The organism is Blastococcus sp. SYSU D00868 (assembly GCF_054050575.1).
In genome coordinates this window covers 56,759-97,549 of record NZ_JBJGZO010000019.1, presented here as the reverse complement: position 1 = coordinate 97,549, position 40,791 = coordinate 56,759, and the positions used below count along the sequence as shown (strand labels likewise).

The following is a 40,791-nucleotide window of genomic DNA, read 5'->3' as shown; positions in this document are numbered from 1 at the left end:
CCCCCCCGCCGCCCCCCCGCCCCCCCCCCCCCCCCCCCCCCCCCCCCCGCCCCCGCCCCCCCCCCCCCCCGCCCCCCCCCCCCCCCCCCCCCCCCCCCCCCCCCCCCCCCCACGGTGAGGGAGGACGCCGTCCGCGACTCCCGCGACCGCGGCCCGGCCCGCTGGCAGGGTGGCCCCCCGTGGACCCCGACGACGCCGTGCGGCGGGCCGAGCCGGCCGACCTCGCGGCCCTGCCCGCGGTCGAGGCCGCCGCGGACACCCTGTTCCTCCCGCTCGGCATCACCGGCCTGCCGGCGCCGGCGACCCCCGAGGAGCGGGCCGCCGCCTGGCGGGTGCTGGTCGCCGGCCGGCCGCCGCGCGGGTTCGCCGTCCTGGAGCGCGTGGACGGCGACGTCCACCTCGAGCAGCTGTCGGTGCACCCCGGCGCCATGCGGCGCGGGCTCGGGGCGGCGCTGCTCGCGGGGACCGTCGAGGAGGCCCGGGCGGCCGGCGCCGGCCGGGTCACGCTCACCACGTACGCCGACGTGCCGTGGAACGCCCCCTGGTACGCCCGGCACGGCTTCGCCGAGACCCGCGACGTCGGGCCCGGGCTGGCCGCCGTCGTCCGGGCGGAGCTGGCCGCCGGGCTGGACCGGCACGGCCGCCGGGTGGTGATGGCGCGGCCCGTCCGGTGATCGCCGTCCTCGCGGGGAGGCCGCCGGCCGCGCGGCGGGACGCGCGGACGGCGGCACCGGGGTGGGGCCGGCGATCACCTCCGGCACTCCCGGACGGCGGAGGCGGCTCGGCTAGCGTCGCCGCGTGACCGTCACCCTGGGGGAGGTCGTCGCCGCGCTCGAGGCCCGCTACGACCCCGCGCTCGCCGAGGACTGGGACGCCGTCGGGCTGGTCTGCGGCGACCGCGACGACCCGGTCGAGCGCGTCGTCCTCGCCGTCGACCCGGTCGCCGCCGTCGTCGACGAGGTGGTGGCCGCCGGCGCCGGGCTGCTCGTCACCCACCACCCGCTGTTCCTCCGCGGCGTGCACGGGGTGCCGGCCGACGACCCCAAGGGCCGGCTCGTGCACCGCCTCGTCCGGGCCGGCGCCGGGCTGTTCGTGGCGCACACCAACGCCGACCGCGCGCCCGACTGCGGCGTCAACGACGCGCTGGCGGCGGTGCTCGGGCTGGTCGACGCCGTCCCCCTGCAGCCGGCCGGCACCGACCCGCGGGCCGGGCTCGGCCGCGTCGGCCGGCTGGCGACGCCGCTGCCGCTGCGCGCGTTCGCCGACCGGGTCGCGGCCGCCCTGCCGGCCACGGAGGGCGGCGTGCGGGTGGCCGGCGACCCCGGCCGGGAGGTGGCGACCGTCGCGGTGTGCGGCGGCAGCGGCGGCTCCCTGCTGCCCGCGGCGGCCGCCGCCGGCGCCGACGTCCTCGTCACCAGCGACCTGCGGCACCACCCGGTGTCCGAGGCCGGCGAGGAGCCCGGCCCGGCGCTGGTCGACGTCGCGCACTGGGCCACCGAGTGGCCCTGGCTGCCGGTCGCCGCCCGCGTGCTGGCCGCCGACCTCGGCGGCCGCGCCGAGGTGACCGTGTCCTCCCGGCGCACCGATCCGTGGACCGCGCACGTCACCCAGCACGTGTCCCGGGACGGCGCCGCGCCGCAGGTAGGTTGAGCGGGTGAAGGCCGACCACTTCGACCAGCAGAAGCTGCTGGCCCTCGCCGCCGAGGACGTCGCGCTCACCCAGCTCGCGCACCGGCGGCGCACCCTGCCCGAGGCGGCCGCGGTCGAGGCCGCCACGGAGGCCGAGCGGGACGCCGCGGGCGCCGTCGTCCGCGCCGAGACCGAGGTCGGCGACCTGCAGCGCGAGGTGGCCCGGCTCGAGGCCGACGTGGAGACCGTCCGGGCGCGTCAGGCCAAGGACCAGCGGCAGCTGGACTCCGGCGCCGTCTCGGCCAAGCAGATGACCGACCTGCAGCACGAGCTGCAGTCGCTGCAGCGGCGGCAGTCCGACCTGGAGGACCAGGAGCTCGAGCTCATGGAGCAGGTCGAGACCGCCGAGAAGGCGCTCGCGGAGGCCCGGGAGGCGCACGCCGCCGCCCGCGCGGCGCTCGAGCGCGCCGAGCAGCAGCGCGACGACGCCCTCGCCGACATCGCCGAGGGGACGACGGAGCACGAGGCCGCCCGCGCGCACGCCGCGGCCACGATCCCCGCGGCGCTCCTGACGCTCTACGACCGGATCCGCACCCAGACGGGCACCACCGGCGCGGCGCTGCTGCAGGCCCGCCAGTGCCAGGGCTGCCGGATCGAGCTGAACGGCCGCGACCTGGCCGCCGTCCGCAACGCCGACCCGCACGAGGTCGTGCGCTGCGAGAACTGCGGCCGGATCCTGGTGCGCACCGCCGAGTCCGGGCTGTGACGGCGCGGTTCGTCGTCGAGGCGGACGGCGGGTCGCGGGGCAACCCGGGCCCGGCCGGCTACGGGGCCCTGGTCCGCGACGCCGCCACCGGCCGGGTGCTCGCCGAGCGCGCGGCCAGTGTCGGGCGGGCCACCAACAACGTGGCCGAGTACGGCGGCCTGGTCGCCGGCCTGCAGGCGGCGCTCGACCTCGACCCCGACGCCGAGGTCGAGGTGCGGATGGACTCCAAGCTGGTCGTCGAGCAGATGTCGGGGCGCTGGAAGGTCAAGCACCCCGACATGCAGAAGCTGGCGCTGCAGGCCCAGCAGATCGCCCGGCAGCTCCGCGGCGTCCGCTACACCTGGGTGCCGCGGGCGCAGAACTCCGCCGCCGACGCGCTGGCCAACAGCGCGATGGACGGCAAGCCGGTGCACCGCGACGCCGCGGCCGAGCCGAGCACGACCGCCGACGACGTCCAGCCCGTCGCCGCCGAGCGCGCGCCGGCGGTCACCACCGTCACGCACCTGCTGCGGCACGGGCAGACCGAGCACACCCCCGAGCGCCGGTTCAGCGGCCGCAACGACCTGCCGCTGTCGGCGGTCGGCCGGGCCGAGGCCGAGGCCGCCGCCGAGCGGGCCGCGGCGCTGGGCGTCGACGTGGTCGTCGCCTCGCCGCTGCGCCGCACCCGGGAGACCGCCGAGGTGGTCGCCGCCCGACTGGGGCTGCCCGTGCTGTTCGACGACGACCTGGTCGAGATGGACTTCGGCGACCTGGAGGGGCTGACCGCCGAGGAGGCCCGCCGCACGCACCCGCTGGCCGCCCGGCGGGTGTTCACCGAGGTCGACGTCGCGGCCCCCGGCGGGGAGTCGATCGCCGACGTCAGCCGGCGGGTGGCCCGGGCCCGGGCCCGGGTCCTGCGGGAGCACCGCGGGCGCAGCGTGCTCGTGGTCAGCCACGTGACGCCGATCAAGCTGCTGCTGGCCGCGGGTCTCGACGTCGACGACGCCGTCGTCCACCGGATCTTCCTGTCGGCGGCGTCGCTGTCCACCGTCGCCTGGTCCACCGACGGCCGGCACTCGGTGCGCCTGGTCAACGACGTCTCACACCTGCCCTGATCCTCAACCGATGAGTTGAGGACGGCGCCGCCGTCCTACCCCCGACCGCTCCGCCCGGGAGCGGCGGGACCGGGAGGTGCGCAGATGGGCAGGGTGGTGCTGTTCGCGGCGGTGTCGCTCGACGGCTTCGTGGGCCGGGACGACGACATGCCCGGGCCGCTGTTCGACTGGTACGGCAACGGCGACGTCGAGCTGACCTTCAGCGACCCGGACCGGCCCTTCCGGGTGACGGCGGAGTCGGCCGACCACATGCGCGAGTTCGCCGCGCGGGTGGGCGTCATGGTCTGCGGCCGGCGCCTGTTCGACCTCACGAACGGCTGGGAGGGCGTGCCGCCCAACGGCGAGCACGTCGTCGTCGTGACCCACCGGCCGGTCGGGGACTGGCCGCACGCGGGGACGGCGCCGTTCAGCTTCGCGCCCGACGTGCGCACCGGCATCGAGCGGGCCCGGGAGCTGGCCGGCGACCGGGACGTCACGGTGGCGGCCGGCGACGTCGGGGGTCAGGCGCTGCGCGCGGGGCTGGTCGACCGGGTGGCGCTGGCGCTGGTGCCGGTCGTGCTGGGCTCCGGCCGGCCGTTCTTCGGCAGCGGCGGCGCCCCGGAGGTGCTGCTGGAGGACCCCGTGTCGGTGGTGCGGGGCAGGCGGGTGCTGCACCTGGTCTACGACGTGCGGCGCTGAGGGGCGGGGAGGAGGGCGGGAAGGACGGCGGGGCGGCGGGTGTTGCAGAGGGCGACCCCGCCGGAGAGGCTGACGCGTCGCGCGGGGATCATGTGGCCGCCCGCCTCACCCCTGGAGCCCGAGTGACCTCGACGATCGCGCCCGCCACCCCCGCCGTGCCCGGCGACGAGCGGACCCTGTCGCCCGCCGAGTACGAGAGCTGGGCGGCCGAGGTCCGCCGGCTCGCCGACGAGCGGGACGCGGTGATCCTCGCGCACAACTACCAGGTGCCCGAGATCCAGGACGTCGCCCACCACACCGGCGACTCGCTGTACCTCTCCCGCGTCGCGGCGCAGACCGACGCCCGCGAGATCGTCTTCTGCGGCGTCCACTTCATGGCCGAGACGGCGAAGATCCTCTCGCCCGAGAAGACCGTGCTGCTGCCCGACCTCGCGGCCGGCTGCTCGCTGGCCGACAGCATCACCGCCGAGCAGCTGCGCGGCTGGAAGGCCGAGCACCCCGGCGCCGTCGTCGTCAGCTACGTCAACACCACGGCGGCGGTGAAGGCCGAGACCGACGTCTGCTGCACGTCGTCCAACGCCGCCGACGTCGTCCGGTCGATCCCCGCCGACCGGGAGATCCTCTTCCTGCCCGACCAGTTCCTCGGCGCGCACGTCAAGCGCGTGACGGGGCGCGAGAACATCCGCGTCTGGGCGGGGGAGTGCCACGTGCACGCCGGCATCAGCCCCTCCGACGTCCGCGCCCAGGTCGCCGCGCACCCGGACGCCGAGATCCTGGTGCACCCCGAGTGCGGCTGCACCACGTCGGTGCTCGACCTGGTCAGCCACGGGGACCTGCCGGCCGACCGCACCCGGGTGCTGTCCACCGGCGGCATGGCCGACGCCGCGAAGAACACCACCGCGGGCCAGGTGCTGGTCGCCACCGAGGTCGGGATCCTGCACCAGCTGCGGGCGCTCAACAGCGGCACCGACTTCATCCCGATGAACGCCCGCGCGGCCTGCCGGTACATGAAGATGATCACCCCGGCCAAGCTGCTGCACACGCTGCGCACCGGCGAGGGCGTCGTCGACGTGGACCCGGGGACCGCCGCCCGCGCCCGCCGCGCGGTCGAGGCCATGATCGCCATCGGCGAGCCCGGCCGCGGCGGCGAGTGACCGTCACACCTGCAGCGCCGCCCACAGCGCAGTGGTCGCGGCCAGCAGCGTGAGCGGGACGGTGGCCAGCCTGGCGGCGGTGAAGCCCAGCGCGCCGGGCGCGGCCGTGCCCAGCGCGCGCCGCCACAGCAGGTTGGCCAGCGACCCCGCGTAGGTCAGGTTGGGGCCGACGTTCACCCCGATGAGCACCGCCAGCGCGGTCGCCGGGCCGCCGGCCGCGGCCACCGGCAGCAGCGCCAGCGTGGCCGGCAGGTTGTTCACCGCGTTCGCCAGCAGCGCCGCGACGCCGGCGACGACGAGCAGAGCCGGCAGGTCGTCCCCGGCCGGCAGGACGGCGTCCAGCCCCGCCTCCAGCCCCGAGCGGCGCACGCCCAGGACGACGACCGCGAGCCCCGCCACGAAGACGGCGAACGGCAGGTCCGCGGCGCGCACGAGGTCGGCCGGCCGCCCGGTGCCGCCCGCCAGCCGGCGGACGGCGAGCGCCGCGGCCCCCGCGGCCGCCGGGACGGCGGGGGAGAGCCCGAGCGGCGACGCGGCGGCGAAGCCGGCCACGGTCAGCGCGACCACGGCGAGCGCGAACCGGGGCAGCGGCGGGACGTCGGTGGCCGGCTCGGCCGGCGGCCGGGCCAGGTCGGCGCGGAACAGCCACCGCAGCACCAGGTACTCGACGGCGATCGCGGCCAGCCACGGGCCGACCATCAGGCCGGCGAAGTGCAGGAACGACAGGCCGGTGGCGGCGAAGGCCAGCAGGTTCGTCAGGTTGGAGACCGGCAGCAGCAGCGAGGCGCTGTTGGCCAGGTGCCCCGTGAGCAGCGCGTGCGGCCGGGCGGGCACGCCGAGCCGGGCGGCGGTGCGGACGACGACGGGCGCCAGCAGGACGACGGTCGCGTCGAGGCTGAGCACCGCCGTCACGGCCGCGGCCAGCACCGCGACCCGGCCGAGCAGCCGCCCGGCCGAGCCGCCCGCGCGGCCGGCGGTGACCGCGGCCGCCCAGGCGAACAGGCCCTCGGCGTCGGCGAGGGCGGCCAGCACGAGGACCAGCACCAGGAAGCCGATGGTCGGCGCGACGCCGGCCACCGCGTCCGCGGCGTCCCCCCAGCCGACGAACCCGGCCGCGCACAGCAGCAGCGCGCCGCCGGCGGCGACCGCTGCGGCCGGGACCCGCGGCCGGGGCGCGACGGCGGCCAGCAGCGTCGCGGCCAGCACGCCGGCGGAGACGGCGAGGGCGAGCGGGTCCACGCCGGGCACGCGGAGGTCAGGTGCGCACGAACAGGTAGACCGACACCGCGATCCCGAAGGCGACGATGAACACCCGCAGCGGCGTGGCCGGGATGCGCCGGGCCACCCGTGCGCCGAGGAACCCGCCGAGCAGCGCGGCCGGGGCGGCGACGGCGACGGCGGCCCAGTCGACCGGGCCCCAGATCCCGAAGATCACGACGGTGACCGTGGCGGTGATCGTCGACAGCGCCGACTTCAGGGCGTTGGCGAGCTTGAGGTCGTGCAGGCCGATCCCGAGGACGCCGACCAGGATCACGCCGAGCGCGCCGCCGAAGTAGCCGCCGTACGCGGTGGCGAGGAACAGCGCGACGTACAGCCAGCGCGGGTCCGGCCGCGGGCCGACGTCGCCCGCCCGCTTCAGCCGCCGGGTGATCAGCGGCTGCAGCGCGAGCAGCAGGCTGGCCATGAGCACCAGCACCGGGACGACGAGGTCGAAGGCCTCGCTCGGCGTGGTCAGCAGCACCACGCAGCCCGCCGTCCCGCCGAGCAGCGCGACGAGGCCGAACCGGACCAGCCGGCTCCGCTGGCCCACGTACTCCCCGCGGAAGCCGAGCACCCCGCCGATGTAGCCCGGCCACTGCGCGATCGAGTTCGTCACGTTTGCCGCCACCGGGCCCAGGCCGAGGGCCACGAGGACGGGGAAGAGGATCAGCGACCCGCCGCCGGCGATCGAGTTGATGCCGCCCGCCGCGAGGGCGACGGCGGCGATGACCAAAAGGTCGGCAGCGGACACGACAGGTCACCCTACGGTTGCGGCATGCGACTCCCCGGCAGGGCGAAGGTGCTGTTGACCGCACTCGGCGGCTCGGGCGTGGTCCACCTGGTGCGGCCGCGCACCTACGAGTGGCTGGTGCCGCCGGAGCTGGGCGACGCCCGCACCTGGGTGCTGGCCAGCGGGGTCGCCGAGATCGGGACGGCCGCGCTCATGGCGGCGCCGGCCACCCGGCGGGCCGGCGGCTGGGCGGCCGCGGCGCTGCTGGCGGCGTTCGTCCCGGCGCACCTGCACACCTTCCGCGTGGTGCCGAGGAAGCCGCTCCCGCTGGCGGTGGCGGCGCTGCGGCTGCCGCTGCAGGCGCCGCTGATCGGCATCGCGCTGGGGGTGGCACGCGGCCGCTGAGCAGGCAGGATGGCGGGCCATGAGCCCAGCTGGAGCCGAGCCGCTGCCCGACGACTGGCAGCGGGCTCTCGTCATCGTGGCCCACCCCGACGACATCGAGTACGGCTGCGCCGCCGCCGTCGCGGTGTGGACGGCGGCCGGCAAGGACGTCCGCTACGTGCTGGCGACCAGCGGCGAGGCCGGGATCGCCGGGTGCCCGCCCGAGGCGGCGGGGCCGGCGCGCGAGGAGGAGCAGCGCCGGGCGGCCGCGGCCGTCGGCGTCTCGGTCGTGGAGTTCCTCGGCCACCCCGACGGCCGGCTGGTCGAGGGCCCGGACCTGCGCCGCTCGCTCGCCGCGGCGATCCGGCGGCACCGCCCGGAGCTGGTGGTCACCATGCACTGGGGCGAGACGTGGACCCCGCCGGGCACGTCGCCGGCCTACTGGAACAGCGCCGACCACCGGGCGCTGGGCCGCTGCGCGGTCGACGCCGTCGGCGACGCGGCCAACGAGTGGATCTTCCCGGAGCTCGCCGACCCCGAGCCGTGGCGCGGGGTGCGCTGGATCGCCGTCAGCACCCCCACGGGGGTCACGCACACCGTCGACGTCACCGACGGCGTGGAGCCCGCGGTCGCCTCGCTCACCGAGCACCGCCGCTACCTGGCCGCCCTGTCCGACGAGCCGGTCGAGGTGCAGGCACGTCGGCAGGTCGACATGGCGACCCCCGCCGGCGCGGACGGGCGGCGGACCGCCGGGTTCGCCCTCTACGCGGGCTGAGCGCCGTGGCCGGCTCCCTGCGGGTGCTCACGCTCAACGTGCTCGGACCGGCCAACCCGGACTGGGAGCGGCGCCGCGCGGTCATCGCTGCGACGCTGCGCCGGCTGGACGCCGACGTCGTCGCCCTGCAGGAGGTGCCGATCGGCTCCGCGCCGGACGTCGTGGCGGACCTGGTCGGCCCCGGCTACACGCTGCGCGGGCTGGGCCGCCCGGCCGAGGACGGCGTGGGCGCGGCGCTGGCCACCCGCGGCCCGTCCCGGGTGGTCGACGAGCTGGACCAGCGGTGCACGCCCCGCTCCCGCGACTTCCCCTGGTGCGCGACGCTGCTGGTCGAGGTCGACACCGCGGTCGGCCGCGTGCTGGTCGCCCACCACAAGCCGAGCTGGCAGTTCGGGTTCGAGTACGAGCGGGAGCGGCAGGCGCTCGCGGCCGCGCGGGCGATCGAGGCGGCGGTCGGCGACGCGCACGCCGTCGTCCTCGGCGACCTCGACGCCACCCCCGACGCGGCGAGCCTGCAGTTCTGGCGCGGCCGGCGCTCCCTGGACGGCGTCAGCGTCTGCTACCAGGACGTCTGGGAGACGCTGCACCCCGGCGACCCCGGGTACACGTTCTCCCGGGGCAACCCGCTGGTGCGCCGCGGCGAGGTGGCCACGGCGGTCTCCCGGCGGATCGACCACGTGCTGGTCCGTGCCGGCGTGCACGGCCCCACGCTGGAGGTGGCCGCGTGCGCGCGGGTGCTCGACGGCCCCGTGGACGGCGTGTGGGCCAGCGACCACGTCGGCGTCGTCGCCGACCTGCGCCTGCCCGACCACCCGCCGGGCAGCTGGGGCGCCGGGGGTTGAGCCGCGCCGTCGACCGTGAGGCCGGGGCGTGGTGCGGCTCCCCGGCCGGCGGGGCGGCTCCGGTACCGGAGCACGACCACTAGACTGGCGGGCACGACGGACGAGTCGGCTGGGCGGTCGCGTCGGCGGGGGAGACCCCGTCGCCGAGGAACGTCCGGGCTCCACAGGGCAGGGTGGTCGCTAACGGCGACCCGGGGTGACCCGCGGGACAGTGCCACAGAGAACAGACCGCCAGCAGCGCCTCTCCGGAGACGCGGCTGGTAAGGGTGAAACGGCGGTGTAAGAGACCACCGCACACCGGGTGACCGGTGTGGCTCGGTAAACCCCACCCGGAGCAAGGTCGAGAGGGACGGCGGCTGGGCGACCGGCGGCCGTCCTGCGCAGGCGTTCGAGGGCTGCCCGCCCGAGCCTGCGGGTGGACCGCTCGAGCCTGCCGGCAACGGCAGGCCCAGATGGATGACCGCCCATCGGGAGGCCGCGAGGCGCCCGAGGACAGAACCCGGCGTACAGGCCGACTCGTCCGTCGTCCCGCAGGGGCCGGCCGCCGTGGGAGACTGCTCCCGGGAGCCCGTGGTCCAGCAGGAGACCGAGACCCTCCCCTCCGGCCGTCGCGCCGGGTCCGAAGGGCGGTCCTGCATGAGCGAGCGGGTCGCCGGGTGCTCCTGCCCGGCGTGCGTGCAGACGGTGGCCACGGCGTGGACCGCCCGCGGGCCGGGGGGCGCCGGCCGCGGCGGGGGGCCCGGCCGGCACGAGCACCTGACCCAGTGGTACCGCGACCTGCGCAGCCAGACGGCCCAGGTCACCGAGTGGGCGTCGTCGGCGTGCGAGCGGTCGGCGGCGACGGTGGCCCAGAGCCAGGACCGTCGCGCGGAGCGCGCCGCCCGCCCCTGAACGAACCGGGCCTGGCGCCACTGCTGCAACCGTGGTTGCATGACGCCGTGCTCGACCCAGCGCCGCGCGGACCGGGGGAGTGGGTGCTGCTCTCCTACCGCCTGCCGCGCGAGCCCTCGGGGCCGCGGACGACGCTGTGGCGCCGTCTGCGGCGGCTCGGCGTGGCGCAGCTCGCCGACGGTCTGGTCGCGCTGCCCGCCGACGCCCGCACCCGGGAGTCCCTCGAGTGGCTCGCCGACGACGTCCTCGCCGCGGACGGCACCGCGGGCCTGTGGGTCGCCCGGCCCACGACGCTCGCGCAGGAGCGGGAGCTCGCCGCCGGGATGGCGGCCGCCCGCGCCGAGGAGTACCGGGCGCTGGCCGCCCGGTGCCGGGAGGCGGCCGGCACGGACCCGGCCGAGCGGGCCCGCACGCTGCGCCGGCTGCGCGGCGAGTGGCGGGCGATCGACCGGCGCGACTTCTTCCCGCCGCCGGATCGGGACACCGCGGCCGCGGCGCTGCGGGAGCTGGCCGCGGCCGTCGCCGCCACGGAGGTGGCGCCGTGAGGTGGGCGACCCGGGCCGGTGTGCACATCGACCGGGCGGCATGCGCGTGGCTGATCCGCCGCTTCCTGGACCCCGACGCCGAGTTCGTCTTCGTCGCCGACCCGGCCGAGGTGCCTGCGGACGCCACCCCCTTCGACATGCGCGGCGCCGCCCTCGGCCACGTGGGCGGCGACTGCAGCTTCGAGACGATCCTGCGGGTGCACGAGCTGACCGACCCGGTGCTCTGGCGGCTCGCGGAGATCGTGCACGAGGCCGACCTGGACGACGAGCGCTTCGACGCGCCCGAGGCGCCGGGCCTGGACGTGGTGCTGCGCGGCCTGTCGATGACCGGCAGCGACGAGCGCACCCTGGCCGTCTCCGGCGCCGTCTTCGACGGGCTCTACGAGTTCCACCGCCGCCGCCTGCTGCTCGGCCGCGAACCGGCCTGAGCCCCGCCCCCGCCGCCCCCCGGACCGACGAGGACGCCCATGACCCGCGACACCCCCCAGCCCCAGGACACCGCACCGGCGCCGGTGGCGCCCCGGCAGGACGCCGTCCCGTTCCGCGCGGCGGTCCGGACCTGGTTCCTCATCTCGCTGCAGACCTTCGGCGGCCCGGCCGGCCAGATCGCGGTCATGCAGCGCGCGCTGGTCGACGAGAAGCGCTGGATCGGCCAGCGCCGCTTCCTGCACGCCCTCAACTACTGCACCCTGCTGCCCGGGCCCGAGGCCCAGCAGCTGGCCACCTACGTCGGCTGGCTGCTGCACGGCACCCGCGGCGGCCTGGTCGCCGGCGGGCTGTTCGTCCTCCCCGGTGTCGTCGCCCTGCTCGCCCTCTCCGCGGTCTACGTCGCCTACGGCGACACCACGGCGATCACCGCGGTGTTCACCGGGCTCGCCGCCGCCGTCCTGGCCATCGTCGTGCAGGCCGTCATCCGGGTGGCGAAGAAGGCGCTGGACGGCCGCGCGCTCGTCGTCCTCGCGGTGGCCTCGTTCCTCGCGCTTGCGCTGTTCGCCGTCCCGTTCCCCGTGGTGGTCGCGCTGGCCGGCGTCGCCGGCTGGGCGCTGGGCCGCTGGCGGCCCTCGGCGCTGCCGGAGAAGCCGGCCTCCGAGGGCCCCGACGCCGGCCCGGCGCCGGTGGTCCCGGACGACGTGCTGCACCACGAGGCACCCTCCGCGCGCCGCACGTTGCGGGTGCTGCTCGTCGGCCTGGTGGTGTGGGGGCTGCCGGTCGTGGCGGTCGCGCTGCTGACGGGCGCCGGCAGCGTCTTCACCGAGCAGGGCCTGTTCTTCTCCGGCGCGGCGGTGGTCACCTTCGGCGGCGCGTACGCGGTGCTCGCCTACGTGGCGCAGCAGGCGGTCGAGGTCTACGGCTGGCTGGGCCCGCGCGAGATGGTGCGCGGCCTGGCGCTGGCCGAGACCACCCCCGGCCCGCTGATCATGGTCGTGCAGTTCGTCGCGTTCCTCGGCGCCTACCGCGCCCCCGGCGACCTGGACCCGTGGGTGGCCGCGGTGCTGGCCTCGCTGCTGGTCACCTGGGTGACGTTCGTGCCCAGCTTCCTGTTCGTGCTGCTCGGCGCCCCGTACATGGAGCGGCTGCGCGGCAACCGGTCGCTGTCGGCGGCGCTGCGCGGGATCACCGCCGCGGTCGTCGGCGTGATCGCGAACCTGGGCCTCTACTTCGCCGTCCACACGCTGTTCTCCGAGACGGTCGACGTGGACCGCGGCCCGCTGGCGTTCGAGCTGCCCGACCCCACCACGCTGCGGCTCGTGCCGCTGGCCATCGCGCTGGTGGCCGCGGTGCTGCTGTTCCGCGTCCGGTGGTCGGTGCTGCGCACCCTCGGGGTGTGCGCCGTCCTCGGCCTCGTCGCCGGCCTGGCCGGGCTGCCGCTCACCTGACCCGGCCGGGATCGGCGGGGACCCCCGGCGCCGTCCGGCGTGGTCAGATGGGCGGCGGGAGGCGACCCATGCTGTTCTCGACGACCTTCGACGAGCCGCCGGAGTTCGACGTCGGTGACCGGGTGGTCACCACCGACCCCGTCGGCCCGCTGTGGCGGCGCGTGCCGCGGGGGAGCGCGGGTGTCGTCGTCGCGCGCACGGCCGAGCGGCTGATCGCGGTGCGGTTCGACACCGGCCGCGTGGAGCACGTCCACCCGGCGTCGCTGGCCTACGAGCAGCCGGACGCCGGCGCGGACTGAGTGCCGTCGGCCACGGCGCCGCCCGGAACGCGGGCCGCCGTCGTCGCGTTGTCGCTGGGAGGCCTCCGCCCGTCCCTGCGTCGAAGAGAGACATGAGCACCGATCACAGTCCCCCGGCCGCGCACCCCCAGCCCGCCGAGGCGGTGCGCGGCCGGTGACCGAGGTCCTCTCCCTCCTGCTCGGCGTGGTCGTCGTCCTGGCGATCACGGTGGCCACCGGCTACTTCGTGGCCCAGGAGTTCGCCTACATGGCGGTCGACCGCTCCGGCCTCGCCGCCCGCGCGGAGGCCGGCGACGCCGCGGCGAAGCGGGCGCTGGCGGTCACCCGCCGCACCTCGTTCATGCTCTCCGGTGCGCAGCTGGGCATCACCGTGACCGGGCTGCTGGTCGGCTACGTCGCTGAGCCGCTCATCGGGGAGTCCCTCGGCGCGATGCTCGGCGGCGTCGGCGTGCCCGCCGGGGTGGGCATCGGCGTCGGGGCGGTGCTCGCGCTGCTGCTCTCCACCGTCGTGCAGATGCTCTTCGGCGAGCTCTTCCCGAAGAACCTGGCCATCTCCCGGCCCGAGCCGGTCGCCCGCCGGCTGGCCGGCTCGACCGTGCTCTACCTGCGCGCGTTCGGCTGGCTGATCTGGGTGTTCGACCAGGCCTCGAACCTGCTGCTGCGGGTGCTGCGGATCGAGCCGGTGCACGACGTCGAGCACGCCGCCACCGCCCGCGACCTGGAGCACATCGTCGAGGAGTCCCGGGAGAGCGGCGAGCTGCCCGCGGAGCTGTCGATGCTGGTCGACCGGATCCTGGACTTCCCCGACCGGGACGTCGAGCACGCGATGATCCCGCGGCCGCGGGTCGGCACGGTCACCCCGGCCGACACCCTGGGCCGCCTCCGCGAGCTGATGGCCTCCGGCCACTCCCGCTACCCCGTGCTCGACCCCGCGACCGGCGACGTCGTCGGCGTGGTGCACCTGGCCGACCTGCTCACCACCGCGGAGCCCGACACCGCCCCGGTGACCGCCATCGCCCGCGAGTGCCTGGTGTTCTCCACCTACACCTCGCTGCCCGACGCGCTGCGCCGGCTGGCCGAGTCGGGCAACCAGATGGCGTGCGTGATCGACGAGTACGGCGGCTTCGCCGGCGTGATCACCCTCGAGGACCTGGCCGAGGAGATCGTCGGCGAGATCACCGACGAGCACGACGCCGAGCACCCCGGGTACGTGCCGGTCGAGGGCGACGGCGTCTGGGAGATGCCCGGAGACGTCCACGTCGACGAGGTCGAGCGGTCGCTGGCGGTGGACCTGCCGCGCGGGCCCTACGAGACGATCGCCGGCCTGGTCATCGCCGCCGCCGGCACCCTGCCCGAGCCCGGCACCCGCCTGACCATCGCGCTGCCCCCGGACCCCGCCGACCTGGTCCACGCCGACGACCCCGCCGCGCGGCACCTGCGGGTCGAGGTGCTCGACGTCGACCGGCACGTGCCCTCCCGGGTCCGGCTGGAGCTGCCGGACGCGGCCACCACCCGCGACCACGCCGCCGGCCGGACGCCCGCGGCCACCGAGGAGACCCCCCGATGACCGACAGCCCGTGGGTGGTCCTGCTCGCGACCGCCGTCATCGTCGTGCTGAGCGCGTTCTTCGTGGCGGTCGAGTTCGCCGCGCTGGCCGCCAAGCGGCACCGCCTGGAGGAGGCCGCGCCCACCAGCCGGGCGGCCCGGGCGGCGCTGCGGAACTCCGCCGAGCTGACCCTGCTGCTGGCCGGCTCGCAGCTGGGCATCACCGCGGCCACCCTCGCCCTCGGTGCGATCAGCAAGCCGGCGGTGCACCACTGGCTCACCCCGCTGTTCGAGAGCTGGGGGCTGCCGCTGGTCGCCGCCGACGTCGTCGGGTTCGCCCTCGCCCTGCTGATCGTGACCTTCGTCCACCTCGTGGTCGGCGAGATGGCGCCCAAGTCGTGGGCGATCGCCCATCCCGAGCGGTCGGCCACCCTGCTCGCGGTGCCGATGCGCGCGTTCATGGCCGTCTCCCGGCCGCTGCTGCGCGCGCTCAACGCCGCGGCCAACCGCCTGGTGCGCGCGGCCGGCGTCGAGCCGGCCGACGAGGTCGCCGTCGGGCACAGCCCCGACGCGCTGCGCCACCTGGTCGAGCACTCGGCGAACGTGGGCGCGCTGGACGCGAGCTTCTCCGCGCAGATCTCCGGCGCCCTGGAGCTGGAGCGGCTCACCGTCGGCGAGCTGGCCGACCCGCGCGCCCCGCTGGCCGCGGTGCCCGCCACCGCCACGGTCGGCGCGGTCCGGGAGGCTACCCGGCGCACGGGTCACCTGCGGATCCTGCTCGGCGACCGGACCCGGCTGAGCGGCGTGGTGCACGTCCGCGACACCCTCACCGCCCCGGACGACGCCCCGGCCGCGGAGTTCGCCCGGCCGGTGTTCGCCCTCGAGGCGGGCACCACCGTGCACGCGGCGCTCAAGGCGATGCGCGAGACCCGCAACCACCTCGCCGTCCTCACCGACGGCGACGCGGTGCTCGGGGTGGTCACCCTCGCCGACGTGCTGCGCCGGCTCTTCCCCCGGCCGGCCGCCGCGACGGCCTGACGGCGACCGGCGTCAGCCCGCGACCAGGCGGCCGGCGTGCACCCGCTCGCCCTCGGCGACGGTCCCGGGACGGTCGGAGACCAGCCGCCACGAGCTCCGGACCCCGTCCGGCCCCTGGACGCCGCCCGCGGCCAGCGCCCCGCGGACCAGCGCGCGGACCCGCGCCTCGTCCTCCGGGCGGGCGGCGAACAGCACCCGCACGCGCAGACGGTCGGCGTCCCACCACGCCGCGGTGTGGTGCGGGGCCAGCGGGCAGGGCCCCTCGTGCGACCAGCCGCCGCACAGCGCGAGGGTGACGGCGCCGCCCGGGGCGCGCTCGTCGCCGTCCGGCGCCATCGCCAGGACGGCGTCGTGGGCGAAGGCGGCGCGGTCCCCGGTCACGCGGTCCAGGGTGTCGGCGGCCCCCCGCGCGCGTCCAGCGCTCACGACCGGGCCGGCGCCGCCGCCCGAGTGGGTGAATTGCGCCCCGGACGCCGCGGGTCTCGTTGACAGCAGATTACGCTCCGTGAACGGTGCAGGCGCCGTCTCGCTCGTCCGACGGCGGGGGAACGCCCTGCGGGGGGACGGGTCGTGACGGTGCGTGCGCACCGCCCCGCTTTGTCTCCCGACGTCCGGAGCTCCCCGATGACCGCAGTCCCCGCGCAGCCCGACCGCCCCTGGCGGCGGGCCGGATCGGCCGCCACCGCGGCGGTGCTCGCCCTCGGGCTCCTCGTGCTGGGGCTGGCGGCGCCGACCGCGGCACGCGCCGACACCGCCCCGGCGCCGGGCACCCCGGCGACGGTGAGCGCCGACGCGCTGCCGACCGTGCAGGTCAACGGCGTCGTCTGGTCGATGGTCACGGTCAACGGCATCGTCTACGCCACCGGCAGCTTCACCCAGGCCCGGCCGGCCGGCGCCGCGCCGGGCACCCAGCAGACGCCGCGGGCCAACCTGCTGGCGTTCAACCTGGCGACCGGCGCGCTGGTGACCGGCTTCAACCACACGCTCAACGGCCAGGGCCGCACGATCACCGCCTCCCCGGACGGTTCCCGCATCTACGTCGGCGGCGACTTCACCACGGTGGACGGGGTGGCCCGCGGGCACATCGCGGCCTTCAGCACCGCCACCGGTGCGCTCGTGACCGGCTTCGCGCCGACGACCAACGGCGCCGTCTACTCCCTCGCCGCCACCGCGAGCACCGTCTACGCCGGCGGCAACTTCACCTCCGCCGGCGGGCAGAGCCGCACCCGGCTGGCCGCCTTCTCCGCGAGCACCGGCGCGATGACCTCCTGGGCGCCGACCGCCAACCACATCGTCCGCGGCATCGTGCTCAACGGCGCCGGCACCCGGGTCCTGCTCGGCGGCCAGTTCTCCCAGATCAGCGGCGTGCCGGCGATCGCGCTGGCCTCGGTGGACACGGCCGGCGGGGACGTGCGCACCTGGGACTACGGGATCACCAACGAGGGCGACAACGGCGGCGTCTACAGCCTGCGCTTCGACGGCCGCAACGCCTACGCCAACACCTACGGCTTCCAGGTCGGCAACATCGAGGGCACCGTCGCGTTCGACCCGGACACGCTGGCGCTGGTGTGGATGAACGACTGCCACGGCGACCCGTACGACACCTACACGGCCGGCAACGTCGTCTACGCCGTCGGCCACGCGCACGACTGCGAGACCTCCGGCAACTTCCCGGACCTGAACCCGCGGGTCTGGAAGCGCGGCATCGCGATGACCATCGAGCCCACCGGCATCCTCAAGGCCACCACCGAGGTGCCCCGGTACGGCAGCTGGGAGGGCCGGCCGCACCCGACCGTCCTCAACTGGTGGCCGACCCTGAACGCCGGCACCTACACCGGGCAGGCGCAGGGCCCGTGGGCGCTGACCGGCTCGGGCGGCTACGTCGTCATGGGCGGCGAGTTCACCACCGTCAACGGCGTCGGCCAGCAGAGCCTGGTGCGCTTCGCCGACTCCTCGACCGCGCCGGACCGGCGCGGCCCCGAGCTGTCCGCCTCGGCGATGCGGCCCAACGCCGTCGCCGTCGCCGCCGGCTCGGTCAAGGTCACCTGGCCCCAGTCGTGGGACATGGACAACGAGACGCTGACCTACGACGTCTACCGCGGCAGCGGCACGACGCCGGTGCACACCGTCGCCGCCGCGGCGCAGTGGTGGAACGGCACGCTGATGTCGTGGACCGACACCGGCCGGCCCGCCGGCAGCTCGGCGTCCTACCGCGTCGTCGTCCGTGACCCGTTCGGCAACTCGGTGACCAGCGTCCAGAGCAACACCGTCACGGTCCCGGCCACCACCAGCCCGTACGTGGGCCAGGTGTTCGCCGACGCGCCGTCGGCCTACTGGCGGCTCGGCGAGACCAGCGGGACGACGGCCTACGACGCCGTCGGCACGACGAACCTGACCGAGTCGGCCGGCATCAGCCGCGGCACCGCGGGCGCGGTCGCCGGCGACACCGCCGTCACGGCCGACGGCACCGCGGCCGGCCGGGCCAACACCACGGCCCTGGTGACCGAGCCGAACACCGGCTTCTCGGTCGAGGCCTGGGTGCGGACGACGTCCACCGCGGGCGGCGTCGTCGTCCAGTACGGCGAGCAGCTGACCGCGGCCGACGTCGCCAACACCGACCGCGCCCTCTACGTGGACGCGGGCGGCCGGGCCTCCTTCGGGATCACCGTCCGCGGCGCCGACCGGGTCACCCGGTACACCGCCGTGCGCAGCCCGCAGGTCGTCAACGACGGCCGGTGGCACCACCTGGTCGCCACGGTCGGCGCGCAGGGCACGGTCCTGTACGTCGACGGCGCGGCGGTCGCGCAGGACGCGGCGCGCACCGCGGCCAACCCGCGCACCGGCCCGGCGTACTGGCTGGTCGGCAGCGGCACGCTGACCGGCGCACCCGACGTGCCGGCCAGCGCGAACCTGGCCGGGTCGGTCGACGAGGTCGCGATCTACCGGACCGCGCTGCCCGCCGACCGGGTCGCCGCCCACCACGCCGCCGCCACCGGCGCGCCGGTGAACACCCCGCCGACCGCGTCGTTCACGGCCACGGCCACGGCCACGCAGCTGGCGGTGTCGGTGGACGGGTCGGCCTCGGCCGACGCCGACGGCACGGTGACCGCGCACTCCTGGAACTGGGGTGACGGCAGCGCCGCGGGCACCGGCGCGACGGCGAGCCACACCTACGCCGCGGCGGGCACCTACACCGTCACGCTGACCGTCACCGACGACGACGGGGCGACGGCGACCACCACCCGGTCGGTCACCGTCACCGCGCCGCCGGCCAACGCCGCGCCGACCGCGTCGTTCACGGCCACGGCCGCGCAGCTGGCGGTGTCGGTGGACGGGTCGGCCTCGGCCGACACCGACGGGACGGTGACCGCGCACTCCTGGAACTGGGGCGACGGCAGCGCCGCGGGCACCGGCGCGACGGCGAGCCACACCTACGCCGCGGCGGGCACCTACACCGTCACGCTGACCGTCACCGACGACGACGGGGCCACGGCGACCACCACCCGGTCGGTCACCGTCACCGTCACCGCGCCGCCGGCCGGAGGCGAGCCGTTCGCCGGCGACAGCTTCGCCCGGTCGGTGACCGGCGGGCTGGGCACCGCCGACGTCGGCGGGCCGTGGACCGCGTCCGCCGGCGCCAGCCGCCAGTCGGTGACCCCGGGCACCGCCGTCCTCGCCGCCGGCGCGGGGCAGACCACCGCGTCGTCCCTGGCCGCGGTCTCCCAGCCGAACGCCGACGTCACCACCACCGTGACGCTCGACCGGGCGCCCACCGGCGGCGGGCTCACGCTGTCGGTGCTGGGGCGGCGGGTCAGCGCCGGCTCGGACTACGAGCTGCGGGTCCGCTTCCTGGCCGACGGCAGCGTGCGGCTGGGCGCCGTGCGCCAGGTCAACGGCACGGAGACGCTGATCGGGGCCGAGGTGGCGATGGCGGGGCGGTACACGCCGGGCACGCCGCTGCAGCTGCGGGTCCAGGTCTCCGGCTCGGGCACCACGACGATCCAGGCGAAGGCGTGGACCGGCACCGCCGAGCCGGCCGCGTGGGCGCTGAGCCGCACCGACACGACCGCCGCCCTGCAGAGCCCGGGCGGCGTGGGGCTGGAGGTGTACCTGTCCGGCTCCGCCACGGCGGCCGTGCAGGCGCGCTTCACCGCCTTCGCCGCCCGGCCGGTGGTATGACGGCCGGCGTGACCGGCCGGCGGAGCGCCCGCGACCTGCTGCTGCGCCTCGTCCTGCCGGCGGTGCTGCTCGTCGCCGCCGTGGGCGTGCTGGTGGGCGTGCTCGCCGGCGGCTCGGACGGGGACGACGACGCGGACGGCCCCCCGGCCGCGGCGTCGTCCGCCCCCGCGACGACGTCCGGCCCCGAGGACCAGCCGCCGGCGGAGGAGGAGCTGACGCCGACCGCGCCGCCGCCGACCGCGACGCAGCTGCCGGCCCCGCCGGTGGTGACCCGGGAGGGCGTCGAGGACTCCGCGCGCACCATCGACGCGGCGCCGGCGGACTTCGCGGCCCCGGCGCAGTGGTCCGACGGTGCCTCCGTGCGGGTGGTCGAGGCCCGCCAGCAGGTCACCGCGGGCAGCGGGCCGGGCGAGCTGGCCGGCCAGCCGCAGACGGTGTTCCGGCTGGAGTTGGTGAACGGGGCGGCGACGCCGCTGGTGCTCGACGCCGTCGTCGTCCAGGCCAGCTACGGGGACCCGGCGCTGCAGGCCAGCCCGCTGTACGACGGGGAGACCGTCGACTTCGGCGGCACGCTGGCCCCGGGGGAGAGCGCCGGCGCGGTCTACTCCTTCGCCATCCCGGCTGACCGGCTCGGCGCGGTGACCCTGTCGGTCGACGTCGACGGGTACCGCTTCCCGGCGGTGTTCTCCGGAGCCGTCCCGGCCTGACCTGCCCGAGGTGCGCGCCGGCCATCGGGGGAGGACCATCGACGGAACGCCTCCCGCGGGAGGCGGCGTGCCAGGCCTGGCCGGGTGGAGGGGGACTCCCCGGTCCAGGCACCGGGCCAGGTTCCGAGCTCCGCTCCCTGGTCCGGCCGCGCCCGGAGCACGCCGGGGTCGCGGGGGCCGGGGGACTCGGCGGGCTCACAGCCGCGCGGAATCGACCTCGATCTCCACCGTGACGACGTCGCCGTGGTCCCGCTGCCCGCGGATCCGCGCCGGCACGGGCAGCAGCCAGCCGGACCGGCGGTCGCGCCAGACGCTGGTCGCCCAACTGCGGCCGTCGACGGTCGCGGTCACGGGCACCCGCCCGAAGGGGCCCGCGCCGTCCGGGGCGTGCTCGTCGGGCACCGGCGCGAACACCCAGCCGCCCGGGCCGGGGAAGCGGACGAGCGCGGCGGAGAAGGGCACGGCGCCAGCCTGCCCGAGGGGGACGACAGGACCGTCGCGTGCCGCCCCGCGGCCGTCACGAGACGACGAGCACCCCGGAGGAACCGGGAGCGTGCCGGCTGGTGAAGGGGTAGCTGCCCGGCCGGTCGGGCGCGCGGAAGGAGGTCAGGCTGCCCGCCGGGATGCGGGCGTCGAAGGAGCCGTCGTCGGCCGTGAGCGTCACGTCGGCGTCGGTCGGGTTGTGCACCGTCACCACGGCTCCGGGCGCGACGGACCCGGTGACCGTGACGCCGGTCGGGTCGACGAGGACGGGCACCGACAGGTCGCCGTGGTCGTGACCCGGCGGCGGGGTGGACCCGCCCTGCGCCTCGGCACCCGCGGCCGCGGGCGGGGTCGCCGCGCCCGCGGCGCCCTCCGCCGCCGCGCCTCCCGGCCCGGCCGCGGCCGGGGGAGGAGAGGCCGACAGCGCCACGGCCAGGGCCACCGTCGCCAGCATGACGGCGGTCTCGACGGCGGCGAACCGGCGGAAGTCGCCCGGCCGGCCCGCGGCGAGCCGCGGGAGCGTGCGCCGGCGGTGGTGCCGGCCGAAGGCCAGCAGCGCGACCAGCGCGGCCGTCTTGCCGGCCAGCAGCAGTCCGTAGCCGGAGGCCAGGCCGGGGAGCAGGCCCGCGCCCTCGTCCAGGACCAGCCCGGCCGCCAGCAGACCCGAGGCGCCCACGGCGGCCGCGGCGACCAGCGCCACGGCGCTGAACCGCGCGGCCACCCGCGGCAGGTCCGGACCACGGCCGTGGACCAGGACGGCGAGCAGCCCGCCCACCCACACGCAGGCCGCGAGGACGTGCACGGCGAGGGTGGCGGTGGTCAGTAGGTGGTCCTCGGCGGCCGCGGAGTGGCCGGTCAGCACGGTGGGCAGCACGACGCCGGCGCCGGCGACGAGGAGCAGCAGCACCGCCGCCCCCGAGCCGGCGCTCCGCCGGGCGCCCACGGCGACGGCGACGGCCGCGGTGCCCGCGCCGAAGGCGGCGTCCCCGGCGGGGAGCTGGAGCAGGAAGACGTGCACCGAGTCCCCGGTCAGCCGCCACGGCGGCACGCCGACCAGGCGGCTCAGCTCGAGCGCGGCCTCGGCGACGACGGCGACCGCCCAGGCCGAGGCCCAGCGGGAGGCGGCCCGCGCGGCGCGCGGGGCCCCGGGCGGCCCGCCCCCCTGCCCGCCCGGCTGGTGGTCGTGGCGTTCCCGGCCGGGCCGGAACGCGCCGTCGCCGTGCGCCCCCGCCACCCGCGCGAACCCCGCCCCCGCCCCCCCCCCCACCCCGCCCCCCCCCCCCCCCCCCCCCCCCCGCCGCCCCCCCCCCCCCCCCCCCCCCCCGGGCCCGGGGAGCACCGGCCCGGGCAGCAGGACGGCGGCGAACAGCAGCGTGCCGACGGTGCCGAGGGCGGCGACGCGGACGGCGAGCGTGGCGACCGGCAGCCCCCAGTCGACCAGCGCACCGGGTCCCGACAGGCCCGGCGCGGCCCCGGCCGGCGCCGCGCCGCCGGCGACGAGCGCCAGCACGAGGACGGCGCCCAGCCCCAGCGCGCCCGCGCCGAGCAGCCCGAGCGGCGGCCGGCGCGCCGGCGTCGTCCCCTCGGCGGCCGGGGCGGGGCGGGGGAGCAGCGCCGTCACGCGCGCCTGCGCAGCGAGCGGGCCGCCACCAGGAGCGCGACCAGGAGGACGGCCCCGGCGCCGACGGCGATCCAGGCGCCGGAGGACGAGGACCCGGCCGGGCGGGCCGCGGACGCCTCCTGCACGGGCCCGGTCGTGCCGCCGGTGACGGTGAAGGCGGTGCTGCCGGAGACGGGGTGGCCGTCGGCCGAGGTGACCCGCCACGCGACCGAGTAGGTGCCGGCGGGCAGGCCGGGCGCCAGCGGCTGGGTGAGGGTCGCGTCGACGACCTGCGGCTCACCCCGGCCGACCGCGGCGCCGTCCGGCCCGGTGACGACCACCTCCGCGCCCAGCTCCTGGACGACCCCGCTGAACTGCAGCGTGACCGCCGCGGGGGCGGTCGGCACGGCTCCACCGTCGGCGGGGGTCGCGGCGACCAGGGCGTCGTGCGCCGAGGCGGGCGCCGTGCCGGTGAGGAGCAGCAGGCCGGTCGCGGCGAGGCCGGTCAGCAGTGCCGCGACCCCCCGGCGGCCCCGGTGCGGGCGGGCGTGTCTCTGGAGGTCCACGTGCGGCATTCGGCCGCTCCTGTCCTGACGGTTCGCCGGGCCCGCGGCGCGGGACGTCGGCCTGAGAGGCGGCCCTGCCCACCGGCCGGGCGGTCCAATCGCGCGACATGGGCTCGTACACCATCGGGTCGTACCCGATCCGGGATGAACCGATCGAGCCGCCGGCGGCGAACCCCGCCACGTGGACGGCGACCGCCCCCGGTCGAGAGCCGGGGCGCCGTCCGTGCAGGCCGCCCCTCGCCTCCCGGCGGGTGGTGTCGCACCCCGCGTTCGAAGGAGAACCCCGTGCGCAAGACCCTCGCCCTGCCCACCGTCGCCCTCGCCGCAGCCGCGTTCCCGCTGCTGACGGCCACCGCCGCCTCTGCCCACGAGGGCGCACACACCTACCAGGCCGACCTCGGCGCCCTGAACGCGTCGGGGGTGACCGGCACCGGCATGGTGACGCTCGACGGCACCACCGCCACGGTGATGATCGACGCCTCGGGCCTGCTGGCCGGTGCGCCGCACGCCCAGCACGTCCACATCGGCGCCCAGGGCCAGTGCCCGACCGACGCCGACGACGCGAACGGCGACGGCTTCGTCAGCGTCTCCGAGGGCGTGCCCTACTACGGCGCCATCGGCAGCTCGCTGACCACGTCCGGCGACACCGGCCCTGACAGCGGCCTGGCGATCGACCGGTTCCCGACGGACGGGACCATCGCCTACGAGCGCACGTTCGAGGTGACGCCGGACGTCGCGGCGTCGTTCGAGGCGGGCACCGCCGTGCTCGTCCTGCACGGCGTCGACAAGGACGGCAGCGGCACCTACGACGGCTCGGTCATGAGCGACCTCGACCCGACCCTGCCGATGGAGGCCACCGCCCCGGCGGCCTGCGGCACGCTGACCGCCGCCCAGATGGGCACCGCGCCCAGCGGCGGCGCCGAGACCGGCGGGGGCAGCACGGCGGGCGTCGAGCAGCAGGCCGCCCTGGGCGTGGGCGCGGTCGCCCTCGCCGGCGCGGCCGTGGCCGGCGCCGTCGCGTACCGCCGCCGGGCCCACCAGGCCTGACCGGACGCCGTGCCGCGCGGCGCCTCCTCCCGCGCGGCACGGCCCCGGCCGGCGCCTCCCTACTCCTCCGGAGGGAACCCCCGTGACCGAGCGACGCCCCCGCCGACCGCGCGCCTGGCTGCTGGCCGCCCTGGCGCTGACCGTCGTCGGGGCGGTCGCCCTGACGATCGCGCTGGCCGGTCAGCAGTCCCCGCCGCAGCCGGCGCGCGCCGCGGCCGGGACCACCACGTCCGCCCCGCCCGCGCCGGCGGAGGACGGCGTCCCGACGCCGTCGTCGGCGGGGGTCCCGACGCCGTCGCCCGACCCGGTCGTCGCGCCCGTGTCGGTGTCGGTGCCCGCGATCGACGTGACCAGCGACCTCATGCGGCTGGGTCTCAACGGCGACGGCACCGTGGAGGTGCCGCCGCTGGAGGCCGACGACCGCGCCGGCTGGTACGAGCCCGGTCCCGCTCCCGGGGCCGTCGGGCCCGCGGTGCTCCTCGGGCACGTCGACTCCGCCGAGTACGGGCCCGGCGTCTTCTACGACCTGGGCGCCCTGGTGCCGGGCGACGAGGTGGAGGTGACCCGCGAGGACGGGACCGTCGCCGTCTTCGCCGTCGACCGGGTCGAGCGCCACCCGAAGGACGACTTCCCGACCATCGAGGTCTACGGCAACACCCCGGACCCGCAGCTGCGGCTGATCACCTGCGGCGGGGACTTCGACCGGGCGGCCGGCAGCTACGAGGACAACGTCGTCGTCTTCGCGTCCCTGCGGGAGACGCGGCCCGCCTGACCGTCCCGCGTCGGCGCGGGCTCAGCCGACCCGGCGGTAGCGGATGTGCGTGGCCAGCGGCGAGTGGAGCACCTCGACGGGCTCGAAGCCGAAGGACCCGACCCCGTCGAAGATCCGCTCGCCCGAGCCGAGCAGGACCGGTGCGACGTCGAGGGTCAACTCGTCGATCACGCCGGCGGCCAGTGCCTGGCGGACGGTCGAGGCCCCGCCCGCGATGTCCACGCCCTGGTCCCCGGCGGCCTCGCGGGCCGCGGCGTAGGCCGCGTCGAAGCCCCTGGTGACGAAGTGGAAGGTCGTGCCGCCCTCCATCGGGATCGGGTCGTGCGCGTGGTGGGTCAGCACGAACACCGGCGCGTGGTACGGCGGTTCGGGGCCCCACCAGCCGGTCCACTCCTCGTCCCAGGGCCCGCGGACCGGGCCGAACATGTTCCGGCCCATCACGTACGCGCCCCGCGGCCGCATGAGCCACCCGTTCGCGATCCGGTCGGCGTCGTTGGCCCGCGGGTCGCCGATGTGCCAGGCGTGCACCTCCCGGCCCCGCCTGCCCAGGGGGTCGTCGCGGCTCTGGTCGGGCCCGGCGACGAAGCCGTCCAGCGAGATGGACATGTGGCAAGTGGTGTCCGGCACCGCGAACCTCTCGAGCGACCGCGACGGGCGGGGGCGTGCGGACGCTAGCAGCTCCGCGGGCGGGAAACGCCCTCGTGAGAGCGGTGCGCCGGCGTCGACGCCGATCCCCTCACCGGGGTCCGGAAGAATCCGGCATCCCCCCGGGGCCGCGACCTCCGTGTGGGACCGGAGCTGTCCGCGCGCCGCTCACAGCACGTCGCGGAGACCGAGCTCTAGGAGGAACCGCCGGACCTCCGCCAGCTCTGCACGGGCCTGCTCCGGCGGCCCACCCACTGGCCCGGCCAGCCACCAGTCCGCTCCGGGGAGGCCCCGCGGACACAGGGCCCGGCTGCCCGGTGGCAGCACCGCGTGAGGGTCCTGAGGGCGCGCCGTGATCTCACCGTGCAGGGGTTCCCAGAGCCGGACGCCGTCCGCCGTCGCACCGAGCACGACGGCGTCGAACCACCGCCAGACCACGGACGGCCGCTGGGCGACGCCGCACAGAGCGACCAGGTGGCCGGGCCGCACCCGGTCGGCCCGCGGACGCGGGAAGGGAGCTACGTACGACGCGACGGACCGGGCGCCGGCCCTGAAGACGGTGCGGCTCTCCTCGTCGGCCTCGAGGACGACAGCGCGGACCAGCTCAGGCCCCTCGCCGCTGGACACGGCGGCAGACCAGGCGCCGCACAGTCAGCCCGTGGGCGGGCGGGTCGATGTGCTCGTGGAGCCGCATGTGGCGCGAACCCTGGGCGGTGGTCGCCCTGAGCGGCCGACTATGGGACAGGCCCCGCCACGGCTGAGCCCCTGTGGCGCATCGACATTCCCCGCCACACCTAGGCGCGCTCGGCCCCCCAGCGTGCGAGCGCGACGATCGCCTCGCGCAAGGCGAGCCCGCGATCGGTCAGCGTGTAGGCCCGGGTGTTGTGCCGGAGCGGCAGACGGGTCAGTACGCCGGCCGCTTCGAGCTCGCGCAGGCGGGTCGCGAGCATGTTCGTGGGCACTCCGAGGTCGCGCTGCAGATCGCCGTAGCGTTGCGGCCCGTCGAGCAGCCGCTCCACGACCAGGAGGGCCCACCGGGCTCCGACGACGTCGAGCGCTGCGGCGAGGTCGCTCATGCGGTCGGATCGGCGTCCGGCTTCATCCAGAACGGCGAGTAGTGATATCCGTCGAGGTCGTCGAACTGGCGCTGGTACATGAAGGGGTAGTCGTCGGTGTCACCGATCCGCCCGCCGGCAGCGCGGGCGCGCTCGGTGAGCTCGTCGACGGCCTCGCGGCTGCCCAGGTCGAACGAGACGGTGACCTTCGAGGGCGTGTGGGGTCCGCCGACCAGCTCCCCGACGCCGCCGACGCTCGCGTACATCTCGCGGCTGCCGAGCATGACGTACTGCTCGGGCGCGATCGCGAAGCACGACACGTTGTGGTCGGACATCTCGGCGTTGAGGGTCCAGCCGAGGGCGGTGTAGAAGGCGGTGGCGCGCTGGACGTTCTCGACCGGGCAGGTGATGAAGAGGCTCATGCGGTCACGCTTGCAAAATGCAAGTGAGGCGTCAAGTCCTGGCCGCATGTGCGCGTTGGGTCGTGTTCGTAGAGAGCTCTCGTCACGACTTGGTGAGTCGCGAACGGTGCGGCGTCAGGCGTCCTGTGGCGATGTCGTCCCTCACGGGACCGCTGATGCCGGTGGCGACCGGGCGGTCGCGGCCGTGGACGGATCACCGGCTCGCTGCAGCAACACAGCGTGGGCATCGCACCGGGGAGCCGTGGCGGGGCGTGCTGGAGCGCTTCGAGAAGTAGATCTCGAACTGGAACGGCTGACCGGAAGCGCCTCACTGCCCCGGATCGATGTCCCTGAAGCCGCCTTGAGGGACATCTACGTCCAGCTGACGGTGTCTCCCGGCGTCCCTTGACGAGGCGCCGCGGAGGTCCGGCGGCGGGTGTGGGCGTCCTCGCCGGGCGGGCGTCGTCCCCAGGACGGGCGCGGCAGCGTCCCCCGAGGACCGCACCGTGCGAGGGTGTCCGCCGTGCTCGCCGTCCCGCCCCGCACCCGCCGATGACCGCCCTCGCGGGCGTCGTCGCCGGCCTGGGCGGGCTGCTGGCCGGTGTGCTCGTCAACCGAGCCGCGGGCCGCTTCCCGTGGCCGGCGCGGCCCTCGTGGGCGGCGGTGCTGGGGCCGGGCCGGCCCGCCGTGCGCCCGCCGTGGGTGGAGGTGGCGACGGCGGTGCTGTGCGCGCTCGCCGCCCTGCGCCCCGCGCCGGCCTGGGAGCTGCCGGCCTTCCTCGTCCTCGCCGTCGCATCGGTGCTGCTGGCCGTCATCGACCTGCAGCACCGGCTGCTGCCCGACCGCGTGGTGCTGCCGGCGGTCGCCGGGGTCGCCGCCCTGCTCGCGCTCGCCGCCGCGGCGGAGGGCACCTGGCCACCGCTGGTCCGGGCGCTGCTCGGCGCCGTCGTCCTGTTCGCCGCCTTCCTCGGGATGGCCCTGCTGGCGCCTGGTCAGCTGGGGATGGGCGACGTCAAGCTCGCCGCCCTGCTCGGGCTGCCGCTGGGCTGGTTGGGCTGGCCGGCGCTGCTTCTGGGGGTGCTGGCCGCCTTCACCGCCCAGGCGGTCGGGGCGCTGGTGCTGCTCGCCGCCCGCCGGATCACGCTGCGCAGCGCGCTGCCGTTCGGTCCGGCGATGCTCCTGGGTGCGCTGCTGGCGGTCGCGGCCACGGGCTGAGCGGGCGTTCCTGTTCCGGTTCTGCACGGTCGGGTGGTGACGCCTCGTGAGCGCGGCCCGGTGGGTGCAGGCGGTCGGGTGACCGCACACACCCGACCGGTGGACAGGTGCTCAAGGCCCGCAACCGTCGGCCCGAAGCGCTCCCCACAGCCGCGACGGCGGGCCACCCCCGGCCCGTCCCGGTCGGCCCCACCCCCAGGGAGCACCCCCGTGTTCAACCCCCTCGCTGCGATCGTCAGCCTCTACGCCCTCGCCTCCGACCGCCTGCGCAAGGAGGAGGACGGCGCCACCGCCGTCGAGTACGGCCTCATGGTCGGCCTCATCGCCGCCGTCATCGTCGGCCTCGTGGCCACCCTCGGCGGCCAGCTGGGCGACATGTTCCAGACCGTCATCGACGCCCTGCCCGGCGACTGATCCGAGCAGCACCGCCACCGGCGCGGCGGCCCCACCCCCGGGGCCGCCGCGCCGTCGCACACCCCCACACCACGGAAGGAGGCAGGACGATGAGGCGACCCCGGGACGGCGAGCGCGGCGCCAGCGCGGTGGAGTTCGCGCTGATCCTGCCGCTGCTGGTGCTCCTCGTCGTCGGCATCGTCGAGTTCGGCCACGGCTTCCAGGTGCAGGGGACGCTCTCGGCCGCCGCCCGCGAGGGCGTGCGCGTCATGGCGCTGCAGAACGACCCCGCGGCCGCCCGCGCCGCCGCGCGCTCCGCGGCCTCCTCGCTGGAGCCGGCGCTCACCAACGCCCAGATCACCATCACGCCCGCCACCTGTCCGACCGGCACCGGGACGACGACCGTGCGCCTGACCATCGCCTACGACATGCCCTTCCTCACCGGGCTCCTCGGCGCGTCCGTGGACCTCACCGGCACGGGGGTCATGCGATGCGGCGGCTGACCACCCGGCTGGCCCGGGCCCGCGCCACCGGCGACGAGCGCGGCGCGGCCGCGGTGCTCATCTGCCTGCTCATGATCCCGCTGCTCGGCTTCGGGGCCATCGCCGTCGACGTCGGCGCCGTGTACGCCGAGCGCGCCCGCCTCCAGGTCGCCGCCGACGCCGCCGCGCTCGCCGTCGCCCAGGACTGCGCCCGCGGCGCCTGCGGGGACATGCAGGCCACCGCCGACGCCCTCGTCGCCGCCAACGCCGGCGACGTGGACGTCGCCCCGCCGGTGCTGTCCAGCAACCCGACCAGCGTCACCGTCACCGGCAGCCACCCGACCGAGCACTGGTTCGCGCCGGTCCTCGGCTACGACGCCACCCAGGTGAGCGCGTCCGCCACGGTCACGTGGGGCGCCCCCTCCGCCGGGACGGCGCGGCTGCCCCTGACCTTCTCCTGGTGCGAGTTCGCCCAGCAGACCGGCGGCGGGATGCCGTCGGGGACGACGGTGCGCACCATCCGGCTGACCAAGACCTCCGGCACGGTCGACTGCACCGGGCCCTCGCGCAACATCGTCCCGGGCGGCTTCGGCTACCTGGTCACCGACCCCGGCCACTGCCGCGCCACGAGCGCCGTCGGCGGCCGCTCCTACTCCTCGACCGGCAACACCCCGTCGTCGGACTGCGACCCCGCCGACTTCGCCGGCCTGGTGGGCCGCACCGTGCTGCTGCCGATCTTCGACGAGTTCGGCGGCACCGGCAGCAACGCCTGGTACCACGTCTACGGCTACGCGGCCTTCCGGATCACCGGCTACGCACTGGGCGGCCAGTTCGAGACCTCGCCGCGGCCCTGCACCGGCAACGACCGCTGCATCGCCGGCTACTTCACCCGCTGGGTGGAGCTGTCCGACGACTTCACGACCTCCCCGACCGCGCCCGACCTGGGCGCGGAGATCCTCCGCCTCATCCGATAGGTGACCTGAGTGAGACGACTGCTGGCCGCCCTCGCGGCCCTCCTGCTCGCCGCCGTCGGGACGGTGGTCCTCCTGGCCTACGTCCGCGGCGCCGACGCGCGCGCCCTGGACGGCGTGGAGAGCGTCGAGGTGCTCGTCGTCGACGAGCCGATCGCCGCCGGCACGCCGGGGGAGGCCCTCGACGACCTCGTGCGCACCACGCTGGTCCCCGCGAAGACGGCGGTCGACGGCCGGGTCACCGACCTCGCCCAGCTCGACGGCCTGGTCGCCGACGTCGACCTGCAGCCGGGCGAGCAGCTGCTCGCGGCGCGGTTCGTCTCGCCCGACCAGCTGGGCACGCCGGGCACGGTGCCCGTCCCCGAGGGGCTGTCGGAGATCAGCGTGCTGCTCGACCCGCAGCGGGTGGTCGGCGGGCGGCTCGCCGCCGGCGACACCGTCGGGGTCTACCTCTCGCTGAAGTTCCAGGACGGCACCTCCGCCACCCACGCCGTGCAGCACGGGGTGCTGGTCACCCAGGTCCAGGGCGCGACGCCGGTCGGCGACGACGACGTGCAGGAGGCCGCGGCGCAGACCCCGGACACCGCGGTGATGGTCACGCTCGCCGTCGTCCCGCGGGACGCCGAGCAGATCGTCTTCGGCCAGGAGCACGGCACGCTGTGGCTCTCCCTGGAGCCGGAGGGCACCGACACCGGCGGCACCCAGGTGCTGACCCAGGGCAACGTCTACGGCGAGGACACCCCCCGATGAGCCGCGTCGTGCTGGCCGCGGCGGACGCGGAGCTGAGCGCGCGGGTGCACGCCGCCGCCGACGGCGACGTCTCCGCCCTGCCGGCGGGTCGGCTGCCCGCCGACCCGGCCCGGCTGTTCGAGCAGCTCGTGGACGGCGAGCTGCCCGAGGTGCTGGCCATCGGCCCGGCGGCCTCGCCCGCCGAGGTGCTGGCCCTGGCCGCCCGGCTCGACGTCCAGTGCCCCGGGATCAGCGTCGTGCTGATCGCCGACCCGACCCCGGAGCTGTGGCAGGCGGCGATGCGCGCCGGCATCCGCGACCTGGTCCCGCCCTCGGCGGACCAGGCCGAGCTGCGCGCGGCGATCGACCGCGCCGGCGCGGCCGCGACCGGACGACGGCGGGTGCTGCGCCCGGTCGAGGAGACCGCCCGCTACACCGGCCGGGTCATCACCGTGGCCTCGCCCAAGGGCGGGGTCGGCAAGACCACGGTCGCGACCAACCTCGCCGTCGGGCTGACCGCGGCCGCGCCGCAGTCCACGGTGCTGGTCGACCTCGACGTGCAGTTCGGGGACGTCGCCTACGCCCTCGGCCTGGTGCCGGAGTACGCGCTGCCCGACGTCGTGCACGGCCCGGCCAGCGAGGACACGATGGTCCTCAAGACCTTCCTCACCCAGCACCCGTCCGGCCTGTACGCCGTCTGCGGGGCGGAGTCGCCGGCGGCGGGGGACCGGGTCACCGCCGAGGACGTCAGCCGGCTGCTCGCCGCGCTGGCCCGCGAGTTCCGCTACGTCGTCGTCGACACCGCCCCCGGCCTGTCCGAGCCGACGCTCGCCGCGCTGGACCGGGCCACCGACGTCGTCATGCTCAGCTCGATGGACGTCCCCGGCGTGCGGGGGCTGCGCAAGGAACTCGACGTGCTGCGCGAGCTGTGCATGATCCCCGCCGGCCGGCACGTGGTCATGAACTTCGCCGACCCCAAGGGCGGGCTCTCGGTGCGCGACGTCGAGACCACGATCGGCACCGGTGTGGACGTCGTCCTGCCCCGCTCGGCCGCGGTGCCGCTGTCGACCAACGAGGGCGTGCCGCTGCTGCAGAGCGGCCGGCGCGACCCGATGACCAAGGAGCTGCGCCGGCTGGTCGCGCGCTTCTCCGCCACCCCGATCGTCCGGCCCAGCCGGTACCGGGCCAAGCACCGGGCTGCCTCGTGACCACCCGTGCGACCCCGATCGGACGGAGGACCTCGTGAACCTCGCCGACCGCCTCGCCGCCGCCGGCCGGCACGCCGCGCCGGACGCCCCCGAGGCCGCGCAGGCCCCCGTCCCGGCACCGCGGCCGGCCGCGCGGCCGCTCTCCCCGGTCCCGGCCGCGCCGCCGGTCACCGACGCGCTCGCCCGGCTCAAGGACCGCGTCGCCAAGGCGCTGTTCGAGCGCATGGGCAGCCGGCTCAGCGACCCCAGCCTGTCCGAGGAGCAGCTGCGCGCGCTGGTGCTCCGCGAGCTCGACGAGGTCGTGGAGGAGGAGCGGGTCCCGCTGTCGGCCGACGAGCGGGGCCGGCTCACCGCCGAGCTGGCCGACGACGTCCTCGGCCTGGGCCCGCTGCAGCGCCTGCTCGACGACGACACGGTCAGCGAGATCATGGTGAACGGCCCGGAGACGGTCTACGTCGAGCAGTCCGGCCGGCTGGTCCGCACCGCCGCCCGCTTCACCTCCGAGGAGCACCTGCGCCGGGTGATCGACCGGATCGTCTCCCGGGTGGGACGGCGGATCGACGAGTCCTCGCCGCTGGTCGACGCACGCCTGGCCGACGGTTCCCGCGTCAACGCGATCATCCCGCCGCTGGCGTTCAGCGGGTCGACGCTGACCATCCGCAAGTTCGCCAAGGACCCGTTCTCCGTCGACGACCTGATCGGCTTCGGCACCCTGTCGCCGGAGATGGCCGAGCTGCTGCACGCCTGCGTCGAGGCCCGGCTCAACGTCATCGTCTCCGGCGGCACCGGCACCGGGAAGACCACGCTGCTCAACGTCCTGTCCTCCTTCATCCCGGACGGCGAGCGGATCGTCACCATCGAGGACGCCGTCGAGCTGCAGCTGCAGCAGGACCACGTCGTCCGGCTGGAGTCCCGGCCGCCCAACATCGAGGGCCGCGGCGCGGTGACCATCCGCGACCTGGTGCGCAACTCGCTGCGCATGCGCCCGGACCGGATCGTCGTCGGCGAGTGCCGCGGCGGCGAGAGCTTGGACATGCTGCAGGCGATGAACACCGGCCACGACGGCTCGCTGTCCACGGTGCACGCCAACTCGCCGCGCGACGCCATCGCCCGGCTGGAGACCCTCGTGCTCATGGCCGGCATGGACCTGCCGCTGCGCGCCATCCGCGAGCAGATCGCCTCGGCCGTCGACGTCGTCGTCCAGCTGACCCGGCTGCGCGACGGCACCCGCCGGGTCACCCACGTCACCGAGGTGCAGGGGATGGAGGGGGAGACGGTGACCCTGCAGGACGCCTTCCTCTTCGACTACTCCGCCGGCGTCGACGCCGCCGGGCGGTTCCTCGGCAAGCCGGTGCCGACCGGGGTGCGCCCGCGGTTCGTCGAGCGCTTCACCGAGCTGGGCATCACCGTGTCGCCGCACGTGTTCGGCCTGCCGCAGCCGGTCCGCCAGCGGGGCTGGGGCGCATGACGCTGCTGCTGTTCGCCGGGCTGCTCGCCTGCTCCGGGGCGCTGCTGCTGCTCGCGCTCGTCGTCCTCCCGGCGGGGCCGCGCCGGGTGCCGCTGAGCCGGCTGGACCCCACGGTGACGCCGACGTCGTCCGCGCTGGCCGGGGTGGGCGTCGCCGCCGGGGCGGCCGTCGAGCGCGCCCTGGCCCGGCGCGGCCGGATGGCCGCCGGGACCGCGGCGCTCGAGAAGGCCGGTCTGCGCCTGTCGTTCTCCGACCTCGTGCTGCTCACCGGGCTGGCGGTGCTGGTGCTCGGTGCGGTCGGCGCGCTGGCCGGCGGCCCGCTGGTGGCGGTGCTGATGGCGGCGCCGGCGCCGCTGGGTGCGCGGCTGCTGGTCACCGTCCGCACCGGACGCCGGCAGGCCACCTTCGCCGACCAGCTCGACGACTCGCTCCAGCTCATGGCGAGCAGCCTGCGGGCCGGGCACAGCCTGCTGCGGGCGATCGACTCGGTCTCCCACGACGCGGCGGCGCCGACGTCGGAGGAGTTCGCCCGCATCGTCAACGAGACGCGGGTCGGCCGCGACCTCGCCGAGGCGCTGGACGAGGTCGCGGCCCGGATGGGCAGCGACGACTTCACCTGGGTCGCGCAGGCCATCGCCATCCACCGGGAGGTCGGCGGCAACCTGGCCGAGGTGCTCGACGTCGTCGGCCACACCATCCGCGAGCGCAACGCGATCCGCCGCCAGGTCAAGGCGCTGGCGGCCGAGGGCAAGCTCTCCGCGGTCGTCCTCATGCTGCTGCCCTTCGGGGTGAGCGGCTTCATCGCGCTGACCAACCCCGACTACCTGTCCACGTTCACCGAGTCCACCGCGGGCTACGTGATGCTCGCCGTCATCGCCGTGCTGCTGGTCGGGGGCGGGCTGTGGCTCAAGAAGATGGTGAGCATCCGGTTCTGATGAGCGGCCTCCTCGTCCCCACCCCCGTCCTCGCCGCCGCGGTCGCGGTCGGCGTCGCCGTCCCCGTGCTCGGCTGGGCCGTGCTGGCCCGGCCCGGCGCCGGGGCCGCCGCGGTCCGGGAGAACCTGGTGCGCGGCATCGACGCGGGACCGGCCGCCGGGCCGACGGCGGGCCGCGCCCGGCCCGGCCTGCGCGCCCGGCTGGTCCGCGCGCTCACCCCGCGCGGCACGTTCGCCCGGGTCGACCGGCTCCTGGCCACGGCCGGGCGGCCCCCGGCGTGGCCGATGCCCCGGGTGGTCGCCGCCAAGCTCCTCCTCGCCGTGATCGCCGCGGCGCTGAGCGCGCTCGTGGTCAGTTCCGCGCCGGGCGTGCTGATCGTGCTGATGGCCACGGCGGTGACGACGACCGCGTACTTCCTGCCCGAGCTGCTGCTGCACAGCCGCGGGCAGGAGCGGCAGGAGGCGATCGCCCGCGAGCTCGCCGACACCCTCGACCAGATGACCATCGCCGTCGAGGCGGGTCTCGGGTTCGAGTCGGCGCTGGCCCGCGCCGGCCGCAACGGGCGGGGCCCGCTCGCCGAGGAGCTGCTGCGCACCCTGCAGGACATCGGGGTCGGCCAGCCGCGCCGCGACGCCTACCTGGCCCTGGCCGAGCGCACCGGCGTCCCGGACCTGCGGCGGTTCATCCGCGCGGTCGTCCAGGCCGACGCCTACGGCGTCTCGATCGCCGACGTCCTGCGCACCCAGGCGCAGGAGATGCGGCTCAAGCGCCGCCAGCGCGCCGAGGAGAAGGCGATGCAGATCCCGGTGAAGGTGATCTTCCCGCTGATCCTGTGCATCCTGCCGACGCTGTTCATCGTGCTGCTCGGGCCGGCCGCGATGGACATCGTCGCGACCTTCAGCGCCGGCGACTGACCGGGGTGCCGCGGCGCGACACCCCGGTCGGTCGCGGCTCGGCTACCGCGGCTGGGCCGGGTTGGTGGGGTCGCCCTGGGACGGCGGGTTGACCGGCGGGCCGCTCGTCGCCTCGGACACCTTCGAGCCGCCGCGGGCGGCCACCGGGTCGTCGGAGCCCGTCGCGGCGGGGTCGCCGCCGGAGGGCTGCGCGCCCTCCTTGAGGGACGACAGCCGGTGCTGCATCGCGCTCACCACCTGGATGCGGTTGGCGTGCGACCGCTCGTAGGTCAGCAGCGTCTCGAGGCCCGCGGCGTCCAGGGTGCGGATGCGGGAGACCAGGCCTCCCACCTGGAGGTGGTCGTAGTCCGGGATCGGCAGCTCGTCGTGCTGGGGCATGGGCGACCGCTACCCCCCTCCTCCCGATCCGACACCGGGTGTGAGCACGGGGTCGATGGGTAGGCGGCTCGTACGAGAGCCGCGCCGCTCAGCCCCCGCGGCCGCCCGGCCCCGTTCGACCGAGGAGTAGCCCCACCGCCATGGACGTGTCCTTCCTGCAACCGGTGTTCGCCGCGAGCGGCCCCTACGCCACGGTCTGCGCCGACGTCACCCACACCACCGAGAACGCCGACACGGAGCTGGACCTGCGGGTGCGCGCCATCGCCGAGCGGCTGACCGGTCAGGGCGCGCCGGAGGCGGCCGTGGCGGCGGTCCGCGACCGGCTGCTGGAGGCCAACGACGGCGGCCAGATCGCCACCCTCCGCGGCCGGGCGCTGGTCGTCGCCGCCGACGGCTCGGTCGTCCTGGACCAACCCCTGGTCGACGCGCCGCGGGAGGAGGTGGCCGCGTACGCGCCGACGCCGGACCTGCTGCCGGTGCTGCGCCAGATGCCCGGGCGGGTGCCGCACGTCGTCGCCGTGGTCGACCGGCTCGGCGGCGACATCAGCTACATCGGGATGCCCGGCGAGGAGCCGGAGGAGCAGTCGGTGTCCGGCGAGAAGTTCCACATCCGCAAGGTCAAGGTCGGCGGCTGGGCCCACGACCACTGGCAGAACAGCGCCGAGAACTCGTGGGAGGACAACGCCGACAAGGTGGCCGAGCGGATCACCTCCTACGCCCGCCGGCTGTCGCCCCGGTTCGTGCTCGTCGCGGGCGACGTCCGGGCGCGGCAGATCCTCACCGACCGCGCGGGCGAGGTGTGGAAGGACCTCGTCGTGACGACGGACGAGGGCGGCCGCGCCGCCGGCGCCGACCGCGAGCCGATCGACCGCCGCGCCGCCGAGCTGGTCGCCGAGCACGACGCGCACGAGGAGGCCGAGACCGTCGAGAAGATCGCCTCGGCCGGCGCGCACGGCCTCGCCGTCACCGGGACGGCATCGGTCGTCGAGGCGCTGCGCAAGGGCCAGGTCGAGACGCTCGTGCTCGCCGACCGGCAGGACGACGAGGAGCTGCTGGTCGGGGGCTCCCCGATGGAGCTCGGGGTCGGCCAGGCCGACATCGACGCCCTGGGCAGCACGCAGGCGCACTCCGTCCCGGCCGAGCGGGCGCTGCTGGCCGCCGCCGTGGCGAGCGCCGCGGCGGTCGTCGTCGTCCCGCGGGGCGCGATGCCCGGCGACATCCCGGTCGCCGCGATCCTCCGCTACACCGACGACTCGACCCCGTCGCCCCAGTGACCCGCAGCCCGAGACCGAGGAGCACCCCGTGACCGACCCGCACCAGTCCGCCACCTCGCCCGGCACCGACCCGGGCAGCATCGAGCGCCGCGCCGCGCTCGCCGAGGCCCTGGGCAAGGAGGTGTGGCCCGCCGACCGCGACACCCTCGTCGCCAAGGCCCAGGAGGGCAACGCACCCGACCGGGTGCTCGGCGACCTGCAGCGCCTCCCCGGCGGCCAGACCTTCACCAACGTCCAGGAGGTCGCCGAGGCGCTCGGCCTGGGCACCGAGCAGCAGCGATTCTGAGGAGGCCGGCATGACCACGCAGAAGCAGCCCAGCCCCGAGGCCCTGGCCAACGTCACCGAGGACAACATCCGCACCCGCGGCCAGCTGCTGCCCGAGGAGGAGGCGCTCAAGGGCGGCGGCATGGAGGAGGTCGCCGCCGAGGTGATCCTCGCCGAGTCCGAGGAGCGGACCGTGAACACCGACCCGGACGACGCGCAGGGCGCCCACCGCACCTCCGAGGAGACGGCGGACCTCCCCTGAGCGGCCCGCACGGGCGCCCGGCCCACGAGCGCCCGGCCCACGAGCACGAGGTCCAGCTCCGCTGGGGGGACGCCGACGCCTACGGGCACGTCAACCACGCCCGCGCGCTCGGGCCGCTGGAGGACGCGCGGCTGGCCCTCGCCGCCGGCGGGCCGGGCACGGCGGACGGCCGGCAGCCCGACGTCATCCTGGCCCGGCTGGAGGTCGACTACCTGCGCCAGCTCCATTACCGCGTGGGGGAGCGGCTGTGCGTGCGCAGCCGGGTGCTCCGGCTGGGCACCAGGTCGCTGACCCTGCGCCAGGAGCTGGTGCAGGACGGCGAGGTGGCGATCCGGGCCGACGCCGTCCTGGTGCTCTTCGACTTCGCCACCGACACCAGCCGGCCGCTCACCGACGACGAGCGCGCGTACTGGAGCGGCTTCCAGGCGTGAGCGCCTTCGCGGGGTTCGAGGAGCGGCGGGTCGCCGTCGCCGAGGACGTCACCCTCCGGGTGCGCACCGGGGGAGCCGGCCCGCCGGTGGTGCTGCTGCACGGCCACCCGCGCACGCACACCACCTGGCACCGGGTGGCGCCGCTGCTCGCCGCGGCCGGGCACACCGTCGTCTGCCCGGACCTGCGCGGCTACGGCCGGTCCACCGCGCCGCCGCCGGAGCCCGGTCACGGGCAGCAGTCGAAGCGGGCGATGGCCGGCGACGTCGCCGCGCTGGTGCGGGCGCTGGGGCTCGGGCGCTTCGCCGTCATCGGGCACGACCGCGGCAGCTACGTCGCGCTGCGGCTGGCGCTGGACCACCCCGACGCGGTCACGCACCTCGCCGTCGTCGACTGCGTCCCGATCGTCGAGCACCTCGACCGCGCCGACGCCCGCTTCGCCACCGCCTGGTGGCACTGGTTCTTCTTCGCCCAGCCGGACAAGCCCGAACGGGCCATCGGCGCCGACCCGGTCGCCTGGTACGGCCTGGACGCCCCGGGGAAGGCGGAGGCGATGGGGGCGGAGAACCACGCCGACGTCGTGGCCGCCGTGCGCGACCCCGCCACGGTCCGGGCGATGCTCGAGGACTACCGCGCCGGCCTGACCGTCGACCGGGCGGACGAGGAGGCCGACCGCGCGGCCGGCCGCCGGGTCCGCTGCCCGACCCTGGTGCTGTGGTCGGCCCGCGACGACCTCGAGGAGCTGCACGGCGACCCGCGGGCGATCTGGGCCGGCTGGGCCGACGACCTGCGCGGCGGCGGACCCCTCGACAGCGGCCACCACGTCGCCGAGGAGGCGCCCGGCGAGCTGGCCGCGGCGCTGCTGCCGTTCCTCTCGACCGGGTGACGGGCCGTCCGCGCAGGTGAGGACGGCGGGACGGCGGGGTAGGCGCAGCCCATGCCGAAGACGACGAAGGCCGGCAAGGCCAAGAAGAACGAGCTGCCCAGCACCCTGCAGCGGTCGGACGCCAAGGTGCAGCGCACCTTCGCCAAGGCGTACGACTCCGCGATGGACTCCTACGACGACGAGGAGCGGGCCAACCGCACCGCGTGGGCGGCGGTCAAGCACACCCACGAGAAGGTCGGCGACCACTGGGAGCAGAAGGCGGGCGGCAAGAAGGGGCCCTCCGACGCGCAGGCCGCCGGGGGCGTCGGCACCGGGAAGAAGACGAAGGGCGGCGTCGACGCCAACGCGCCCAAGGAGCACCTGCTCGAGCTGGCCAAGAAGCTCGACGTCCGCGGCCGGTCGAAGATGAAGAAGAAGGAACTGGTCGACGCCATCCAGAAGGCGAACGGCAAGGAGACGGCCAAGGCGCGCAAGAAGAAGTAGCGCCGCCGGTCAGCCGCCGGCGACCAGCAGCAGCTCCTCCTGCCGGTCGCCGAGGTACTCCACGCCCGCCGGCGTGAGGACGACGCCCTCCTCCAGGCCCATCCGCACGCCCTGCCCGCCCCACTCGGGCACCGCCACGTGCACGCTGAGCTCCAGGGCGTAGGCCGTGCCCGGGTGCAGGCGGGCGTCGCCGGGCCCGGGGACGCCGTCCTGCTCGTCCCACAGGCCGATCGCCGGGCCCGCGCCGTGCCCGTGCACGCCGATCGGGTGGGAGTACACCTCGCCCTCGATCCCCTCGGCCGTCGCCGCGGCCCGGGTGGCGGCGAGCACCTCGTCGCCGGCGCGGCCGGGCCGCATCTGCGCGGTCGTGAGGTCCTGCAGGCGGGTGCCCAGCGCGAAGGCCCGCGCCAGCCCGGGCGGCGCGGCGGTCTCGCCCGCGCGCAGCACGTAGGCGGTGCGCTGCAGGTCCCCGGACAGCCCGAGGCTGGCCGCGCCGACGTCGCAGTGCACCAGGTCGCCGGGGGCGACCGGCTCGTCGTAGGGCACCGCCGGCAGCAGCGTGCCCCGCTCGGCGGCGGGCGCGACCCCGGCGCGCTGCAGGTCGACGACCGGGTGGAACCACGGGGCCAGGCCCAGGTCGGTCAGCCGCTGCCGCAGCCACCAGGCCAGATCGGCGGCGGTCGTCTCGCCGACCCGGAGCACCCCAGGCGTGAACGCCTCGGCCACGACGGCCTGGAGGCGGGCGTCGAGCGCCCGCAGGGCGTCCACCTCCTCGGGCAGCCGGGTCTCCAGCCACCGGACCACCAGCGACTCGGCGGACACCAGCCGCTCGGCCCACGGGCCCAGCGCCGCCACGAGCAGCCCGTGGTCGGCGTGCGAGAGGCCGTCGGCGGCGGCGAACGCGGCGGAGACGTCGATCCCGATGGCCCGCGGCGCGGCCTGCTCGACGAACCGGCGCACCGCGGCCCACTGCGACTGCTCGTAGGACTCGCCGGGCCGCTCGTCGTCCGACCAGGCCGGCAGGAACTGGCCCACCGGGTAGCGGGACACCGCCACCGGGGTGACGCCGTCGTCGCTGCGGTGCAGCACCAGGATCGTGCGCCGCCGGGCCGACAGCCAGGTCGCCGGCAACAACGTGCGCAGCACGGGGTCCTCGGCGTTCTCGCGCCCGACGACCAGCCACAGGTCGATGCCGGCGTCGTCCATCAGGCCCGGCAGCAGGTCGAGCAGCCGCTGGGTCAGCCAGCGGTCCCGGACGTCGGCCTGCTCCCGCAGCGGCAGCGGGACCGCGCGCGTCGGATCGGCGTCCGGGAGGGCTCCCCGGGGCGTGCGGAGCAGGACCACGCAGACAGGGAAGCAGACAACCGGCCGGTCCGCTCTCGCTGAGCGCCGGTCGGGCGACGCCCACGGCCCCACCCCGCGCCCGGACCCGCTCCTCGCCCGGTCCTCGCCGCGATGCGTCCGGGATGTCGTCAGGCGACCTCGCTGGCCTCGTCGTCGGTCGCCTCGGCCGCGGGGGCGCTGCGCGGGCGCGGGG

General features: G+C 76.6%; 47 protein-coding genes and 1 other RNA gene (1 of these 48 running past the window's edge). 36 read left to right on the top strand and 12 right to left on the bottom strand.

Annotated features, from left to right (window positions below; all coding sequences use genetic code 11):
* The first annotated feature begins 179 nt into the window (after positions 1–179).
* From ACI79F_RS16400 to nadA, 6 genes are all read left to right on the top strand, one after another.
* Entirely contained in the window at positions 180–674 is a 495-nt protein-coding gene (locus tag ACI79F_RS16400; RefSeq protein WP_456544981.1) for a GNAT family N-acetyltransferase, read from the top strand.
* Between the two features lie 124 nt (positions 675–798).
* Complete coding sequence (locus ACI79F_RS16395; RefSeq protein ID WP_456544980.1) at positions 799–1,650, top strand: Nif3-like dinuclear metal center hexameric protein; 852 nt, start codon at positions 799–801, stop codon at positions 1,648–1,650.
* Between the two features lie 4 nt (positions 1,651–1,654).
* The gene (locus tag ACI79F_RS16390) at positions 1,655–2,395 is read left to right on the top strand and encodes a zinc ribbon domain-containing protein (RefSeq protein WP_456544979.1); all 741 of its coding nucleotides are present in this window, start codon (positions 1,655–1,657) and stop codon (positions 2,393–2,395) included.
* Entirely contained in the window at positions 2,392–3,489 is a 1,098-nt protein-coding gene (locus ACI79F_RS16385; RefSeq protein WP_456544978.1) for a bifunctional RNase H/acid phosphatase, read from the top strand. The genes ACI79F_RS16390 and ACI79F_RS16385 overlap by 4 nt, the downstream gene beginning before the upstream one ends.
* Before the next feature lie 84 nt (positions 3,490–3,573).
* Positions 3,574–4,167, top strand: coding sequence for a dihydrofolate reductase family protein (locus tag ACI79F_RS16380; RefSeq protein WP_456544977.1), 594 nt, complete (start codon positions 3,574–3,576; stop codon positions 4,165–4,167).
* A 122-nt stretch (positions 4,168–4,289) separates the two neighbouring features.
* Complete coding sequence (nadA, locus tag ACI79F_RS16375) at positions 4,290–5,321, top strand: quinolinate synthase NadA (protein ID WP_456544976.1); 1,032 nt, start codon at positions 4,290–4,292, stop codon at positions 5,319–5,321.
* A 3-nt stretch (positions 5,322–5,324) separates the two neighbouring features.
* Here the strand turns inward: nadA and ACI79F_RS16370 are convergent, their stop codons facing one another.
* Both ACI79F_RS16370 and ACI79F_RS16365 read right to left on the bottom strand, forming a co-directional pair.
* The gene (locus ACI79F_RS16370; protein WP_456544975.1) at positions 5,325–6,560 is read right to left on the bottom strand and encodes an SLC13 family permease; all 1,236 of its coding nucleotides are present in this window, start codon (positions 6,558–6,560) and stop codon (positions 5,325–5,327) included.
* Positions 6,561–6,576: 16 nt separating this feature from the next.
* Positions 6,577–7,332 (bottom strand): sulfite exporter TauE/SafE family protein, encoded by a 756-nt coding sequence (locus ACI79F_RS16365; RefSeq protein WP_456544974.1) that lies wholly within the window; start codon positions 7,330–7,332, stop codon positions 6,577–6,579.
* A gap of 24 nt (positions 7,333–7,356) precedes the next feature.
* On the opposite strand from ACI79F_RS16365, the gene ACI79F_RS16360 reads away from it, so the two are divergent.
* The 11 genes from ACI79F_RS16360 (at position 7,357) to ACI79F_RS16310 (ending at position 15,507) form a co-directional block, all read left to right on the top strand.
* Positions 7,357–7,716 carry a DoxX family protein gene (locus tag ACI79F_RS16360; protein ID WP_456544973.1) on the top strand — a complete coding sequence of 120 codons (360 nt, stop codon included), beginning with the start codon at positions 7,357–7,359 and terminating at the stop codon, positions 7,714–7,716.
* A gap of 19 nt (positions 7,717–7,735) precedes the next feature.
* Positions 7,736–8,470: a PIG-L deacetylase family protein gene (locus tag ACI79F_RS16355; protein ID WP_456544972.1), complete on the top strand. Its 735-nt coding sequence runs from the start codon at positions 7,736–7,738 to the stop codon at positions 8,468–8,470.
* Between the two features lie 5 nt (positions 8,471–8,475).
* Complete coding sequence (locus tag ACI79F_RS16350; RefSeq protein ID WP_456544971.1) at positions 8,476–9,312, top strand: endonuclease/exonuclease/phosphatase family protein; 837 nt, start codon at positions 8,476–8,478, stop codon at positions 9,310–9,312.
* Between the two features lie 101 nt (positions 9,313–9,413).
* Positions 9,414–9,835, top strand: an RNA gene (gene rnpB, locus ACI79F_RS16345) — RNase P RNA component class A.
* Positions 9,836–9,948: 113 nt separating this feature from the next.
* Complete coding sequence (locus tag ACI79F_RS16340; RefSeq protein ID WP_456544970.1) at positions 9,949–10,203, top strand: hypothetical protein; 255 nt, start codon at positions 9,949–9,951, stop codon at positions 10,201–10,203.
* Between the two features lie 47 nt (positions 10,204–10,250).
* Positions 10,251–10,748, top strand: coding sequence for a Chromate resistance protein ChrB (locus tag ACI79F_RS16335; protein ID WP_456544969.1), 498 nt, complete (start codon positions 10,251–10,253; stop codon positions 10,746–10,748).
* Positions 10,745–11,176, top strand: coding sequence for a chromate resistance protein ChrB domain-containing protein (locus tag ACI79F_RS16330; RefSeq protein WP_456544968.1), 432 nt, complete (start codon positions 10,745–10,747; stop codon positions 11,174–11,176). Before ACI79F_RS16335 ends, ACI79F_RS16330 begins: the two co-directional genes overlap by 4 nt.
* Positions 11,177–11,215: 39 nt before the next feature.
* Complete coding sequence (gene chrA / locus ACI79F_RS16325) at positions 11,216–12,625, top strand: chromate efflux transporter (RefSeq protein ID WP_456544967.1); 1,410 nt, start codon at positions 11,216–11,218, stop codon at positions 12,623–12,625.
* Positions 12,626–12,693: 68 nt separating this feature from the next.
* Positions 12,694–12,924 carry a hypothetical protein gene (locus ACI79F_RS16320; protein ID WP_456544966.1) on the top strand — a complete coding sequence of 77 codons (231 nt, stop codon included), beginning with the start codon at positions 12,694–12,696 and terminating at the stop codon, positions 12,922–12,924.
* Positions 12,925–13,078: 154 nt separating this feature from the next.
* Positions 13,079–14,491: a hemolysin family protein gene (locus ACI79F_RS16315; protein ID WP_456544965.1), complete on the top strand. Its 1,413-nt coding sequence runs from the start codon at positions 13,079–13,081 to the stop codon at positions 14,489–14,491.
* Positions 14,488–15,507, top strand: coding sequence for a hemolysin family protein (locus ACI79F_RS16310; RefSeq protein WP_456544964.1), 1,020 nt, complete (start codon positions 14,488–14,490; stop codon positions 15,505–15,507). Before ACI79F_RS16315 ends, ACI79F_RS16310 begins: the two co-directional genes overlap by 4 nt.
* A gap of 12 nt (positions 15,508–15,519) precedes the next feature.
* Here ACI79F_RS16310 and ACI79F_RS16305 read toward each other — a convergent pair whose 3' ends face one another.
* A complete protein-coding gene (locus ACI79F_RS16305) occupies positions 15,520–15,888 on the bottom strand; it encodes a hypothetical protein (protein WP_456544963.1) in 369 nt (122 codons plus the stop codon).
* A gap of 243 nt (positions 15,889–16,131) precedes the next feature.
* Between ACI79F_RS16305 and ACI79F_RS16300 the strand changes: the two genes are divergently transcribed.
* Positions 16,132–19,686, top strand: a complete 3,555-nt coding sequence (locus tag ACI79F_RS16300; protein ID WP_456544962.1) for a PKD domain-containing protein — start codon at positions 16,132–16,134, stop codon at positions 19,684–19,686.
* 8 nt (positions 19,687–19,694) lie between these two features.
* Positions 19,695–20,393 (top strand): hypothetical protein, encoded by a 699-nt coding sequence (locus ACI79F_RS16295; RefSeq protein WP_456544961.1) that lies wholly within the window; start codon positions 19,695–19,697, stop codon positions 20,391–20,393.
* A 195-nt stretch (positions 20,394–20,588) separates the two neighbouring features.
* Here ACI79F_RS16295 and ACI79F_RS16290 read toward each other — a convergent pair whose 3' ends face one another.
* From ACI79F_RS16290 to ACI79F_RS16280, 3 genes are read right to left on the bottom strand one after another with little or no spacing between them, the layout of a single operon-like run.
* Positions 20,589–20,855 (bottom strand): DUF1905 domain-containing protein, encoded by a 267-nt coding sequence (locus ACI79F_RS16290; protein ID WP_456544960.1) that lies wholly within the window; start codon positions 20,853–20,855, stop codon positions 20,589–20,591.
* 55 nt (positions 20,856–20,910) lie between these two features.
* Entirely contained in the window at positions 20,911–22,497 is a 1,587-nt protein-coding gene (locus ACI79F_RS16285; protein WP_456578919.1) for a CopD family protein, read from the bottom strand.
* Entirely contained in the window at positions 22,494–23,042 is a 549-nt protein-coding gene (locus ACI79F_RS16280; RefSeq protein ID WP_456544958.1) for a copper resistance CopC family protein, read from the bottom strand. The genes ACI79F_RS16285 and ACI79F_RS16280 overlap by 4 nt, the downstream gene beginning before the upstream one ends.
* A 285-nt stretch (positions 23,043–23,327) precedes the next feature.
* Between ACI79F_RS16280 and ACI79F_RS16275 the strand changes: the two genes are divergently transcribed.
* The gene (locus tag ACI79F_RS16275; RefSeq protein ID WP_456544957.1) at positions 23,328–24,089 is read left to right on the top strand and encodes a hypothetical protein; all 762 of its coding nucleotides are present in this window, start codon (positions 23,328–23,330) and stop codon (positions 24,087–24,089) included.
* An 82-nt stretch (positions 24,090–24,171) separates the two neighbouring features.
* A complete protein-coding gene (locus ACI79F_RS16270; RefSeq protein WP_456544956.1) occupies positions 24,172–24,861 on the top strand; it encodes a class F sortase in 690 nt (229 codons plus the stop codon).
* A 21-nt stretch (positions 24,862–24,882) separates the two neighbouring features.
* Here ACI79F_RS16270 and ACI79F_RS16265 read toward each other — a convergent pair whose 3' ends face one another.
* From ACI79F_RS16265 to ACI79F_RS16255, 3 genes are all read right to left on the bottom strand, one after another.
* A complete protein-coding gene (locus tag ACI79F_RS16265) occupies positions 24,883–25,467 on the bottom strand; it encodes a dihydrofolate reductase family protein (protein ID WP_456544955.1) in 585 nt (194 codons plus the stop codon).
* 833 nt (positions 25,468–26,300) lie between these two features.
* The gene (locus ACI79F_RS16260) at positions 26,301–26,582 is read right to left on the bottom strand and encodes a winged helix-turn-helix transcriptional regulator (RefSeq protein WP_456544954.1); all 282 of its coding nucleotides are present in this window, start codon (positions 26,580–26,582) and stop codon (positions 26,301–26,303) included.
* On the bottom strand, positions 26,579–26,983 hold the full coding sequence (locus ACI79F_RS16255) for a VOC family protein (RefSeq protein ID WP_456544953.1): 405 nt from the start codon (positions 26,981–26,983) through the stop codon (positions 26,579–26,581). The genes ACI79F_RS16260 and ACI79F_RS16255 overlap by 4 nt, the downstream gene beginning before the upstream one ends.
* Before the next feature lie 531 nt (positions 26,984–27,514).
* Between ACI79F_RS16255 and ACI79F_RS16250 the strand changes: the two genes are divergently transcribed.
* The 9 genes from ACI79F_RS16250 (at position 27,515) to ACI79F_RS16210 (ending at position 35,277) form a co-directional block, all read left to right on the top strand.
* On the top strand, positions 27,515–28,177 hold the full coding sequence (locus tag ACI79F_RS16250; protein ID WP_456544952.1) for a prepilin peptidase: 663 nt from the start codon (positions 27,515–27,517) through the stop codon (positions 28,175–28,177).
* A 210-nt stretch (positions 28,178–28,387) separates the two neighbouring features.
* Positions 28,388–28,591, top strand: coding sequence for a Flp family type IVb pilin (locus ACI79F_RS16245; protein ID WP_456544951.1), 204 nt, complete (start codon positions 28,388–28,390; stop codon positions 28,589–28,591).
* 89 nt (positions 28,592–28,680) lie between these two features.
* Entirely contained in the window at positions 28,681–29,073 is a 393-nt protein-coding gene (locus tag ACI79F_RS16240; protein ID WP_456544950.1) for a TadE/TadG family type IV pilus assembly protein, read from the top strand.
* Positions 29,061–30,026 carry a pilus assembly protein TadG-related protein gene (locus ACI79F_RS16235; protein WP_456544949.1) on the top strand — a complete coding sequence of 322 codons (966 nt, stop codon included), beginning with the start codon at positions 29,061–29,063 and terminating at the stop codon, positions 30,024–30,026. Before ACI79F_RS16240 ends, ACI79F_RS16235 begins: the two co-directional genes overlap by 13 nt.
* A 9-nt stretch (positions 30,027–30,035) precedes the next feature.
* Positions 30,036–30,773, top strand: a complete 738-nt coding sequence (cpaB, locus tag ACI79F_RS16230) for a Flp pilus assembly protein CpaB (protein ID WP_456544948.1) — start codon at positions 30,036–30,038, stop codon at positions 30,771–30,773.
* Positions 30,770–31,960 (top strand): AAA family ATPase, encoded by a 1,191-nt coding sequence (locus ACI79F_RS16225; protein WP_456544947.1) that lies wholly within the window; start codon positions 30,770–30,772, stop codon positions 31,958–31,960. The genes cpaB and ACI79F_RS16225 overlap by 4 nt, the downstream gene beginning before the upstream one ends.
* A gap of 34 nt (positions 31,961–31,994) precedes the next feature.
* Positions 31,995–33,428 (top strand): CpaF family protein, encoded by a 1,434-nt coding sequence (locus tag ACI79F_RS16220; protein WP_456544946.1) that lies wholly within the window; start codon positions 31,995–31,997, stop codon positions 33,426–33,428.
* Positions 33,425–34,363: a type II secretion system F family protein gene (locus ACI79F_RS16215; protein WP_456544945.1), complete on the top strand. Its 939-nt coding sequence runs from the start codon at positions 33,425–33,427 to the stop codon at positions 34,361–34,363. The genes ACI79F_RS16220 and ACI79F_RS16215 overlap by 4 nt, the downstream gene beginning before the upstream one ends.
* On the top strand, positions 34,363–35,277 hold the full coding sequence (locus ACI79F_RS16210) for a type II secretion system F family protein (RefSeq protein ID WP_456544944.1): 915 nt from the start codon (positions 34,363–34,365) through the stop codon (positions 35,275–35,277). Before ACI79F_RS16215 ends, ACI79F_RS16210 begins: the two co-directional genes overlap by 1 nt.
* 42 nt (positions 35,278–35,319) lie before the next feature.
* Here the strand turns inward: ACI79F_RS16210 and ACI79F_RS16205 are convergent, their stop codons facing one another.
* Positions 35,320–35,655 (bottom strand): hypothetical protein, encoded by a 336-nt coding sequence (locus tag ACI79F_RS16205; protein ID WP_456544943.1) that lies wholly within the window; start codon positions 35,653–35,655, stop codon positions 35,320–35,322.
* 140 nt (positions 35,656–35,795) lie between these two features.
* Between ACI79F_RS16205 and ACI79F_RS16200 the strand changes: the two genes are divergently transcribed.
* The 6 genes from ACI79F_RS16200 to ACI79F_RS16175 are packed head-to-tail and all read left to right on the top strand — an operon-like array spanning position 35,796 to position 39,254.
* Positions 35,796–36,929 (top strand): baeRF2 domain-containing protein, encoded by a 1,134-nt coding sequence (locus ACI79F_RS16200; RefSeq protein ID WP_456544942.1) that lies wholly within the window; start codon positions 35,796–35,798, stop codon positions 36,927–36,929.
* A gap of 28 nt (positions 36,930–36,957) precedes the next feature.
* Entirely contained in the window at positions 36,958–37,215 is a 258-nt protein-coding gene (locus tag ACI79F_RS16195) for a DUF2795 domain-containing protein (protein ID WP_456544941.1), read from the top strand.
* Between the two features lie 10 nt (positions 37,216–37,225).
* The gene (locus tag ACI79F_RS16190) at positions 37,226–37,456 is read left to right on the top strand and encodes a hypothetical protein (RefSeq protein ID WP_456544940.1); all 231 of its coding nucleotides are present in this window, start codon (positions 37,226–37,228) and stop codon (positions 37,454–37,456) included.
* Positions 37,453–37,887 carry an acyl-CoA thioesterase gene (locus tag ACI79F_RS16185; RefSeq protein ID WP_456544982.1) on the top strand — a complete coding sequence of 145 codons (435 nt, stop codon included), beginning with the start codon at positions 37,453–37,455 and terminating at the stop codon, positions 37,885–37,887. The genes ACI79F_RS16190 and ACI79F_RS16185 overlap by 4 nt, the downstream gene beginning before the upstream one ends.
* Positions 37,884–38,771: an alpha/beta fold hydrolase gene (locus tag ACI79F_RS16180; RefSeq protein ID WP_456544939.1), complete on the top strand. Its 888-nt coding sequence runs from the start codon at positions 37,884–37,886 to the stop codon at positions 38,769–38,771. The genes ACI79F_RS16185 and ACI79F_RS16180 overlap by 4 nt, the downstream gene beginning before the upstream one ends.
* A gap of 51 nt (positions 38,772–38,822) precedes the next feature.
* Entirely contained in the window at positions 38,823–39,254 is a 432-nt protein-coding gene (locus ACI79F_RS16175) for a ChaB family protein (RefSeq protein WP_456544938.1), read from the top strand.
* A gap of 9 nt (positions 39,255–39,263) precedes the next feature.
* On the opposite strand, the gene ACI79F_RS16170 is transcribed toward ACI79F_RS16175, so the two are convergent.
* Both ACI79F_RS16170 and ACI79F_RS16165 read right to left on the bottom strand, forming a co-directional pair.
* Complete coding sequence (locus ACI79F_RS16170; protein WP_456544937.1) at positions 39,264–40,598, bottom strand: M24 family metallopeptidase; 1,335 nt, start codon at positions 40,596–40,598, stop codon at positions 39,264–39,266.
* Between the two features lie 128 nt (positions 40,599–40,726).
* Positions 40,727–40,791 carry the 3' portion of a diguanylate cyclase domain-containing protein gene (locus tag ACI79F_RS16165; RefSeq protein WP_456544936.1) on the bottom strand. It continues 1,063 nt past the right edge of the window, so the window shows 65 of its 1,128 coding nt (coding positions 1,064–1,128); the start codon falls outside the window, past its right edge; the stop codon is at positions 40,727–40,729.

Excerpts from the sequence above, each read along its gene's own strand:
- ACI79F_RS16260 (WP_456544954.1), bottom strand. The coding sequence starts at position 26,582 with ATGAGCGACCTCGCCGCAGCGCTCGACGTCGTCGGAGCCCGGTGGGCC.
- ACI79F_RS16190 (WP_456544940.1), top strand. The coding sequence starts at position 37,226 with ATGACCACGCAGAAGCAGCCCAGCCCCGAGGCCCTGGCCAACGTCACC.
- ACI79F_RS16360 (WP_456544973.1), top strand. The coding sequence starts at position 7,357 with ATGCGACTCCCCGGCAGGGCGAAGGTGCTGTTGACCGCACTCGGCGGC.
- ACI79F_RS16175 (WP_456544938.1), top strand. The coding sequence starts at position 38,823 with ATGCCGAAGACGACGAAGGCCGGCAAGGCCAAGAAGAACGAGCTGCCC.
- ACI79F_RS16340 (WP_456544970.1), top strand. The coding sequence starts at position 9,949 with ATGAGCGAGCGGGTCGCCGGGTGCTCCTGCCCGGCGTGCGTGCAGACG.
- ACI79F_RS16380 (WP_456544977.1), top strand. The coding sequence starts at position 3,574 with ATGGGCAGGGTGGTGCTGTTCGCGGCGGTGTCGCTCGACGGCTTCGTG.
- ACI79F_RS16255 (WP_456544953.1), bottom strand. The coding sequence starts at position 26,983 with ATGAGCCTCTTCATCACCTGCCCGGTCGAGAACGTCCAGCGCGCCACC.
- ACI79F_RS16200 (WP_456544942.1), top strand. The coding sequence starts at position 35,796 with ATGGACGTGTCCTTCCTGCAACCGGTGTTCGCCGCGAGCGGCCCCTAC.
- ACI79F_RS16250 (WP_456544952.1), top strand. The coding sequence starts at position 27,515 with ATGACCGCCCTCGCGGGCGTCGTCGCCGGCCTGGGCGGGCTGCTGGCC.
- ACI79F_RS16235 (WP_456544949.1), top strand. The coding sequence starts at position 29,061 with ATGCGGCGGCTGACCACCCGGCTGGCCCGGGCCCGCGCCACCGGCGAC.
- ACI79F_RS16310 (WP_456544964.1), top strand. The coding sequence starts at position 14,488 with ATGACCGACAGCCCGTGGGTGGTCCTGCTCGCGACCGCCGTCATCGTC.
- ACI79F_RS16205 (WP_456544943.1), bottom strand. The coding sequence starts at position 35,655 with ATGCCCCAGCACGACGAGCTGCCGATCCCGGACTACGACCACCTCCAG.
- ACI79F_RS16215 (WP_456544945.1), top strand. The coding sequence starts at position 33,425 with ATGACGCTGCTGCTGTTCGCCGGGCTGCTCGCCTGCTCCGGGGCGCTG.
- ACI79F_RS16265 (WP_456544955.1), bottom strand. The coding sequence starts at position 25,467 with ATGTCCATCTCGCTGGACGGCTTCGTCGCCGGGCCCGACCAGAGCCGC.
- chrA (WP_456544967.1), top strand. The coding sequence starts at position 11,216 with ATGACCCGCGACACCCCCCAGCCCCAGGACACCGCACCGGCGCCGGTG.
- ACI79F_RS16225 (WP_456544947.1), top strand. The coding sequence starts at position 30,770 with ATGAGCCGCGTCGTGCTGGCCGCGGCGGACGCGGAGCTGAGCGCGCGG.
- ACI79F_RS16210 (WP_456544944.1), top strand. The coding sequence starts at position 34,363 with ATGAGCGGCCTCCTCGTCCCCACCCCCGTCCTCGCCGCCGCGGTCGCG.
- ACI79F_RS16355 (WP_456544972.1), top strand. The coding sequence starts at position 7,736 with ATGAGCCCAGCTGGAGCCGAGCCGCTGCCCGACGACTGGCAGCGGGCT.
- ACI79F_RS16300 (WP_456544962.1), top strand. The coding sequence starts at position 16,132 with ATGACCGCAGTCCCCGCGCAGCCCGACCGCCCCTGGCGGCGGGCCGGA.
- ACI79F_RS16240 (WP_456544950.1), top strand. The coding sequence starts at position 28,681 with ATGAGGCGACCCCGGGACGGCGAGCGCGGCGCCAGCGCGGTGGAGTTC.
- ACI79F_RS16320 (WP_456544966.1), top strand. The coding sequence starts at position 12,694 with ATGCTGTTCTCGACGACCTTCGACGAGCCGCCGGAGTTCGACGTCGGT.